Origin of the sequence: Paenibacillus wynnii (assembly GCF_000757885.1) — a bacterium.
GTDB lineage: Bacteria > Bacillota > Bacilli > Paenibacillales > Paenibacillaceae > Paenibacillus_AQ > Paenibacillus_AQ wynnii.
Map to the genome: position 1 here is coordinate 286,789 of NZ_JQCR01000002.1, position 57,671 is coordinate 344,459.

The 57,671-nt window shown below is 43.1% G+C and carries 44 protein-coding genes and 1 pseudogene (1 of these 45 running past the window's edge); 15 read left to right on the forward strand and 30 right to left on the reverse strand.

Annotated features, from left to right (window positions below; translation table 11 throughout):
* From PWYN_RS04200 to PWYN_RS04235, 8 genes are all read right to left on the reverse strand, one after another.
* A protein-coding gene (locus PWYN_RS04200) for a beta-galactosidase (protein WP_036648847.1) crosses the window boundary here: on the reverse strand, positions 1-1,648 show its 5' portion. 356 nt of this gene lie to the left of the window's left edge; the window shows 1,648 of its 2,004 coding nt (coding positions 1-1,648); it begins with the start codon at positions 1,646-1,648; its stop codon lies beyond the left edge, outside the window.
* Between the two features lie 18 nt (positions 1,649-1,666).
* Positions 1,667-2,494, reverse strand: a complete 828-nt coding sequence (locus PWYN_RS04205) for a carbohydrate ABC transporter permease (RefSeq protein WP_036648850.1) — start codon at positions 2,492-2,494, stop codon at positions 1,667-1,669.
* On the reverse strand, positions 2,491-3,375 hold the full coding sequence (locus PWYN_RS04210) for a carbohydrate ABC transporter permease (protein ID WP_036648853.1): 885 nt from the start codon (positions 3,373-3,375) through the stop codon (positions 2,491-2,493). The genes PWYN_RS04205 and PWYN_RS04210 overlap by 4 nt, the downstream gene beginning before the upstream one ends.
* Positions 3,376-3,479: 104 nt before the next feature.
* Positions 3,480-4,790: an ABC transporter substrate-binding protein gene (locus PWYN_RS04215; RefSeq protein WP_036648856.1), complete on the reverse strand. Its 1,311-nt coding sequence runs from the start codon at positions 4,788-4,790 to the stop codon at positions 3,480-3,482.
* 102 nt (positions 4,791-4,892) lie between these two features.
* Positions 4,893-5,954: a response regulator transcription factor gene (locus PWYN_RS04220; RefSeq protein WP_036648859.1), complete on the reverse strand. Its 1,062-nt coding sequence runs from the start codon at positions 5,952-5,954 to the stop codon at positions 4,893-4,895.
* Positions 5,947-7,728: a sensor histidine kinase gene (locus PWYN_RS04225; protein ID WP_036648862.1), complete on the reverse strand. Its 1,782-nt coding sequence runs from the start codon at positions 7,726-7,728 to the stop codon at positions 5,947-5,949. The genes PWYN_RS04220 and PWYN_RS04225 overlap by 8 nt, the downstream gene beginning before the upstream one ends.
* Positions 7,729-7,844: 116 nt before the next feature.
* A complete protein-coding gene (locus PWYN_RS04230) occupies positions 7,845-9,245 on the reverse strand; it encodes a glycoside hydrolase family 30 protein (protein WP_036648865.1) in 1,401 nt (466 codons plus the stop codon).
* A gap of 593 nt (positions 9,246-9,838) precedes the next feature.
* Positions 9,839-12,109 (reverse strand): glycoside hydrolase family 3 C-terminal domain-containing protein, encoded by a 2,271-nt coding sequence (locus PWYN_RS04235; RefSeq protein ID WP_036648868.1) that lies wholly within the window; start codon positions 12,107-12,109, stop codon positions 9,839-9,841.
* A gap of 114 nt (positions 12,110-12,223) precedes the next feature.
* Here PWYN_RS04235 and PWYN_RS04240 point away from each other — a divergent pair, with 114 nt between their 5' ends.
* Positions 12,224-13,492 (forward strand): AraC family transcriptional regulator, encoded by a 1,269-nt coding sequence (locus tag PWYN_RS04240; RefSeq protein WP_036648870.1) that lies wholly within the window; start codon positions 12,224-12,226, stop codon positions 13,490-13,492.
* An 82-nt stretch (positions 13,493-13,574) separates the two neighbouring features.
* On the forward strand, positions 13,575-13,925 hold the full coding sequence (locus tag PWYN_RS29055) for a hypothetical protein (RefSeq protein WP_036648873.1): 351 nt from the start codon (positions 13,575-13,577) through the stop codon (positions 13,923-13,925).
* 100 nt (positions 13,926-14,025) lie between these two features.
* On the opposite strand, the gene PWYN_RS04250 is transcribed toward PWYN_RS29055, so the two are convergent.
* The 3 genes from PWYN_RS04250 to PWYN_RS04260 all read right to left on the reverse strand — a co-directional run bounded on the left by PWYN_RS04250 (position 14,026) and on the right by PWYN_RS04260 (position 21,081).
* Entirely contained in the window at positions 14,026-16,860 is a 2,835-nt protein-coding gene (locus PWYN_RS04250; protein WP_036648876.1) for a glycoside hydrolase family 3 protein, read from the reverse strand.
* A gap of 858 nt (positions 16,861-17,718) precedes the next feature.
* Positions 17,719-18,351 (reverse strand): winged helix-turn-helix domain-containing protein, encoded by a 633-nt coding sequence (locus PWYN_RS04255; protein WP_240479678.1) that lies wholly within the window; start codon positions 18,349-18,351, stop codon positions 17,719-17,721.
* A 228-nt stretch (positions 18,352-18,579) separates the two neighbouring features.
* Positions 18,580-21,081 carry a bifunctional diguanylate cyclase/phosphodiesterase gene (locus PWYN_RS04260; RefSeq protein WP_052087737.1) on the reverse strand — a complete coding sequence of 834 codons (2,502 nt, stop codon included), beginning with the start codon at positions 21,079-21,081 and terminating at the stop codon, positions 18,580-18,582.
* Positions 21,082-21,587: 506 nt separating this feature from the next.
* Here PWYN_RS04260 and PWYN_RS04265 point away from each other — a divergent pair.
* Complete coding sequence (locus PWYN_RS04265; protein ID WP_157261081.1) at positions 21,588-22,412, forward strand: carbonic anhydrase; 825 nt, start codon at positions 21,588-21,590, stop codon at positions 22,410-22,412.
* Positions 22,413-22,841: 429 nt separating this feature from the next.
* Here the strand turns inward: PWYN_RS04265 and PWYN_RS04270 are convergent, their stop codons facing one another.
* From PWYN_RS04270 to PWYN_RS04285, 4 genes are all read right to left on the reverse strand, one after another.
* A complete protein-coding gene (locus tag PWYN_RS04270) occupies positions 22,842-23,201 on the reverse strand; it encodes a hypothetical protein (protein ID WP_157261082.1) in 360 nt (119 codons plus the stop codon).
* Positions 23,202-23,756: 555 nt separating this feature from the next.
* Positions 23,757-23,942, reverse strand: a complete 186-nt coding sequence (locus tag PWYN_RS04275; protein WP_157261083.1) for a hypothetical protein — start codon at positions 23,940-23,942, stop codon at positions 23,757-23,759.
* 99 nt (positions 23,943-24,041) lie between these two features.
* Complete coding sequence (locus PWYN_RS04280) at positions 24,042-25,157, reverse strand: mandelate racemase/muconate lactonizing enzyme family protein (protein ID WP_036648885.1); 1,116 nt, start codon at positions 25,155-25,157, stop codon at positions 24,042-24,044.
* Between the two features lie 145 nt (positions 25,158-25,302).
* Complete coding sequence (locus tag PWYN_RS04285) at positions 25,303-25,926, reverse strand: hypothetical protein (RefSeq protein ID WP_036648887.1); 624 nt, start codon at positions 25,924-25,926, stop codon at positions 25,303-25,305.
* Between the two features lie 451 nt (positions 25,927-26,377).
* Between PWYN_RS04285 and PWYN_RS29060 the strand changes: the two are divergent.
* A pseudogene (locus tag PWYN_RS29060) lies at positions 26,378-26,476 on the forward strand (formylglycine-generating enzyme family protein); the annotation flags it as partial.
* A 1-nt stretch (position 26,477) separates the two neighbouring features.
* Here PWYN_RS29060 and uxaC read toward each other — a convergent pair.
* From uxaC to uxuA, 3 genes are read right to left on the reverse strand one after another with little or no spacing between them, the layout of a single operon-like run.
* The gene (uxaC, locus tag PWYN_RS04290; protein ID WP_036648889.1) at positions 26,478-27,890 is read right to left on the reverse strand and encodes a glucuronate isomerase; all 1,413 of its coding nucleotides are present in this window, start codon (positions 27,888-27,890) and stop codon (positions 26,478-26,480) included.
* Between the two features lie 18 nt (positions 27,891-27,908).
* Complete coding sequence (locus PWYN_RS04295; protein WP_036648891.1) at positions 27,909-29,516, reverse strand: mannitol dehydrogenase family protein; 1,608 nt, start codon at positions 29,514-29,516, stop codon at positions 27,909-27,911.
* The gene (gene uxuA / locus PWYN_RS04300) at positions 29,516-30,592 is read right to left on the reverse strand and encodes a mannonate dehydratase (RefSeq protein ID WP_036648893.1); all 1,077 of its coding nucleotides are present in this window, start codon (positions 30,590-30,592) and stop codon (positions 29,516-29,518) included. The genes PWYN_RS04295 and uxuA overlap by 1 nt, the downstream gene beginning before the upstream one ends.
* Before the next feature lie 171 nt (positions 30,593-30,763).
* Here uxuA and PWYN_RS04305 point away from each other — a divergent pair, with 171 nt between their 5' ends.
* The 6 genes from PWYN_RS04305 (at position 30,764) to PWYN_RS30570 (ending at position 35,486) form a co-directional block, all read left to right on the forward strand.
* Entirely contained in the window at positions 30,764-31,417 is a 654-nt protein-coding gene (locus PWYN_RS04305) for a GntR family transcriptional regulator (RefSeq protein WP_036648895.1), read from the forward strand.
* Between the two features lie 181 nt (positions 31,418-31,598).
* Complete coding sequence (locus PWYN_RS04310) at positions 31,599-32,195, forward strand: TetR/AcrR family transcriptional regulator (protein WP_036648900.1); 597 nt, start codon at positions 31,599-31,601, stop codon at positions 32,193-32,195.
* Positions 32,196-32,290: 95 nt separating this feature from the next.
* Positions 32,291-33,487: an MFS transporter gene (locus PWYN_RS04315; RefSeq protein WP_036648902.1), complete on the forward strand. Its 1,197-nt coding sequence runs from the start codon at positions 32,291-32,293 to the stop codon at positions 33,485-33,487.
* 514 nt (positions 33,488-34,001) lie between these two features.
* Positions 34,002-34,238 (forward strand): response regulator, encoded by a 237-nt coding sequence (locus tag PWYN_RS04320; RefSeq protein WP_036648905.1) that lies wholly within the window; start codon positions 34,002-34,004, stop codon positions 34,236-34,238.
* Positions 34,239-34,241: 3 nt separating this feature from the next.
* Positions 34,242-34,487, forward strand: a complete 246-nt coding sequence (locus PWYN_RS04325; protein ID WP_036648907.1) for a hypothetical protein — start codon at positions 34,242-34,244, stop codon at positions 34,485-34,487.
* A 750-nt stretch (positions 34,488-35,237) separates the two neighbouring features.
* Positions 35,238-35,486 carry a helix-turn-helix domain-containing protein gene (locus PWYN_RS30570; protein WP_084146586.1) on the forward strand — a complete coding sequence of 83 codons (249 nt, stop codon included), beginning with the start codon at positions 35,238-35,240 and terminating at the stop codon, positions 35,484-35,486.
* A gap of 119 nt (positions 35,487-35,605) precedes the next feature.
* Here PWYN_RS30570 and PWYN_RS04330 read toward each other — a convergent pair whose 3' ends face one another.
* From PWYN_RS04330 to PWYN_RS04345, 4 genes are all read right to left on the reverse strand, one after another.
* A complete protein-coding gene (locus tag PWYN_RS04330) occupies positions 35,606-40,222 on the reverse strand; it encodes an endo-1,4-beta-xylanase (RefSeq protein ID WP_084146587.1) in 4,617 nt (1,538 codons plus the stop codon).
* 237 nt (positions 40,223-40,459) lie between these two features.
* Positions 40,460-41,323 (reverse strand): P-loop NTPase family protein, encoded by an 864-nt coding sequence (locus PWYN_RS04335; RefSeq protein ID WP_036648909.1) that lies wholly within the window; start codon positions 41,321-41,323, stop codon positions 40,460-40,462.
* A 295-nt stretch (positions 41,324-41,618) separates the two neighbouring features.
* Entirely contained in the window at positions 41,619-41,813 is a 195-nt protein-coding gene (locus PWYN_RS04340) for a CapA family protein (protein ID WP_036648911.1), read from the reverse strand.
* 191 nt (positions 41,814-42,004) lie between these two features.
* Complete coding sequence (locus tag PWYN_RS04345) at positions 42,005-42,889, reverse strand: alpha/beta fold hydrolase (RefSeq protein ID WP_036648914.1); 885 nt, start codon at positions 42,887-42,889, stop codon at positions 42,005-42,007.
* Between the two features lie 272 nt (positions 42,890-43,161).
* Between PWYN_RS04345 and PWYN_RS04355 the strand changes: the two genes are divergently transcribed.
* Together PWYN_RS04355 and PWYN_RS04360 are read left to right on the forward strand one after the other, a co-directional pair.
* Positions 43,162-43,833 (forward strand): SOS response-associated peptidase, encoded by a 672-nt coding sequence (locus PWYN_RS04355; RefSeq protein WP_036648919.1) that lies wholly within the window; start codon positions 43,162-43,164, stop codon positions 43,831-43,833.
* Between the two features lie 300 nt (positions 43,834-44,133).
* Complete coding sequence (locus tag PWYN_RS04360) at positions 44,134-45,024, forward strand: NAD-dependent epimerase/dehydratase family protein (RefSeq protein ID WP_240479746.1); 891 nt, start codon at positions 44,134-44,136, stop codon at positions 45,022-45,024.
* 130 nt (positions 45,025-45,154) lie between these two features.
* Here PWYN_RS04360 and gnpA read toward each other — a convergent pair whose 3' ends face one another.
* Both gnpA and PWYN_RS04370 read right to left on the reverse strand, forming a co-directional pair.
* The gene (gene gnpA, locus PWYN_RS04365) at positions 45,155-47,371 is read right to left on the reverse strand and encodes a 1,3-beta-galactosyl-N-acetylhexosamine phosphorylase (protein ID WP_052087739.1); all 2,217 of its coding nucleotides are present in this window, start codon (positions 47,369-47,371) and stop codon (positions 45,155-45,157) included.
* A gap of 12 nt (positions 47,372-47,383) precedes the next feature.
* On the reverse strand, positions 47,384-48,403 hold the full coding sequence (locus PWYN_RS04370; protein ID WP_036648924.1) for a glycoside hydrolase family 88/105 protein: 1,020 nt from the start codon (positions 48,401-48,403) through the stop codon (positions 47,384-47,386).
* Between the two features lie 203 nt (positions 48,404-48,606).
* Between PWYN_RS04370 and PWYN_RS04375 the strand changes: the two genes are divergently transcribed.
* Positions 48,607-49,548, forward strand: a complete 942-nt coding sequence (locus PWYN_RS04375) for an AraC family transcriptional regulator (protein ID WP_036648927.1) — start codon at positions 48,607-48,609, stop codon at positions 49,546-49,548.
* A gap of 175 nt (positions 49,549-49,723) precedes the next feature.
* Here PWYN_RS04375 and PWYN_RS04380 read toward each other — a convergent pair whose 3' ends face one another.
* Genes PWYN_RS04380 through PWYN_RS04390 form a run of 3 tightly spaced genes read right to left on the reverse strand, consistent with a single transcriptional unit; the run spans position 49,724 to position 53,410 of the window.
* Positions 49,724-50,920 carry a pyridoxal phosphate-dependent aminotransferase gene (locus PWYN_RS04380; RefSeq protein ID WP_052087740.1) on the reverse strand — a complete coding sequence of 399 codons (1,197 nt, stop codon included), beginning with the start codon at positions 50,918-50,920 and terminating at the stop codon, positions 49,724-49,726.
* Positions 50,901-52,163 (reverse strand): MFS transporter, encoded by a 1,263-nt coding sequence (locus PWYN_RS04385; protein WP_036648930.1) that lies wholly within the window; start codon positions 52,161-52,163, stop codon positions 50,901-50,903. Before PWYN_RS04385 ends, PWYN_RS04380 begins: the two co-directional genes overlap by 20 nt.
* Positions 52,160-53,410 carry an ATP-grasp domain-containing protein gene (locus PWYN_RS04390; RefSeq protein ID WP_036648933.1) on the reverse strand — a complete coding sequence of 417 codons (1,251 nt, stop codon included), beginning with the start codon at positions 53,408-53,410 and terminating at the stop codon, positions 52,160-52,162. Before PWYN_RS04390 ends, PWYN_RS04385 begins: the two co-directional genes overlap by 4 nt.
* Positions 53,411-53,616: 206 nt before the next feature.
* Between PWYN_RS04390 and PWYN_RS04395 the strand changes: the two genes are divergently transcribed.
* Together PWYN_RS04395 and PWYN_RS04400 are read left to right on the forward strand one after the other, a co-directional pair.
* The gene (locus PWYN_RS04395) at positions 53,617-54,180 is read left to right on the forward strand and encodes a type 2 periplasmic-binding domain-containing protein (protein ID WP_036648936.1); all 564 of its coding nucleotides are present in this window, start codon (positions 53,617-53,619) and stop codon (positions 54,178-54,180) included.
* Complete coding sequence (locus tag PWYN_RS04400) at positions 54,177-54,587, forward strand: DUF2000 family protein (RefSeq protein WP_036648938.1); 411 nt, start codon at positions 54,177-54,179, stop codon at positions 54,585-54,587. The genes PWYN_RS04395 and PWYN_RS04400 overlap by 4 nt, the downstream gene beginning before the upstream one ends.
* Positions 54,588-54,728: 141 nt before the next feature.
* Here the strand turns inward: PWYN_RS04400 and PWYN_RS04405 are convergent, their stop codons facing one another.
* Genes PWYN_RS04405 through PWYN_RS04415 form a run of 3 tightly spaced genes read right to left on the reverse strand, consistent with a single transcriptional unit; the run spans position 54,729 to position 57,565 of the window.
* Positions 54,729-57,005, reverse strand: coding sequence for an ATP-binding cassette domain-containing protein (locus tag PWYN_RS04405; RefSeq protein ID WP_036648941.1), 2,277 nt, complete (start codon positions 57,003-57,005; stop codon positions 54,729-54,731).
* A gap of 31 nt (positions 57,006-57,036) precedes the next feature.
* Complete coding sequence (locus PWYN_RS04410; RefSeq protein WP_036648943.1) at positions 57,037-57,246, reverse strand: helix-turn-helix transcriptional regulator; 210 nt, start codon at positions 57,244-57,246, stop codon at positions 57,037-57,039.
* A gap of 1 nt (position 57,247) precedes the next feature.
* Entirely contained in the window at positions 57,248-57,565 is a 318-nt protein-coding gene (locus PWYN_RS04415) for a DUF6442 family protein (RefSeq protein ID WP_036648945.1), read from the reverse strand.
* Positions 57,566-57,671: the final 106 nt, after the last annotated feature.

Genomic DNA, 57,671 nt, shown 5'->3' on the forward strand with positions numbered 1-57,671 from the left:
GATCATAGCTAAGCAGCACCTCCGCAGTGGTCGAAGTAATCAACTCCATCCAGGTTTCAACATGGTTATCTTCAGCTCCGATGTCCGCATGCGCACTCTTCAAAGGCACTTCGTGCGGGCTAACGAACAGGCTGTACCCTATGCCGCAAGCCTCACTAATGATGCCCGGCTGCTCTACGGTACGGACTTTGACGACCTCGTCGGTGAAGCCGCTTTTGAAGGAATACACCACATGCCCGCCCTGCTTCACATAAGCATTCAACCGCTCTAAATCAGCGTCGGGAGCAGCATACAATGCCGGTACAACGATCAGACTATACTGATTTAACTCTTTATATGAGGGTTGAATAAAATCGCATTCGATGTTCATCCGGTACAATTCATCATACATCCAGCGAACAACATTATTGTAGGTCTTTCCGTCCGGCAGCTTGAACCATTCCATTGCCGTTAACGCCTCATTGCTGACCATAACAGCAACCTTATTATCTTTTCGCAGACCCGCCAGTTGATTGCTTAATGCCTGAAAATCCCTGCCGATAGTCTTCGCCTCATTGTATACCGGGTTCGGCTTGAAGTCATGGCTGAGCAGTCCTTTCCAATACGTTTCAAATGAATTATGAATGGAATGCCAGTGCCAGTAAGCTACCATATCCGCACCAGAGGCGAGATGGCTGAAGGCCTGAAGTCTTAATTGACCCGGATACGGTGTCCACTGGGGAAAAGCTTGTGCTTGTGTCTCAAGGACAAGGTAATTGCTCCGCTTCAGCGAGCGTGCCATATCTCCCCCGAATGAAATCTCTGTCCCCGTCAGTTCGTGCTGAGAAGGATGATAAATATCAACTCCGGCAATATCAAAGGGCTCAGCTGCTGCAAAATGATCCACAGACGGCTGTACGCCAAACGAATATCCGCGCCATTCAAAGTCAAAGTTCTGCGTCACAAATTGTCCCGGTTGTTTATACTCATTCACCAATGCTACCTGCCAAGCTAAAAAGTTTGTAACCAGCCCGCGTTGGAATCTGGCAAACTCTGCTCCAAGACTTCCGTTAATAGTACCCACTATAGAAGGGAAGTCCTCCCAGCTGTTGATCCGGTTGCTCCAGTAATCCAACCCGAACCGGGAGTTGATGATATCCAGCGAATCGTACTTTTCACGCATATATTTAACGAACTGCAGTTGAACATTATCCCCAGCCGTATCATAATGCTTCGTTTCGTTATCGGTCTGATAGCCAATGACTGCAGGATGCTTGCAGACTCGGCTGATCAGTTTACGAATGATTCGCTCCGCATGGAACAGATAGACTGGATTCGTGATGTCCATGATTTGTCGGGCTCCATAACGTCCTGGACCCTTAGCTGTAACTGCTAGAACATCAGGATGTTCTTTCACCAGCCAAGTTGGAACTGCATACGTGGGAGTCCCTACGATAACCTCAATCCCAGCGGCATGCATGGCATCCAACACTCTATCTACCGAAGAGAAGTCGAACACACCATTTTGCGGTTCATGGGTACTCCATGTCGATTCGGCGATGCGGACCACATTAATGCCCGTCTCCTTCATCATTGCGATATCTTCATTCAGCCTCTCATAAGGCATATATTCATCGTAATAGGCAACGCCGTACCGTAGTTTGGACATCATTCATTTCCTTTCTGCTTAGCCTTTGATTGCTCCTTCGGCTATACCCTGCATGATAAATTTTTGGAAGAATGAATAGATCAGGATCACTGGAAGTGCAGTCAAGACCAATGCCGCCAGAATGAGCGACCACTCCTTGTTATACTCACCAAACAACGTATTCGTTGACAGAATCAACGTATATTTAGTCGAATCCGTAAGCATAAGAAGCGGCAGTAAAAAGTCATTCCAGATCCATAAAAAATCAAGAATAGCGATGGTTACGGTAATCGGAAGCAGTAGCGGAAAAATAATACGGAAGAAAGTCTGAAACTCCCCGCAGCCGTCAATTCGCGCCGCTTCCTCCAATTCGCGAGGGATTGATTTTACAAATCCATGATACAGGAAGATCGCCATATTTACGCCAAGACCGATATAGATAATGGCCAACCCATAAGTACTGCCGCTGACATGCAGGTTTTTTGCCATACGGGTTAACGGAATCATAATGGAATGAAAAGGCACAAGCATGGAAGCGATAAACAGGAAGAAAATCAGGCCGCTCAGCTTGCCGCCCGTCCGAGACAGCTTGTAGCCGGCCAAGGCGGCGCAAAAGACGATACCGCCAATACCGATCAACGATACAATGACAGAGTTCAGCGTGCTATTTAATAGATTGATTTTATCAAAAGCCTGGCTGTAATTCTCAAAATGCAGCTTTGTCGGAAATGCCATAAAAGAGGTGAACATTTCACCTTGAGTCTTCACAGAATTTATGATAGCCAAATAGATGGGGAAAAAGGAGATCACAGCGCCGACGCATAGAAACAAAGTAATAAATAGGGAGGATGATCTTCTCAATCTCATGCTTCCACCTCTTTTCTCTTCATCACACTGATTTGAATAAAGGTGAAGATTAAGATAATCACGAACAAAATGACCGATTTGGCACTGGCGTAACCGTACCGAAAGTTATTGGAGAACGCCTCTTCATAAATATTCATCGTGATAACCTGAGTGCTGCGTCCCGGTCCCCCGCCCGTAAGTCCGTAGACTACCTCAAATACTTTGAAAGCACCATTTAGTGTTAGGAAGAAGCAGATCGTTATGGCATGTGTAATCATCGGCATGGTCACACTGCGGAAGGATTGAAACGGAGTTGCACCGTCAATAACTGCTGCTTCCTTCAAGCTTTGCGGCACACCCTGCAGGGCTGCCAAATATATAATCATCATATAGCCGACACCATTCCACAGCGACACGATAATAATCGAATAAAAGGACACCTGGGGGTCGCCGATCCACAACTGGTCTAGAAAAGTGAATGCCGTCTTCTCTGCGATTTGGGGCAGTACCTGTGAGAATACGAACGTCCACATAAACGCACTGATAATGGTACTGATCATATTCGGCATAAAGAAGATGGTGCGGAAAAAACCTTTGGTTCTTACTTTGGATTCAATAAATACTGCTAGCACAAGGGCAAATACATTTTGCAAAACTACCATGAACAATACATATTTAAGCGTAAACAGTAATGAGTTCACGAAATCAGTATCTTCACGCAGGGCTTCTATGAAATTGCCAAGTGCGATAAAAGAGTAGTCTTTATTAAGTCCATTCCAGTCCGTAAAGCTATAAAACATACCACCAATGGTGGGGATTAGCAGAAATAAGGTATAAAAAATAAATGCGGGCGCAACGAAAGCAAGCAGTGAAATATACTTTTTGTAGCTAGTGACCGGCACAGTATCCGCCCCTCTCCTATATGTGTATAAAGCAACCGGGATGGAGGAAGAAGGTTATCCCTCTCATCTTCCATCCCGGATCTTTGTTTCAGCTTTCTGGTTGCTTATTTATTCACTTTGTTATAAGATTTCCAAACTTTATCCAGTGCCTTCAGCACGTCATCCTGTGACATTTGTCCGGCATAATAAGCCTGCAGTCCTTTGCCTACCTCATCCTTGACGGATGGCGGAATGGCAGGGTCTTGAACAGATTTACCTTCCTTCACATAAACCAAAGCGTCATCAACCCAAGGGTAGCTCTCGTAGGTATGAATCGTTGATACTGGATTGAATTTCAGGGCCTGGAAAAAGGCATTAGTGGCTTGATCATCCAATACATAGTTCACGAAGTCGAGTGCTACCTCCTTATTCTTGCTGGTTGATGATACCGCCAGGGAGGTAGAAGCACTCATATTGATTACGGTTGCCTTCGGATCATCGTTAACAGGTAGAGGTGCAACGCCAAAATCCATATCCGGATTAGATTTCAAAATCGTCTCGGCATACCATGGGCCTTGAAGCCACATCGCCCCTTTGCCTGCTGCAAAAGCTGCGGCGCCGTCATCACCGCCAACCTCAGTTGCTTTGGTTGTGCCGTTCGCATTAATGAGATCGAATATATCGAAGATTGCCGATTTCATTTCCATAAAAGAGCCTTCATCCTTGTTCATCTTGCTCACGAAGTCAGGATCCTTGGACTTCACCATTGCGCCAATTGTTAATGGAATAACAAGCTGAGGAATCCATGATTCTTTATAGGAAAGTACAAAAGGTGTAATATTGTTTGCTTTCATTTTTTCTACAACGGCTTTCATTTCTGTCAGGGTCGTTGGTGGTGTCAGGCCGAGATCAGTGAATATTTTCTTGTTGTAAAGATAGCCCCATGACAAGGTTTCCATTGGAAGTGCTACTATCTTACCGTCCGCCGTGGTAACGGAAGGCCTCACACTGTCCAACAGTTTGCCTACGAAAGGCTGATCCGATAAGTCCTCTAGATATCCGGCTTTATAGTAGGATGGAATTTCGTTAACGGCATGTATGGCAAAAATATCAGGTGCATCATTGGAGGCTAAACGTGTCTTTAGGATTTGCGAGGCGTTATCTGCTGTCGGCATTTCTAACTGGACAGACACATCAATATTTTTATCCGCTTTTTCCTTCGCCACAAAGTCCGCAATGTATTTGTCAAAATGTTCTTTGAAGCGAGGCATAGCAATGAACATTTTGAGGGTTACACTTTTAGCCTCTGGGCTAACTGTGTTGTTTCCTGTTGTAGAGTTCGCATTACCTGCATTGCCTCCGTTATTACCACCGCAACCTGCCAGAAGTGTAGCTGCGAGAAGGCTGCAAAGTACCCCTTTTGTCGTCCTTTTCATATCGTAAGACCTCCCAATGTCTGTGTTTTGTTTACGCTTTCATTGTATCTTTTTTATGAAAGCGTTTAATTGGACGGAACTCCCCTCCTGAATTGGACATTTTTAAACCTGCCCCTGTTTTCTCATTTCACCGGGTGCAATCCCATAATGCTTTTTAAAAACTCTATAGAAATAGCCTATATCCTCATATCCGATAATCTCTGCCACCGTCTTAATTGGAATACTCTCATCTGCCAGCCAGGCTTTCGCCTTTTCCATCCGCAGGTTCAAAATATAATCCGTAACGTTGAGGCCATACTCCAGCTTAAAAACCTTACTCAAATATTCTTTGCTCACAAAAAAAGCTCTAGCCATAGCATCCAAAGTTACGGCCTCCGCGAAATGATGATCTATATACTGCCTAACCTCTTCAAGATTCAGCTTGTTTTTGAACTTACGCTGCCCAATAAGATGCTCAAGGTTCTCAGCGTAATGTTGAAGCAGGAAAGACGTTGTATTCTCACAAGAAGACAAAACCTCAGGATGTATCTCGACCTGGAGGGTGTCGGCTTCTATTGCATTTGCCTTCATTAACTCTTTAAGGAGCAGCAGCATTTCTTGGGCTACCTGCCAAAGCAAGCCCGGCTTCCCTATACCGCTTTTTTCCAATCCAAATCCCATCCCCTGTAGAACAGTAGTTACACCCTCTACATTTAATTCATTGAAGTGAACCCGCAGCAGCTGCTTGTAGGAAGATAAGGAAATGGATACATCCAAATCAAGCGCCAATGTACCCTGTTCCCTAGAGGAAATCTCAAGTTCTTGTTTACATCTAAGCAGTACGGCGTTCAGTTCCTTCGGATCGATAGGCTTCAACAAATAATCTATTGCCCTAAATCTCATTGCATTCTGAGCATATTTAAAGTCGTCGTAACCGCTCACCACAACAATCTTAACTTTAGGAAAATAGTCATACAGACTATTCATCAGCCTCACCCCGTCCACACCAGGCATACGCATATCTGTAATGACTATTTGCGGGGATATTTGTTCCATAAGACGAAGGGCTTCTATTCCATCCTCCGCTTCTCCAGCAATCTCCATGCCTAGTTTATCCCAGGAACCGAACGTTCTCACAATGTCACGATTCCAGCTTTCATCATCCACTAATAGCACTTTAATCATCGGATTGACTCTCCCCTTTCAGCGGAATGGTTGCTATAACGGTTGTTCCCAGTCCTGGTTGGCTTTGTATACTAATTCCATAAGTATTGCCAAAATGCATGTGAATCCGTGAGGCCACATTATGCAGCCCGATCCGATCTCCAATTACAGTTAATCCCCCGGATTGGGAACCGAGCTGCCCGCGAATTTCTGCCAGCTTACTCTCTTCTATCCCGATTCCATTGTCACGAATGCAAATGATCACATCGTTATCCTCGCGCGTAACAGTAACCTCTAGCTCCCATGGCCCTGATTTCAGCTCCAGGCCGTGAAAAAAAGCATTTTCGACAATGGGCTGAAGAGTAAGCTTTGGAATCAAACTTTTCAGTGCTTCCTCGTCTATCTGAGTTGTATAGGTAAGGCGAGAGGCGAAGCGCTGATTTTGAATTTGCATGTAATTATTCAGATGGACCAACTCCGCCCGTAGCGGCGCCAAATCATCCGGCTCACGAATAATGTAGCGGAACATATCGCTAAGTGATCGTATAACCTCATAGCTTTCCGACGGATTGCTCTTAAACAGCATGCTTCCGATCATTTGCAGCGTGTTTTGGAGAAAATGGGGGTTAATCTGCGCTTGCAGCGCTTTAAGCTCGGCACTCTTTTTCTCTAAGCTAATTATATATTCAGTCTTGATATGTTCTCTGATACGATGGGACATCTGATATAGCTTTGTCTCCAGAAATCCGATTTCATCCACACGGGTACTGAGCTGGACTTCCCTATCCTTCATGAGTCCAAACCCTTGAATAGAACGGGCGAGGCTAACGATAGGTGTTGCCAGCCTCAAGGCCATAATAATAGCCATAAGAATGGCTACAAGGACGGAAACAGCACCTACAATCAAGCCGAATTTCATAGTAGATAGCGCACTCTGATTGATAAAACTATTCGGAATCACTGTAATCAGCTTCAAGCCTACCGGATCGATGGTGTTGTAAAACACATACTCGTGCTGGCCTCGGAAATATCCCTGTTCTTCGCTGGTGCCGGCAACCCGGGTAAGTGTCTCTTTCGAGGGGGGTTCTCCCCATGGCTGATAGAGTATTTCTCCATTTGGCCCAGCAATAAATACCGTATGTTCATTCCCTCGACCCAGCAGGTTTAGAGTCTGATCTAATACACCCCAGCGAATTTCCAAAGAAATGCCGCCAAGCTTCTCCTGATTCTCAAAACGGTTGATGCTGCGTATGAGTTGGAACTTGCTATCGTCGCTGCCGTCCGAACGAATTACGAAATCTTTATTTTGCTCGAATAGCATCTTATAGAGGGCCGGAAGTTCGGAAGGTGATTCAATATCACTTTGCGAAGCATTAATCGTAAACAGCTTGTTCGACTCCTTTAAATAGAGCTCAACACCAATCACATGATTACCCGCCGAATAAAAGAGGTTCATCAGGGTATCGATAATGTTTTTCTGCGCGGCGAACTGATTGGACAGGCTCGCTTCATCGGCATAGGCAAGATAGTCGCTTAAATGGGGACTTATCAGAACGGTGTATATCAGATTATTAAGTTGGGAGAACTGTTCACTCAGATAAATGCCTGTCCATTTCATATTAGAGAGATTGGTGCTTATGACCTCTGATTCCATAGATCTCCGATTATTCTCGGCGGCCAGGGCCGTAATGGTCACAATCGGAACGACAGCCAATAGGATCATAGATAAAATGAGTTTGTTTCGCATACTGCGCCGGAAGGGTTCTGTGAGCTTTACCATCCATCTTGATACCATAGCTGTTCCCCCTTGCTTCGACTTGCTGTAGTGTATCCAAAGTTTAACTGGATTAAGAGTAGCAAAAAACTAACGTCTCTGGAATCAGACGTTAGCTTTTAGATTATGCCATAGGTTTATGAATGCAAAACCATTGTATGAAAGGAGTTCGGTTCCAGCTCAAGGGAATACACGGATGAACCACTATTCAAATTCAGCACTCGCTGCTCATTAAAGGGATTGGCAATTACTAGTGTCACGGTGCCATCGGCTGCCTTAAAAGCAACGGCGTTGCCGCTCCATGGCCCTTTAAGTCCCACTCTGACCGAGCCTGGTGCTGTAAAGTGGGAGAAGTGCTTCATTACATAATACTCTGGATTATGAACGACTTTTTGTTGCTCAGGATATACCGTCAGCATGGAGTTTTGCTCCCACCCCCAGGTGCTGCGTCCCTTTGGCTCCAGAAGCATATTCCAGTAAATATAAGCATTTACACCATTCATGAAATAATGCTGGTACAGGTTAAATACATATTTGGCATAGAACCAAGTATTCTCACCATCTCCGCATTCATTCTCCGTCTGCATATAACGCAGCTCTGGATAACTCTGTACCGTACGCTGAATAGCATACTTACCCGCCCATTGGTAGCCTACACCTTTCACGTATTTATACGCCTCGGGATCACTCAGCACTACGGATGCGTAAGCATCGAAGTCTGTAGCTTTCTTCTTCAGCCATTCATCCCACGCCTCCGGCGCATTGATTGTTCCCAGCCAGATTTCCGTATCCAACCCGTGGCGATCGAACGCCGGACCCAAGTAGTCTCGTATAAAAATCCGCAGTTGTTCTCCGGTCCACACGCAGGAAGGAAACTTCTGATCGGCAACCACTTCGTTCTGCACATGAACCTGATGAATGGTAATTCCCTCTGCACGGTACGCTTCTACGAACTTAACAAAATACAAGGCGTAAGCTTCCAGAATCTCCGGTTCCCACCGAAGAGTTCCGTAATTATAGGACTTTGGAAACTTCATCCAGGTCGGAGGGCTCCAAGGTGAAGCGAATAGCTTCAGCTCCGGGTTCAACGCCAGTGCTTCTTTTATATATGGAATCAGCATTTGCCGATCTCGTTCAATCGAGAAATGCTCCATGGCGTAGTCGCCGTCATTCTCGTTCAGACTGTACCATTCCAAGGCATAATCACTAGCGCCAATCGGAAGCCGGCAAATGCTGAAGCGCTGCTCCCCTTCGGGATGAAAGAGCGAGTGCATCACTTCCGCACGTTCTTGATCCGGCAACTTGCAAAGTGCCACAAAACCCAGCTCATTGAAGCAGCCTCCGAAGCCTTCCAAAGTCTGAAAAGTCTCTGCGGTGATGGTTAAGTTAGGGGCTGGGGATGCTTCTGCTAGTGCTAGTGCTGGTGCTACTGCTTCTACTGGTGTTGCTCCCCTACTCGCCACCTTGTGTTTGTTCTCTTTCTCTGCCCATGGCAAAAGCTCTGTGCTGGTAAACCATTGTAAATCCTTCTTATACATAATTGTGACCTCCGTATAGTAGACAATTAGTAAATTAAATCTAATCGTATGGCTTTTCTGACAAACATATATAGATCAACTAGTGTATGAAATCTGCCACTTATATCAAAACAACACCCTCACACCAATCTTGTTTTCGCTTTCATTATATCTCAGTCACCGAACTGTTCCATTGGACAGAATTGTGATTCACGGTTGCACTTTTTTAAACTATACCGCTCAGACAGCAACAACTTAACTCATCGGACAGTAACTTAGCCCTCAAAACCAACTTAGCTCCTCAAACAGACTATCTCTGTAAGTTTAATTGCACTTTCTACAACTAAAATATTGAAATAATGGGAATCCGGGCAGATGCTGACTAAATAACTGCACAAACTACAACTAAATCATTTTTTAATCCTATTAGATGATTTTAAGTGCATAAAGTACAACTAAAACCTCCCACAGCCACTAAACTACAAATTCAAATCCAACCTCCAACCTCCACTAAATCTAATTATAAAAAGAAAGCAGCCCGAAGAGCGGACTGCTTTACATGAATTACATAACAACAGCTGTGAGCTATTAAAGAGCCGCTGCCCGGTTGTTATCTATTTTCCAGCAACCAATGCATTCAACTCTAGTAAATCCGCAGCCAAGTTCTCTTCGGTATATTTGCCCTGACCGAAACCGATCAATGCCCGTAGAGGCAGATACTTCATCATAGCAATGAACATTTCGGGATTATCCCCCGTGCCCTCTTCAAACCCAAATATATTGATGTATTTCTTAGCTTTCTCTTTAGTAAGCGGGTTCTCCAGTAGATCACCCACCGTTGTATTGCGATGGACAATGGTTTCAATGAGTGTCGTCGATTCTACATCAATAGAGGCAACTAAGCGGATATCCCGTGAGGAGGAGCCGATATCAATCATGAAGCTTCCACTCTCTACATGCCAATCCCCAATATTAACATTGTAATAGGCAAAGGAACGTTTATTCAGCTCGAAAGTAACTTCTTTCTGTTCACCGGGCTGAAGCTCCACTTTCTGGAACCCCTTCAACTCCTGTAGCGGACGGATCATACGGCTCTCTACATCACTGACATAGAGCTGAACAATTTCCTTGCCGGGGCAGTTTCCGATATTCTGAATAGTTACACTAACCTGCACGTTCTCTGTATCCTTGATGCTGCTTTTAGAAATCCTCAAGTCACTATACTGGAATTCAGTGTAGCTGAGACCAAAGCCGAACGGGAACAACGGCTCGATTTCTTTTTTATCATAATAGCGGTATCCAACAAACACTCCTTCTTTATATTCCACCTTATCACCTTCACCGGGAAAGTTCAGAAAGGATGGGTTGTCGCTAAGCTTCTTCGGGAACGTCTCTGCCAATTTTCCGCTCGGACTAACCTCTCCTAACAGCAAATCTGCAATTGCTCCGCCAAAGGCCTGACCACCCAGATAAGCTTCAAGTATCCCTTTTGTATGATGGAGCCAAGGCATTTCGACCGGAGAGCCGTTGCTAAGCACGACAACAATATTACTTTGAACTTCAGCTACCGCCTCGATTAGCGCGATATGACTCTCAGGCAGGGAGAGGTGAACGCGGTCATAACCCTCTGACTCATAGCTATCCGGCAGCCCGAGGAACAGTACGGCTGTGTCTGCTTTTGCCGCCGTCTCACGCGCCTCTTGCAGCAAATCCGCATTAATATTATTGCTGTCTAGCTCATATCCTTGAGCGTAAAGAAGTTCTACAGATTCACCGGCAATAGCCTTTATCTCTGTAAAAGCATCGTCCAACTTCGTCGGGTTTACATGTGAGCTGCCCCCGCCTTGATAACGCGGCTTCTTGGCGAATTCACCAATAATTGCTATTGTGCCTTCCTTGGACAACGGCAGAATGCCTTCTTCATTTCTCAACAGCACCATGCTCTCCCGAGCTACTTCACGCGCCAGTTGATGGTGATCATCAGCATTAAACACAGCATTTTCTTTTCGATTCTCCACAGTCTTCAGAATAAAAGTGAGCATCCGCTCCACCGCAAGATTAAGCGTCTCCTCAGACAAATCGCCGCTCTTCACCGCAGCAACAATCTTCGCATCTCCAAGCCCTTCATTTGAAGGCATTTCCAACTCTAGACCGGCCTGCAATGCTTTTACCCGCTCGTTAACCGCACCCCAATCGGAGACCACAAAACCTTCAAAACCCCACTCGTCTCTGAGAATCCGGGTCAGCAGATATTCACTTTCAGAAGCATATTCACCGTTAACCCGGTTATAGGAACACATTACACTCCAAGGCTGACTATTCTTAACCGCACCTTCAAAGCTCGCCAGATATATCTCGCGCAGTGTACGCTCATCAATAACAGCATCTGTAGACATTCTGCGATGCTCCTGATTATTGGCGGCAAAATGCTTCAGTGAGGTGCCCACGCCTTGACTTTGCACACCTTTGATATGATTCGCACCCATTTCTGAAGCAAGGTAGGGATCCTCAGAAAAGTATTCAAAATTCCGCCCATTCAGCGGAGAACGTTTAATATTAGTTCCAGGACCCAACAGGACAGCAACATTCTCTGCCTGACATTCTGCACCAAGCGCTTGGCCTACTCGTCCAATTAAATCCCGATCCCAAGAGGAAGCCATACCTGCGGCAGAAGGAAAACAGGTTGCCGGCACACTGTTGTGAAGTCCAAGGTGGTCGGCACTTTCTTTTTGCTTGCGCATGCCATGCGGGCCGTCCGTTAGCATTAGAGCGGGGATTCCCAGCCGTTCAATGCCTTTTGTATGCCAGAAGTCCAGCCCTGAGCAGAGCCCGGCTTTCTCTTCGAGGGTCATTTGAGAGATGAGATCTTGAACTTTATTTTTCATGATTAGCCTCCTATGAATGCGTTTTCTACTCCCATCTTAATATACTTCTTTCGTATTTTATGGCATTATGATTGTATTCTTGGTATTTTCATTGAATGAAAGGAGTAGTTAACGATGCTTGAACATTTGGAGATTAACGAACGTATTCAATATATTTGTAAACTAATGTTTGAAGCATATCAGATTCCGGTATTTATTCTGAGCGCGAGCCGGACCATAGAACATCAGCTACCGGAGTCCAATATATCCCGCCCTTTAAGTAAAGATGCAAGCAGCATGCTTGCTGAAATAATAAGCCATTCGGATGTAGAGGCTGACACCGATAACCCTTCCTCTCTACCTATCATTCGAACTACTCCATTCCTAGAGAATTATATTATTCTCCGTCTGCCTAATGAGCATCTAGAAGCTACAACCCTAGTCATTGGCCCTTCTCTGTATGCTCCCCTTACGTCCGACAACGCTGCAAGCCTGATGCGCGACAATGGTATTCCCCTCAAGTTGCAGGAGCAATGGCTTCAATATTACGGCAGTCTGACCGTTATCAATCGGATGAGATTGTACCATGCTGCCATGCTGCTATACTCGCTGGTCACCGGTAAAGCCTTATCCATTACCGACCTTTTACTCGACATTCGCACTTTAGAGCCAACACCACATACCAGTGACAGCCTTGATTTAAATGTCTCCTACCGGCGCGAGAATACATGGCTGCACCACGATCCAATGCTGGAGAAAGATATGTTCCGTCATATCAAAAATGGAAATAAAGCTGAGCTTCTGAAGGTACAGGCAACCTTTACCGAGGAAAAATTCGGTCTGCTCTCGAAGAACAGCCACTTACGCAGTAAAAAAAATCTGGCGATTGCCTCCATAACTCTCGCTACACGCGCAGCTATTGATGGGGGAGTGTTCTGGGAGATTGCCTTTACACTTAGCGATTTTCATATACAGCATATCGAAGAACTTAAGGATATCCCTGCGGTAGATCGTGCCCAGCTCGCTGCCCTCTGCGATTTCGCCGACCATGTCCGAGATAACCGAAATTCCAAGCTCTCACGTACAGCCGCCCTTTGCCAAAATTATATTTTTAACCATCTATACGAGGAGCTTTCTTTAGATAAGCTGGCAGGGGTGGCAGGACTCAATGGAAGTTATCTCTCGCAGCTGTTTAAGAAGGAGACGGGGATCGCAATTAGTGATTATATTCAGCGTGAACGGATTGAGGAAGCCAAACGGCTGATAGAGGCTCACGGAATTACCTTGTCCGACATCGCTACCCGGCTCCATTTTAACGACCAGAGCTATTTCACAAAAGTATTTAAAAAATACACCGGCACCACACCCAAAGAATACAGAAATAACCGGGGAATCACTCTTTAGTACGATCCAACTCATAGCTTTTTTAGGAAAATAATGTAATAATCTATGCGAAGTACTATTTAACACTAAAGGGGCGAAAGTGATGATCATTGGCATTATATTTGTCGTTGTATTTGGTTATTTAATACTAAGAACTCTACTTAATGACAACTCGCAGGGCGGCAGACTTAAGAAGTCAAGACATGAGGATATATCGGGCACTTCCTTCATAGCGGGCTCCCATCTGGACTTATACAGCGATAATACGAATAACGATAATTATCACGGTCATCATAGTAACAATACACATCATCATTCTGGACACGACAGCGGCGGTCACGGTTGGGGCGGAGATGGCGGCCATGGCGGTGGCGGCGGAGATGGCGGTCATGGCGGTGGCGGCGGAGATGGCGGCGGCGGTGGAGATGGTGGCGGTGGTGGTGGCGGGGATTGACGCGTCATATACAGAAAACGGCTCCGCATTCCCTGACCACTCAGGAGAAGCGAAGCCGTTTTTTATATAAAAAATACAGTTGAGAAATATCTTAAGTTTATTACTTATGAAGTTCAAACTTGCTTAAAAGAACCTCTCCTCTGAAGACCAGATACAGGCGGGATACCGCTCCGTCAAAAGCTACAGGTGCGATCACTTCGTTCCATTGCTGGGGTTCCGTAGTTCCAGACACCTCAACCGTTCCTGCTAATGTTCCATCCGGTTCATTCATTCTAACCTCGATACAACCGCCTTTCGTCGATGAGACCCATGCCTTAATTTGCTTAATTCCACCACTTAGCTGTACATCTTCAAAAGAGATCCAGGCACCTTCTTCTTTGGGTCTCACACTGGCACCGCCGGCTTTACATTCATCTAAATACACGCCTTCATAATCGTCGTAATTCTCCGCTTGGGTACTAACTTCAAGGTTGCGTGGAGGAATCGCCTCCCCTTGGATCGTGATCTGTTCAGACACAACGATATCTGACGAGGAGCGGCCAATCATAATGGAATATGGACCACTTTCGACACAGAAACGCTCACGCGTAACATCCCAAAAAGCCAGTTCCGATACAGGCAGCAAGAACTCCACGGTTTGGGATTGACCTGCTGCAGTATGGATTTTTTGGAAGCCTTTTAACTGTTTGAGCGGACGCTTCACACGTGAAGCCAAAGACTGCACATACAACTGTACGACCTCGTCTCCATCTACCGATCCAGTGTTATCCACCTGCACAGATACTTTAATCATACCGTCCTGATCCAATTCCTTGGCGTCCAGCTTAAGATTACTGTAAGACACTTGCGCGTAACTCAGACCATGACCAAACGGATACAAAGGCGCTCCGTCAAAATACATGTAGGTTCTTTTCCCCTTAATAATATCGTAATCCATCAGGTCAGGTAGTTGCTCCACGGAACGGAACCAAGTCATATTCAATTTACCGGAAGGGCTGTAATCCCCGAACAGAACATCAGAAACGGCATTCCCCAGCTCTTGTCCGCTGTGTGAGGTATATAGAACCGCCGGAATATGCTCATCAATCCAAGTAGACGAAATCGGATAGCTTCCGACAATCACTACAACAGTGTTCGGATTCGCTTCATATACCGCTTTGACTAGACGCTCCTGCTCCTCGGGCAGAACAATATCCGGTCGGTCGATCTCTTCTTTACCGTTAATAAGCGGATGATTTCCTACAAACACAACTGCAACTTCAGCAGCCTTGGCCGCATTCACTGCCGCATCTATACCGCTTTTAAGGATATGTTTAGTGAAAGGTTCGGAACCCGCTGTACTTGTATTCGGGTCTGATGCTAGTAACGTACCTGTATCGGGATTTACGGAAATGGATTTATCTCTCCAAGCCTTCAATGTAACCGTATCGTCTTCTCCCGGCACCAGACTGAACGCTTCCTTAACATACCAACCATAAACTTCATCAGCGGATACCGTAAGCGTATCATTGTCAGTGAGTGTAACGTACTTATTCAGACTCGTTGACTTCAATGTATGGTTATTCCAGCCCCATGCCGTATGCTCAAACAGTTCTCCATGCTCCATTTGATCGTACTGAACGGCCAATTTCCCCTCTTCACCGGTAATCCCTACCGCTTTTCCATGGCTAGCCGAGGTCAGAATCATTAGGTCGGAGCCGCTTTCAAAAGCAACCTGTTTACCCGCAAGCTTCTTGGTAATCCCCTGCAGCGGAGTGACGCCATACGGAAGTGTACCGGAATACCAGTCTCTAAACGCTTCATCCCCAAGTGGACCGATAACGGCAACCTTGGACAATTTGCTCTTGCTCAAAGGCAAGGTGGCTCTTTCATTTTTCAGCAATACGATAGACTGTTTCGCAGCCTCTAATGATAATGCAGCATGTTCCTTGCTCAGAATGACGGAATCGTCTATGCCAGCGTATGGATTCAACTCGGCAGGATCAAATTCGCCCAAACGGAAACGAACTCTGAATGTGTTGGATAAAGCGCGATCCAAATCCTCTTCGGTAAGAAGACCTTGAGCCAATGCTTCATGAATGACTTTGATGGTTTCCTCAGTCTCCTCAGTCACACTATCGATCCCGTTCTTAATGGACTCGGCCATCGACTGGGCAAAAGACTCATAATAATGGTGATCCTTCACGATTCCGAACAAATCTCCAGCATCACTAACGATAAAACCGTCCATTTCCCATTCGCCTTTTACAACATCCATAACACTTGGATGAAGAATAACCGGCACACCGTTCACCGAATTGTAGGCAGTCATCATCGACTGCGCTCCGCCTTCTAGAAAGGCAGATTTAAAGGCATCCAAATAGTACTCTCTCATATTTCTAGGATCAATGCTGGCTGAGCAGTTCCCGCGTTCGATCTCATTGTTATTGCCCAGGAAATGCTTCAGTGTAGCTACTGCTTTTAGATAAAAAGGGTGGTCGCCCTGAATCCCTTGTACTATCGCTGTGCTGAGTTGACCGGTCAATTCCGGATCTTCACCATAGGCTTCTTCCGTTCTGCCCCAGCGTGGATCACGTTCCATATCAACCGTTGGCGCCCAAAGGGTCAAACCATTGATCGTCGGATTTTTCTTGTAAAAGGCTCTAGCCTCGTCCCCGATGGCCGATCCAATTTTCTTCATCAGTTCCGGGTTCCAGGTACAGGCAAGTCCACTTGCCTGCGGGTATGAAGTTGCTTTTCCCAACCAGGATATACCATGGGCCGCTTCCGTTCCGTGCTTATACGCCTGTACTCCTAAACGCTCTATAGCCGCTTGATACTGAGGGATCAAGGTCACCTTCTCATCCAGCGTAAATCGGGAGAGCAGATCTTTTACACGAACATCTAAAGGCAGTTCCGTTTTTTTATAAGGAAATAATTCAGTTTCTGTTGGCATTGCGTTCGCTCCTTTAATCTAAGTGTTAGCGGTTTCATTTTACTTTGAGGACTACAATCAGCAACCTCGGAAAGGTAACATCTGTTAGCTGCATGTGAGTCCTAGCCTCTTTATCATAAAAGATACGCGCAACCGGCAACACCTGAACAATTATTATAAAAATCAGGTGATAATTAGACTTTTACATCTGGTCTGGACTCTCACGCTACCGGGGGTGATTGTATTGTACTTTTACATCTTATTCGCTCATTTGCTGCTCCCGGGGGTGATTCTATTGTACTTTTACATCTTATTCGCTCATTGGGTGCTCCCGGGGGTGATTCTATTGTACTTTTACATCTCATTCGCTCATTTGGCGCTCCCGAGGGTGATTGTATTGTACTTTTACATCTCATTCGCTCATTGGGTGCTCCCGGGGGTGATTGTATTGTACTTTTACATCTCATTCGCTCATTGGGTGCTCCCGTGGGTGATTCTATTGTACTTTTACATCTCATTCGCTCGGTGCTCCCGGGGGTGATTGTATTGTACTTTTACATCTCATTCGCTCATTGGGTGCTCCCGGGGGTGATTGTATTGTACTTTTACATCTCATTCGCTCATTGGGTGCTCCCGGGGGGCATTCTATTGTACTTTTACATCTCATTCGCTCATTGGGTGCTCCCGGGGGTGATTGTATTGTACTTTTACATCTCATTCGCTCATTTCGTGCTCCCGGGGGTGATTGTATTGTACTTTTACATCTCATTCGCTCATTTCGTGCTCCCGGGGGTGATTGTATTGTACTTTTACATCTTATTCGCTCATTTCGTGCTCCCGGGGGTGATTCGAGCTCCCAAGCTACCCGTTACTGATTTTTTACCACAGCTGACTATCCTTAAAGGAATGGATATACTCATATCTGCAAACTTTACTACTTTCGCCGGCAATGATAGGTTTAAGTTTTCCTTTCTCACAGAGGGATTTCACATGTCGTATAACCGTACGATAATTTACACCAAGCTCTTGCACCAAATCAGTCGGACGAATGAACCCATCGGAGCGGATGGCGATTAGTATAATTTCACGCTCAAGCCGAGCAAAGGACTCCCCCTCGGAATTCATCACAAGACTCGGAGTTAGTAGGGATTTCAGCAGTGAGATCGTAAGCTCTGGATTCACCTCTAGATCATCATAAGGAACTGCCACCACTCGAAAGCCTCCGATTTGAAGAAAAGTCTCCCGATTCAGCTCTTGTCGATAACGAGTCCGATCCATATTTTGCACATGCGGGCCGTATCCCTTCACTTCAATCGCAAACTTAACCTGTCCCGGTTTCCAGACAAAGTCAATAAAGTAGGGTCTGCCGCGCCAATCCGCTACTTCATATTCGGGGTGCAAATCATCCAAGTGACCGAACATCTTCCACCATACCTGCTCCAAAAACATTCGCTCACCATGGCCATGTCCACGCTCTAGCCGATTCTTCCGTTCTCCTGTTCTGCGATTCATATGATACTTTAACCACCTGCTATGCTCTTCTGAAAACCCCATATCAATAACCTCCATCCCATTAGTCACAAAAAAATCCCGCACCCTAAGAGAGAAAGGGTACGGGACGTGCTTCGTCCTATTGTCCAAAGCATAATTCCCCTATACTAATACTGTCAATCCAAAAAACGTATTTAGAAAGAACCGTATATTTATGCGATATTCGGATGCTGCAGCTATTTTTTTTAATTAGCCGTTATTCATTATCGATGTTCTGTAAAATTCATTAAAATCCTCAGCATTCAAGGGGTGAGAGAAGAAAAAACCCTGACCTTCCGTGCAGCCTAACTGGATCAGAGCCGTCTCTTGCTGTTCAGACTCTATTCCTTCCGCGATAATATTCATTTCCATGCTTTGGGCGAGGTGAATAATAGTAGATAATATTTTATAATCCTTGTGATTCTCATCGGTTTCACTGATAAAGGAACGGTCAATCTTCATCGTATCAATAGGAAGCTTCTTAAGATAGCTTAAGGAGGAGTACCCTGTTCCAAAATCATCTATGGAGATAATGAAACCTAATTCTTTGAGCTGGAATAAAATCAATAGGCTTTCATCCGCCCTCTCCATGATGCTCTCCGTGATCTCCAGTTCCAAATAATGAGGCTTAACACCTGTCTCCTCTAAAATCCGCATGATCGTTAAGATTAAGTTCTTATCATAGAACTGCCTGATGGATAGATTAATGGATAGCGGCAGCAGGAAGTGAAATTGAGATTCCCATTTCTTCAATTGCTTGCAGGCTTCACGAATGACCCATTCTCCGATGGAGACGATAAGGCCTGTCTCTTCGGCAATAGGTATAAATTCCGCCGGGGGGATCGTCCCTCTTTCCGGGTGGTTCCAGCGGCTTAAAGCTTCTACTCCTGTTATTTTACTAGTATTTAAGTCATATTTAGGTTGATAATAGAGCTCCAACTCATTCCGTTCGATGGCATGGCGCAAGGCGTTTTCGATGATTCGTTTATGGTTAAGGATTTCGTTCATATCCGGTGTAAAGAATTGAAAGGTATTTAACCTTTTTTCCTTGGCGAAATACATGGCCGTGTCTGCATTCTTAATTAACGTTTCCAAATCCGCACCGTCAGATGGATATATACTGATGCCGATACTCAGAGTGATTATGACTTCATACGCATTATTCAGCAGTGAATATGAGAATACATCCACAATTTTCTGCGCATTGACTGCAACCTCATCCTTCGTTACTTTCTCAAGTATAATTGTGAATTCATCGCCGCCAATTCGTGAGACCGTTCCAGATGACCCTACAATACTGGAGAGAAGATCGGCTGTATTCTTGAGCAGTAAATCTCCGACATCATGCCCCAAAGTGTCATTCACAAACTTAAACCGATCCAAATCTAGAAACATAACGGCCAGGTTCTCATGGTTGCGGTTTGCATTAATCAGGGCTTTGGTAAGGCGATCTCTGAAAAGTCTACGGTTCGGCAGCCCTGTCAGCATGTCATGCAAGGCATTATATTTCAGTTTTTCTTCATACCGCTTACGCTCGATCATATCCCGGAATACCAGCACGACACCGATAACTTGTCCATTCTGATCAATAATAGGCGCAGCACTATCATCAATGGGTATCTCTATGCCTTTTTTATTAATTAGAAGGGTATTCATATCTATTCCAACAATTTTCCCTTGTCGAAGGGCATTGTACACCGGGTTTTCGATTTCGACTCCAGTATCTTCATTAATTAATACGAACAACTCAGAAATGTCTAGACCTTCAGCATCCTCGAATGTCCAACCCGTAATAGATTCAGCAATAGGATTCAGGAAGGTTACTTTACCATATTGATCCGTTGTGATAATTCCATCACCGATACTATTTAAGGTAGTTGACAGTAACTGCTCCCGATCCCGATATAATTCTTCTTTATGTTTTTGATCGGTAATATCTGTTCGTATAGCAATATATTGAATGGGAACTCCATCTTTCACAAAGGGAACAATAGTCGTAGTTACCCAGTAGTAATGACCATCCTTCGTTTTATTCTTAACGTCTCCCCGCCAAATATTCCCCGAGGTAATCGTCTGCCACATCTCATGGAAAAATGGCTTCGGGTGATGCCCGGAGTTAATAACTCGATGGGTTTTCCCAATTAATTCTTCTCTGGAATATTTAGAAATCTCACAGAATCGATCATTCACATAAGTGATGACTCCCCGTGCATCTGTTTTAGCTACAATGGTAGACTCATCCAAGGCATATTGAACATCTGAGAGCTCTTTTAAGGTATGTTTTAATTCTTCCTCCACTAGCTTTCGTTCTGTAATATCCGAGCGTATAGCGATATATTGAAAGGGCTGTCCATTTCTCAGTGAGGGCACAATTGTAGTTTCTACCCAGTAATATTGACCGTCTTTAGTCTTATTCTTCACTTCTCCACGCCATATACGTCCTTGAGTAAGGGTGCTCCACATATCGCGGAAAAATTCCTTGGGATGATAACCGGAGTTGATAATTCGATGGGTTTTACCTATCAATTCTTCTTTGGAGTATTTCGAAATCGCACAAAATTTGTCGTTCACATAGGTAATTACACCTTTAGCGTCCGTCTTAGCAACAATCGAGGATTCGTCTAAGGCATACATAATATCATCTAATTCAAAAAGAGAGCGTTCCAACTCACCTGCTAGATTCTGATTGTCTTGATCAGAAAACATGTTCATATCATTAGCTCCTCTTATGATTACATGGTTTCTAAATGGACTTTGGGTTTGGACCGTAACTGCGGTGAATGTTGGACTTCCAGCCGCTGTTGTCGTAAGACTTTCTTGATTTGTATCGCTGTTCGCGGAGGAAATCAGGAGACAGCTTATGCTTTCGAAGCGAGCTTTCCTACGGAAAGCTTTCGGGCGGACGCTACCGCTCTTCCAGTTCCAAAATTCCCCTCCTTTACTTTTACCCTTTTATAGTTAAAATTTTAACATATTCAATAGGTATAAAACAGTAATATGCTTCCTTAATAAACAGAAGGCTTGCATCTGAAACTCTGAAACTTAAACTCTAACCTTCAAACACTCAAACACTCAAACACTCAAACACTCCAGTATAGTCTCACTAGGCAGTTTGAATCACCAGAAACTTTGAGCCTATTTTCACTTGATGATTTATTTCCTGTAATTTACAATATTATAGTGTTTCCTAAACAAAAATATAGAAAGTTGGGGTATGAGTGAGCATTACCAAGGGATTAACTCGAGTACTGTTCCCAATCATGATTTTGTCCATGGTGGCGGGATGCGGAAGTGAAAAAGCGGTAGACAAGGCCGTTGAGAAACAAGAAACCTCGCCGGCAAAAAGCGTTCATAAAGCGCACTGGTCCTACGAAGGGGATACATCACCCGAACACTGGGCTGAACTGGATCAACTGTTTACAACCTGCAAAGTCGGTAAGGCACAGTCACCAATTAACATTCTCGAAGATAAGGTAAAGGATGTTGAGAGCCTATCCCCCATCAAGGTGGAGTACTCCCCGTCTAAGGTATCTATTGTCAATAACGGCCACACGATCCAGGCTAACCTTAACAATTCGAACAATAAGATCACCCTCGAAGGAAAGACGTATACGCTGCAGCAGTTCCATTTTCACCTCCCCAGTGAGCATGAAGTGAACGGTAGTCATGCGGATATGGAGCTTCACTTTGTACATAAAGATGAAGAAGGCAAGCTTGCCGTTCTTAGTGTATTAATCACTAAAGGCGCCGAAAATGCCGAGTTGAATAAAATTTGGTCGATGATCCCGGCTGAGGAGAACGAAGAAGGAGTTGAGATCGAAGGTGACTTCGACATGAACAAACTGCTTCCGGCAGACCTTCATTCCTTCCGCTACCAAGGCTCGCTAACCACGCCTCCATGTACCGAAGGCGTCCAATGGATCGTCCTGGAAAGCCCTGTTCCATGGTCCGCGGAGCAAATCAACAAGTTTAAAGCCATTTTCCCTCATGATAATCGTCCCGTTCAACCGCTTGGTGCGCGGGAAGTGGATACTGATAATTAAAATAACAAAAAGCCTAGCAGACCATTTGCGAGGCTTTTTGTCTTTTTTCTCTTTGTCCCGAAAGCTTGTAAATTAAAACGCAATTTCACTAAGATCTGAACATTCGGCTGCAATATAATTCGTGATACTTTGAGTCTCATTGAAGGCTTCAAGAGAGAACGAGCATTCATTTACCTGATTCCGGCGTAAGGGAGTACTCCTTAGTTTGTCGTTTTTCCTTATGTATTTTTTCCTCATTCTCTGAATTCGGCTTATTCTCCACCTTCCACTGGGTAAACAGATTGATTTGAAGGGGCTCACTTCGGTAATCCGGCAAATGTTCCTGCCAATCGGATTTCTTCACATAAGGAATTTTATATACTACTGAGGAGAAATCTGCGTCTTCGTAGTCAACGTCGTAGTCAAAAGGGCTCGTTGTTAAAACAGAATTCAGAAGGGGCCAAAGGATCGGTTAAGCACATAGTTGTCATGGTAAATCCGTACCTTCTCATGGTAGACATCAATGTTGAATACAGTGTCGGGACTATCATTCGGGTAGGCTTTCATAGTGGAAACTCCAAACGTCTGCTTGAATAAAACCGTATTAGTTTTAACCGTAAATGATTTCCCGTACTTTTTCGTTAAATATTCTTCTGCCAACCGGCTTTCTTTTTGTTCACTGTAGAACAGATTTTCGAACATCTGACTCCCCCCAAGCAACAATAAGGGCAGTACGAATATCAGCACGATCACGATGCATGCTACAGCAATCACAACGGATAAGGATCTCACTTTCAAATCAATGCCCACAAATTAAAAACTCACATTAAACTTAGCAGAAAGGTCATACAATGTCGCTATACCAATGAATCACAAATAAAATAGTTGCACTCTCTACACCTATTTCCGATGAATTCCTCAACAGATTCCCTTTAGTTGTATTTTCTGCAACTATATTTCGAAAGAACACAGCTATTCACCTTTTTCACAGAATATAGTTGCAGAAAATACACTTAAAGCGGCGGTAACATCGAAAACAGTGTTTTTAGATGTAGAAACTACAACTATTCCGAACGTTCAACCCAAAAAAGAACCCTAAGAAGGATGTAGCCCCATAATTCCGAACTACGTTAGCTGAAGGATTTATTATACTACTTATGATCGTTATCCAGAATGCGCTGGACCCTATAGGAGATCATTAAATGCAGTGTGTGTTCCTGGAGCGGAAAGTGAGCGGATATGAAAGTACGTAAGGGTCTTGCCCGCATTGTGGTGGAGAGAATCCTCTATGCTGGTGCCAAACCTTCTAAAGTACTCATATAAAAAGCGCGCAACAGGTTAGCCTGCGCACGCTTTACACTTTCACTATTTTTCCTCTAACTCATCCGGTACATCGTATTTATTGATATGTGAGGTTAAAGCTTCCATTGCTTCATCAACATTCGTCGTTGCAGGCACATCTCCGATGGCGTCATCTGTAACGTCGTGAAAATTTAAAATGTCCGCCTCAATGGCTTTCTGTTTATTTACTTTCATTTTCATATCTTTCATGTTCAACATCCTTCCCTTCTTATTCCATTTCATGATCAGAGTTCGTCTTTACTATGCACGAGGGAAATCACTGTTATTCATAGTCCACGCTATAAGTTCTTAATATACCGATCCATCCCATCGGTACCGCTTCAGAATCTCCTCATCCAATTCCATGCCGATTCCCACACCAATAGGGAGCTTCACCTTTCCACCTACTGCTTCAATAGGGGTAATGGAAGTCAACGGGTTATCCATCACGTCCCATTCAACAGGTTCGATTTCTTTGTTCTCCATTTTGCTCCAGGGAGGCAGGCAAGCTTGTGCAAATAAAGCATATAGTCGAGATAATCCGCCATCAAAGGTATGCGGTGATGTCCGAAGACCGAACAAGCGGGAAATGAACAGCGTATGTCTGTAATCGTCAATGCCGGCTTCATGAGCCGGGTCCGGTTGAGTAATATCAATGGCTCCTTCTCGCAAAAGGGGGAGGAATTCTTCAGAGTTTCTTAAGTTTTCTCCCCCGGCGATAGGGACAGAAAGGATTGTCCGCAGCATTTTATAATCTCCTACCCGGTTCATGGGTAGCGGCTCTTCGAACCAAAGAATGTTATCCCATTTCGAAAAGTCCTTTTCCCACTCGCGGGCCGATGAGAAATCGTAGCTTTGGTTCGCATCCAAAATCATTTCGCATGAACCGGATAATAGTCCTTGGAGTTTCTGAATATGGGACTGATCTTCCTTGAAGGGTTTGCCGCCTACTTTAACTTTGATTTGAGTGAAACCGGAAATCACTGATTTCTTCACGAGATCCAGAGAATGCTTCACCCAATCGGTCTGATAAGAGTAGGACTGAAACGAAGCATATACAGGTACCGAATCCCTCCAGCTTCCTCCCCATAACTCACAGACAGAAAGCCCAGAATATTTCGCTGCAATTTCTGTTAGTGCCATACTCACTCCGGAGGCCGCACGCTGATGCCACTGCTTAATATGGTTCACCAATTGAACTCGGTTCAAAGCCTGTTTGCCTATCAGATAAGGGATAATCTTGCCTTCAAACCCGGCCTTTAGAGCGGGAAGCCAATCTACACACTCCCCCCAGCCTATAATTCCCGATTGGGTTGTGATGCGAAATAAGAAGTTGCTTCGGTAGTTCTTGTAGCCGTTAGCATCGCCATAAGGCTGCTTGAGGGGATAATATAAAGGGAAAGTATCGACTCTTGCAATATTCAATAGATCACTCCTTAGTACATGCAGCAGGTAGGTTGACCATAGTATGGCAAATGAGATAATTCCTTATACTTGTAAAAACAAAAGAACGGCATCTCTGCCGTTCTTTTAGAAGAATTATTATGACGCGAATCTTGAAGTATTACCTTTACTCCATTCCATGTTCTTTACGGATGTTGTACAAGCCTTGAAGCAGCAACTCAGCTGGATCTCGGTTCAATTGCAGATGTGTAAGCAATAAGTGTATAGGCATAGCACATACGTTATTACCTTCAGTAATCGCCGGAAATCCTACTTCGAAGGCCGGACCAATATCTTCATTCCAAGTTAGTCCCGCATGTACCTGCTCAGGAGCAAATTCCTCACGGACAGCTTCTATACACTGGGGAACTAGTACCTTGTCTATCACCGCTTTGGCTTCGTCTTCATTTGAAGGCGGTTGCGGAAGTCCCTTACCACCCTTGGTCTTCATCAGATCAACGTAGAAAGAAGTCATCCAAACTGCCGGATCATTCCCCGATTGGAACCTAGCTATCAACTCGCGTAGAAAAAAACCGCAGGAATAAACATTGTTCGAATCATCTTTTACATGATAGACAAAAACAGGGCCGTAAGCCTCGAAAGTCAATACTTGCCCCTCAACACCGTGTAAGTGCTTATTCAAAGCTACAAGGCCGTTATGGTAAACCGCTTTTATTAGCTCCGCCCAATTTTCTTCGGACATGGCACCTTCATTACTATTAACATCCTCGTTTGTTGTCTCATTATTCATGTTATATTCACCCCGCCTCTTATCATACCATCCAACACTTGGAACTGGCATTATGTAAAATAAACAATATTCTAACAATAATTGATATAGTTCCCTAACTCTATTAATGGGATTGCCTTGTGCCTTGACAAAGGTTATCTTATTCTCTAACGTGTTACATTCAGGTATCAATCAACGTGTCTGGCCCTGAGGGCATTCTACAAGAGGTAGTCTCTGCGGGTTATAAGGAAGATATTCAAGGCATAGTGAAAATCTTTGAACACGGGAACAGGTTAGGGTACATGAAAAGTGGCTGATTCGCATAGGGCGGGGCTGTCTATGGCCTACTGGAGATGGTGGTACGATTAACTCTTTTAAGGAGGTGGCAGCATGTCGATTGAAATGAAGGAAATTCCAGGGGGGGAGATAGAATTAAGAGATGATAGAACGGGTTGTAAATGTTTCTTGGAATTGCGGGGCAACATGCCGTCGTCGCAGTCACCCCTCATTTTCCATTGACGACCTTGGATTCCGCCTCGCTCGAACTTATTTTCAAAGCAAGAAGAATTGATTTACACCTGAGATATGAATCGGAAATAGCTCTTGGCATTATTGAAGCAGATATCCTGCACGATACGACCTAGAAAAGCGATATCTCCCGGAACTTCCCCATTCTTGACCCAACCACCGATGAGGTTACATAAAATTCGGCGGAAATACTCATGACGTGTATAGGAAAGAAAGGACCTTGAATCTGTAAGCATCCCTACGAAACAGCTCAACAACCCAAGATTAGAAAGCGAAGTCAATTGTTTGATCATCCCGTCTTTCTGGTCGTTATACCACCAGCCCGAGCCAAACTGTATCTTCCCCTTAATCCCGCCGCCCTGAAAAGATCCTATCATCGCAGCCAGTACATCATTCTGTGCCGGATTCAGATTATATAGAATCGTCTTGGGAAGTTCACCGGTTCGTTCAAGCTCATCGAGCAGCTTGTATAAGCTGTCGGCATAGTTCCTGTCTCCGATGATGTCGTATCCCGTATCCGGACCCCGTTCATGGAACATCCTCGTATTCGGATTGCGGATCGCTCCGATATGCAGCTGCATCGCCCAGCCGTAAGCGGCATATTTCCGGCCCATGGCCAGGAATAACGCGGTAGCGTATTGATCGCATTCCAGTCTGCTTAAAGTTTCACCCCTCAGACGACTGCTGAAGATGCTCTCCAATATGGATGACGGTGCTTCAGCATAAGGCAGGTGCGAGAACCCGTGGTCGGAGATCATACATCCATTCATGTGAAAATAATCAATTCTCTCCAGCAGGGCGCGTTCCATTAATGCATAGGTATTTATAGCATACCCTACCTTTTGTTCCAAGCTGGATACATACTCCGTAAAGGAAGCCAATTCAATCAGCAGCGCTTTATCCGGCCGGAACGTCGGTGAAACTCCAGTATTGAAGTCCTTTTGCTCTCCGATTTGTTTATGATAACGCAGATCATCCACCGGATCATCCGTGGTACAGATCCATTTCACCTTAGAACGAGTGATCAGCGCCTGCGGCGTGAAGCTGTCCTGTGCGATCAATTGATTGCAGTGATCATAAATATCCTGCCAGTTACCTGGATTTAGCTGTTCCTCCACGCCAAAATATCTTTTCAGCTCCAGCGCCGACCAATGAAACAGCGGATTGCCGATGGTATACGGCAAGACCTCGCTCCATTTTGCAAACTTTTCTTTATCCGAGGCAGTACCGGTAATATAGTTCTCATCAATCCCGAATGTTCTTAACGCTCGCCATTTATAATGGTCTCCACCCAGCCAGACATCGGTAATGCTGTTGAACCGTTTATTTTCTGCAATGGCCTTTGGATCCAGATGACAGTGATAATCGATAATGGGCAGAGCTTCAGCATACTCATGGTAAAGTATTCGCGCTTCCTCAGACTGCAGCAGAAAATCCTCATGAATAAAAGTCTTCATCCTTGTGCTCCTTTATCCTTATTGCAGATATTTCTCCAATGTTCCTCGCACAGCTCCCGGACCCGCCAGCATTTCATGGAACATACCCTCAATCTTGTCTCCGAGGCCGATTGTATACAAAGGAACGCCAAAGAGCTTCTCATCTTGGAGTATCGCGCGCACGTTTGATGTAGTTCCTCCCAGAGAAACCCCGTACAAATGTCCCTGAAGTGTGTCCAGCAGCGGGTCTGAACTCAGAGCGAAGGGCTTGCCTTCGTCATCCACTCCGAGAAGATATCGGCACCAGACGGCAATAGCCAGCGGGATCGCGGTCAGATCGGCCGGATCGAGGTCATCCCTGCGAATATATGATTTAATCGTTTCACCAAAACGGATACCCACCTTTTGTGAAGTGTCGGTAGCAATTCGCTGTGGAGTGTCTGGAATAAATGGATTGGCGAACCTCTCCTGAATCACCTCGTCCAGGAACTGCTTCGGACTGAGGATACCCGGGTCCACAACGACCGGTAAACCTTCGGTGTAACCTATAATCTCTACGAATCTCCGCAAGATATCATCCTTCATCTCATCCGCAATCAGCGTGTAACCTAGTAGACAGCCGGACACAGCAAGTGCGGTGTGCAGTGGATTCAGACAAGTGGTTACCTTCATCGTTTCCACCTTGTTGACCGTATCCCTGTCTGTAAATATAATTCCTGCTTTCTCAAGCGGTGGCCGTCCGTTTGTAAATTTATCCTCAATGATCAGGTATTCACTGATCTCCGCGTTTACGAATGGAGCGGTATAGGTGTTTTTGGACGTGATAACTATATCCATATCGCCAATCCCCTGCTCCAGAAGCGCTGCCTGCACCGTTTCCGAAGGTCGCGGAGTAATCTTATCAATCATGGACAGCGGGAAGGCAATTTTGCTCTCATCCTCAAGGTAGGCCACGAATCCTTCTTCAACTAAACCTTTCTTGGTCCACTCTTTGGCGACAGTTACGACGCCGTTCTTCAGCTTATCCCCGTTATGGGAACAGTTATCCATACTAACAAAGGTCATAGGATATTGGCCTTTTAAGTAACGACGATAGACCAGCGAAGCCACGATGCTCATCACATGAATCGGCTCCTCGGGACCCTTCTCGATGTCCTTCTCCACGATGCCTAGGTACTGGCCGTTCGGACTGGTCAAAGAGTACCCTTTTTCCGTAATGGTGAAGCTTGCCATCTGCAGACTGGGATTCTCGAAAACTTCGGTCAGACGGCTGTAATCCGCCTCCCGATTCTTATCCGCAGCGATTCCTTCCACGATACTGCTGACCACTTTCTTCTGAAAATCACCGCGTGCATTCATTAACACCAGAAGGGTTAGGTTGTCGTAAGGCTTATAGACCTTGTCAATCATTTCAAAGTCGAACGTTTCAGCTGCGATAATACCTGTAACCGCTTTACCACTATCCAGCAGCTTCTGATGGGCGTTCGCAACGAGCCCTCGAAAAATATTACCTGCACCGAAATGAACCCATTCCGGTTTCACGACAGTGTTCTTCGCCACCTGCTCATAGTCGAACCTTGGAAGTTCAACGCCCGCAGCCTTCCAGGCTGATTCATCGGAGATACTGCTTCGGGATAGGCGCAGCATTACTTCGCCTCCTTAGCATTATCAAGGCTGTCCCACACGCCTAGCAAATACATAATTCCCATGGCTCTGTCATACAAGCCGTAGCCTGGACGACAGTTCTTTTCCTCACCCCATAAATGCCGGCCGTGGTCCGGACGCACATAACCGGTAAATCCATTCTCATGATAGGCTTTAACAACTTCCGCCACATCCACGCTACCATCTCGTCCGCGGTGGGACACCTCAATGAAGTCACCGTTCTCATACACCTTCACATTACGGATATGGGCAAAATAAATACGGTCATGGAACTCGCGGATCATCGCAGGTAGATCATTCTCCGGATTCGTTCCAAGCGATCCCGTACAGAAGGTCAGACCGTTATACGGGCTATCGACCATATCTAGGAAGCGTCGGATCGTATCACGGCTGCGAATAATGCGCGGCAAACCAAAGATCGGCCAGGCCGGATCGTCAGGGTGAATAGCCATTTTAATGTCCACTTCTTCACACACCGGAATAATCCGCTCCAAAAAGTATTTCAGGTTCTCAAATAGCTTCTCTTCCGTAACATCCGCGTAGGCCGCGAATAGTTCATCCAGCTTTGCCAACCGTTCCGGCTCCCAACCCGGCATCGTGAACTGTCCGGCACCTTTCAGAATCCGATCCACCATTTCTCGTGGATTGTCAGTAATGGCAGCCTTTTCAAAAAAGAGGGCATTCGAGCCATCGGGAAGTTCCTTATAGAGCTCCGTACGTGTCCAGTCGAATACCGGCATGAAATTATAGCAAATGACTTTAACGCCTACTTTGGACAGTTTGCGGATCGTATCAATATAAATATCGATATATTTATCGCGGCTCGGCAAGCCGATTTTGATATCATCATGAACGTTTACGCTCTCTACTACCGCTGTGCTGAAGCCTTTGCTGGTGATTTGATCCGCCACTTCCTGAATACGTTCCATCTCCCATACCTCGCCGGCCATTTTATCATGCAAAGACCAGACGATACCCATAACACCCGGAATTTGCCGAATATGATCCAGAGTGATGTTGTCATTTCCTTCCCCATACCATCTCCACGTCATGTTCATTATTAGATCCTCCTCAAGTCTCTCGCATATCTTGTATACAAGATTTATTTGATCATAGAATATATAATATCGAGTTGTCAATGCATCTTTTTCACACACTTAAGATAACCTGTATTTCACATTGAATTTGATGTATACTAGTTAAAAAAACGTTAATGGAGCAGGAGCAAAATGTCTACCAAAGAAGAAATCATGAATTCACTAAAGAATGAAATTCTTACCCTGGCGCTAAAGCCCGGCACAATACTGAGTGAGACCGTCTTGTCCGAACGCTTTCAAATCTCAAGAACCCCATTGCGTGATGTGCTGAAACAACTCAGTCTTGAATCCTATACCGATATCTATCCTAAAAAAGGAAATCTGGTTTCATTTATTGATCTAGAGTCTGTTGAACAGATTATTTATTTGAGAAGTGTTTTGGAAAAAGAGATTATAAAGTATCTTTCCACCCATCTCTTACTCAAAGGTATGCATGAACTTAAGGAGATATTGGATAAGCAGCAAGCCGTCATCCATCAAGAAGATGCTGCGGAACAATTCCTTAACCTGGATGATGAATTTCACAAGACCCTGTTCAAACTTGCCGGGCGGGAATTCCTGTGGAATTTAATTCAGCAATCCAATGTGCATTATGTAAGATATCGCAGGCTGCATATGCTTAGGAAGGAAAAACTCGAGGCCATTTACAAAGAACATCAAAGTATTCTCGAATATATGATGAACAAGGAAACTGATAAAATCGATGAGCTGATCCATCACCATCTGCGGGAAGATATTAATACGTTGTATTTGCAAGAGAATTTCTCTGAATATATCAAAGCTTAGATCTCGTATGATTCTCGAGTCATCCGAATCTTGGCGAATAAATGTCGTCTTTTTATGGTACATCGTTGCCTGGGCATCATTTCCCTTCAGCGGGGCATGAAGACCAACTTGCCCATCAATAAAGACCATGTTATAATACTGAACGAACGTTCGGTATACTTTATCAACTGGAGTGATAGACATGAACCAGAAACAGCTACAAAGTGAACAGACTAAGAAAAAAGTTGCGGGAGCATCCCGAGCACTGTTTGTTCAAAAGGGCTATAAAGCTACCTCAATCGAAGATATTGTAGGTGCGACTGGAAGCAGTAAGGGCAATATCTACTACCACTTCAAAAGCAAGGAAGGTCTGTTTCTTTATTTAATCGAAGAGTGGGACCGCGAATGGAGCCTTAACTGGGAGCAAAGCGAGCACCTCTATAAGACATCTGTAGAGAAGCTCTACGGTATGGCCGAACACCTGGCCAACGACGATTTGAACCATCCGCTAACTAAGGCTGCCGATGAGTTTTTCCATCATGAAGAGAAAACCTCTGAGGTAGAATCCAGAATGAACGAAATGATGACTGGACATCTGGAATTCAATCGGAAACTGCTGCAAGAAGGAATGGATCACGGCGAATTTGTCCCGAATGATGCTGAACGTCTTGCTTATATACTGGAAGCTCTCTTTTTCGGGGCGAATCAATTATCACGGCGAACCCATACTCCCGAAAAGACACGGGCACTTTATAAAGATGCAATTACAGTCTTTTTAAATGGTGTTGCCTTTAAATAAAGAGCACTTTGAAGTGAAGTCCTAAGCTGCTCTACGTTCAATAGAGTTGAATACAAAACGAACGTTCAGTATTATATAATGTGGAGGCTCAAAAAATGTCGTTACTTCTTAGAAATCGTGGGGCCTTGGCTATTCTCATGCTTAATATCTTCATTATTTTCACTGGGATTGGGCTGATCATTCCGATTATGCCCAGTTATATGAATCTGCTTCATATTAATGGAAGCCTGCTTGGTCTCTTGGTAGCGGCTTTCTCGATTACACAACTCTTGTTCTCGGCGATTGCTGGGCGACTTTCCGACTCTATCGGCCGCAAAAAGATTATTTTAGCCGGTATGCTGCTATTTGCCCTCTCGGAATGGATGTTCGGCGCCGTTAGTTCGATACCTCTCCTCTTTCTAGCCAGAATGTTGGGCGGTGTCAGCGCCGCACTTGTCATGCCCGCCGTCATGGCCTATACGGCCGATATCACAAGTGACGAAGAACGCGGCAAAGGGATGGGCTTTATTAATGCGGCCATTACCACCGGCTTCATTATCGGCCCAGGAATTGGCGGATATCTGGCGGAATTCGGTGTTCGGGTTCCCTTCTACGTAGCCGCGGTAGGTGGATTACTTGCCATGACGGTTACCGCTTTATTTCTCCCCCAAGTTTCGAAGACCGGGCATACCAAGGATATGAATGCTACGGACAACCAAGCACAATCCGGTCTGCTACGGCAGCTTGCCAGTTCCTTTCATGCTCCTTATTTTATCAGCCTGATCGTCGTCTTTATCGCTTCCTTCGGTCTAGCGAACTTTGAAACCGTCTTTGGTCTCTTCGTCGATCATAAATTTGGCTTTACGCCAAAGGATATCGCCTTCATCATTACATTCGGTTCGATCTCCGGGGCCATCGTTCAGGTTACCATTTTTGGTTGGATTATTAATCGCTTCGGAGAGAAAAAAGTCATCACGGTTAGCCTCTTTATTTCCGCTCTCTTCATCTTCCTAGCGGTGTTCGCCAACACCTTTTGGTTAATCGTTGCCGTCACATTCGTTTTATTTCTCTCGATTGATATTCTGCGCCCCGCTATCGGCACACAGATGTCCAAATTCGCCGATAATCAACAGGGCTATGTAGCAGGGCTAAATTCAGCTTTTACCAGCTTGGGTAACATTGTGGGTCCCTTGATAGCGGGAGTACTATTTGACTTCAATATCTCCTATCCATATCTAGTGGCTGCAATCATTCTAATATTTGGATTCCTGATTTCCTTTAAATCGAAAGAGGTTCCTTACAATCAATATTAAATAGCTTCTAATCCACGTGATACTGCTGGCTTTATCTCAAAATTGGGGGTTGACCAAGAGGCTTGCCTAACCTAAAAGAGAGAACCCGTTCGTATACGGACAGAGCCAAATCCCCCATCCGCGGGCGATTCAATTGCACTTTTACATCTCATTTGGCGGAATCCATCATCCGAGGGCCATTCGACGGATTTCTTTGCTATAACGTTAGGTTGCATTTACCGTGTCTACTTATTAGTCTAGTTCATACAGTCCGCAGCACAGAGGTGTGAAGTGTAGAAGCTGGCGATCTTTATCCTCTACCCATGGTGTAGGGTATTTCAGCAATCACTAGATAAACAAAATGGATGTGATATCCCCGTATAACGGGCAGATACCACATCCATTTTAATAGTATCATATGAATTTGAATTAACCTTTAACCGAGCCGACGGGAAGTCTTTGCTGAAGGTTCTACAACGGAATTATCCCGGACAAAAAGATTATTGTTATCAGCGGGCATTCCGATTTTCAATATATGCAAGAAGCTATAACCGCCAAGGTCGTTGATTATTTATTGAAGCCTTTCAGCAGAGAAGAAATCCAGCTTGCCGTGAAGAAAGCTGTCAGTGCTATAGATAATGAACAATCGCTTCAGAAGGAAAATATACTTAAAGATCTAGAGAAAGAATCGAACAGTTCCCATGCAGATCTGCAGACACTTCTCAATCTTATATTAGGTGTTCACCAGCAGCCAATCAGGAAACCATCATAGCAATTGAACCGCCGGCGGACGATAACCGATTATGGTCTCTATTACCATTTCAGTTTGGACAATCAGGCATCCGATGTTCTATTATGGGATCGAGTGCCTGATCTGCTCTTTTTTCTGGAATCTGGAAATACACCCAAGGTAGTTGAGCTTATCCATGACTTCTTTGCCTTCTATATTCGCCAGCCTACAGTGACCATATCCCAGCTGAAGGACCAGTCTCGGTCCATCATTGTTGAGGTAAAAAACTAATTTCAGTCTATTTTCCCGTTCAGGACAATGAAACTTCCTCTATATATATTGTACTTGAGATTTACTCTTAGGGAGTGTGGTAGCAACTACGGTAAATGTGTACTTCGAACTCCCAACCACAAGCAGCCATACGGAGGTGTTCATGTAGGACAACGCGGGAAGAACGACTCAACAGATTGGAATGATGTTCTCGAGTAACGGATTATTACAAGTTTGTTTTAGATCCAGTTTGCTACCAGGAGTCTGAATCCGTGGCAAATAAAATTTAGAGGGAAAATCCCCCTGTAAATCACATATAAAACCTTGTAATCAGCATTTTGAGGGAATTATTACCTCTAAATGCAAGAGAATTACCCACATGGAGGCTTTTTGAGGCTAAAACCTAAATGTAGAGGAAATTATTACCACTAAATAACTCGATAGGGGATTCAAACCCTAAATTAGTAGGAAAAATTCCTACTAAATAAGCTGAACAAATTTGGAACTGTAGGCGCGATACCAACTGCCCGAAAGCTTTCCGTAGGAAAGATCGCTCTGAAAGCATGAGCTGTATCCGGATTTCAAACGCTATAAACCGGGTTAAATCTAAGAAAATCTTACGACAACAGCGGCCGGAAATCCAAATCTTTACTGTAGTGACGCCTGAGCCTTATGTTAATATCTTAAGTTCATCCTATATTGTTTAGAATCGGTTCTAAATGTATCCTTTGATTTGGAAGAACTTCAGAACTATTTTCAGTTTTATTTTTTATTAATCCGAGCTACCTGAGTTTTTTATTCAAAGAAAAGACCGGAGAGAATTTAACGGACTACATTAATAAGGAACGGATTGAACAGGCTAAGCTGCTATTAAAAAACAGCAATGACAAGGTGTATAAAGTGGCCAAGGCTCTTGGTTATGATAATCCCAAATACTTCTTTAAACTGTTCAAAAAAGTGACTGGCTTTACACCCGAGAAATATCGCACTACGCACATAAGCAAATCAAACCATAAATGATGGAGAGTTGTTGTATAGCGCGACTCTGGAACTTTAAGAGGCGAGAAATAAAGAAAAGCTGCCACTCCTAATCATTAGGAGATGGCAGCTTTATTCATGTTCGCTTAGCTCGGCTGTGCCTACAGATTCCAGATGCGGTACAAGATGACTGCCGCCTCTGCACGGGTGAGAGTATCGTTCGGTGCAATCTTGTTATTCTTACCAACCACGACTCCAGATTTGACAAGGAACATAGCGCTGTCTCTGGCATAGTCGGAAATGCTCGCTGCGTCAGGATAAGCATCTAACGATCCGCTGGCATTAACAGACTTGCCAACTGCTGCTAACGCACGTACTGTCAGCACCATCATATCTTGACGGGAGATATTGTTGTTGGGTCTGTACGTATTATCTTCAAAGCCCGTAGCAATCCCCATTTCCTTCGCGATGACCAATTCATCATAATAATAATCGGATGTTTGGACATCGCTGAACATGGTTTCATTTTTTCCTGTTTCTTTCAATTCAAGAGCTCTTACGAGAAGTGCGATGAAGTCTGCTCTCTTGATAGAATCTGCAGGAGAGAAGCTGTTGTCGGCGGTTCCTTTGATAACCTCGCGGGCTGCCATAACGTCTATAGCTTGTTTTGCCCAAGATACGTTTTGTAGATCTCCGAAGGTTTTCACATTTGAGGCTATCGCATAGCTGCTGAAGTGTGTCGTTTGGAACACAACCCTTTTAGTTGCCGCTTCATATCGACTGTTCGGAATCGGTGTTGCGTTGCCTTTGCCATCCATGTACCAAACGACGATAAGATCTGGATTGCTAAGCTCCTCTGCTGTCGGTGTGTAAGGAATGGCTACTGTTACAGGCGCAGTAGGGTTGTTCCATTCAATAACCTTGTCGCCTGCTATTACGTTCAGATCAATAACCGGATGGTTTCCAATCCGTTCGCGGGTAGCTGCATCCAAGTTGTCCGTGGAGGCTTTGTCTACTCGAATGGATACCTGCCCAGCATTTTCTGTCGCATTGGACAACATGTTGCTTGGAATTTGAATGGTCGCATATTCGGTCTTTATCCATAGCTCGAAGTTTTCTTTACCTTTCAAGCTTTGAGTCGGCAATTGAACCTCATACCCTTTGGCGTCTGCTTGCTTCGGCACTTCAATTACGATTTGTTTCTTGCCGTTTGCTGCTGGGGTAGCTTGCTCAAGCGCTTTTTCCATGTTGTCATTGGATATCGTGCCTTTCACGCGCCCATTGTCGGACTTCACTTCCAGCTTGATCGTAACAACACCATCCTTGTTAATGCTAAAAGGTGCCGTTGTTGGGACCGGTGTTGCCGTTGTCGTTATCGGTGTTGGTGTTGGTTCCGAACCCGCAGGTTTACCTGTGAGAGTAAGTACGCCGTAAACGGATGTGTCCATATATCCAGTGCCGGTCGTATCGTTCCATGTAGCAACACTTTGACGAGAGCCGTCTTTAGCGTCATTGATCTGTACATCGAAACCGAGCTTTGTATCGTTTGCCGGAGTTACCCATTGAAGTGGAATCTTCACCTCAACCGTATAGTTTGTTCCGGAAATCTGGGTAGCCGATTCGAAGCCTGTTGCATTACTTGACGGTTCAATTGTAGTCTCGTTGTCAAAGTTGACTCTATATTGTCCGTCATCCCCTTGATAGAACGTTGTTCTCGCATGGTTTTGGTCCACGAAGATTTCGACGGAATCCTGTTCATATGCGTTTACGCTACTTTTATTAAGCTGAGCATCGTTAACCTGAATCATAAGATAAAGATAATGATCATCCCAGAGAGCTTTCGCTTCACCGTTAGCGCCTTGCCAAGCCATCTGATAGCGATTAATCGACATTGCAGAAGCTTGGTTCCAAACCGTATCAACAATCCCGTCTACTACAGGCGTTGCATAATTAGCGGTCGACTGATTTGCATTTACAGTATCAGGCGTATGTTCTGCAATAAATTTATTGGGGTCGATTACACCGTAGTAAGCTGTTTTGGCCTGCAGGTTACTATCAAATACCAGTGGATTTTGAGAGGCTCTCCAGCTCGTAGCGTCATTCAGTCCCCAGAATGTCACGCGTGAAATATTAGCTGCGTGAGCCTTGAAGATATTCATCAATTGCGCATATAAATAGCCCTGGGCGTTTGCTTGTTGCTCGGAAATCTGAGAGTTGCTTCCGGCCGTAAGGTCAAGCTCAGATATGCTTACTTCTACGCCCAAGGAAATAAACTTCTCCAAGGATAGTTTTACATTCTCCGGGTTCGTGTTTAGATTGTAGTGCGCTTGCATGCCTACTCCGTCAATAAGGAGTTTGCCAGGGTGTGTCAGCGCATACTTATCATTGATTTCTTTGACCATGCTGTAAATAGCCTGAGCTTTGTTTTGGTTATCCTCGTTATAATCGTTGTAATATAGCTTGATATTCCAATCGGAATGCGCGTCCAGTACTTCTCTTGCAGCCAGGAATGCCTGCTCTACGTAGTCTGTCCCGATGGCACTTTTCCAAGGGGATTGACGCAGCGCTGCTTTCCAATCCGTTGGGTTAGACGGGTTATCGTTCATCACTTCATTAACTACATCCCAGGAGATCACACTGTTGCCGTAATGCTCCATGACCGTTTTGATATGGGTCCGCATATTGTTGAGAGCTTCATCCCGACCCAATGGGATCGTATTGTTGTCAACATCTGTTGTAGTATTGAGCCATACAGGTGTCTGCTGATGCCATACCAGCACATGCCCATGCAACTGAAGTCCTTCAGCCAGAATTTTATCAACAAGCACATCCTCCGAGCTAAAGTCAAAGATGCCTTCCGAAGAATACGCCTGATCCGGTTTCATTGCGTTTTCCGCTGTAACGACATTGTGATGCATCTTAAGAAGATCAAGTCTAAGACCCTCCAGATCTGCCGCCGATACCGCATTTCCGATCAAGAAGTCGTTTTGATAAGCATCTTTAATCGGAGTTAAATCTTTCTGTACGGAGATCGTGCCCGAGCCTGTTTTTTCAAAGCTAATATCATCGATATAGAAAGATGCGGTTGCATTAGAGCTTTCCACATAGATGGTCAAAAATTCGTCGCTTACAGTGGTATAACGGTAGGTTCCTTGTAACTGAACCCAATCATCGCTTGTGCTGATTGTCTTTGATGTAAGGGTATTATAACTTGCACTGGTATTACCAACCTGCGTGGAAAGACTAAGTTGTGAGCTTGCGGGCGAGATCATCTTGACCCAGAACGAAACCTTATATTCGTAGCCCTTATCAACATATTTCTCCACTCGCAATGCCGGCCCATGCCACGTATTGGTTCTGCCCTCTACTTTCAGAGCGTATGCACCGTCGATGGTATGATTCGCTTCATTGGAGGCGGTCAGCGTTTCAGTACCTGCCCTGCCTGCAAAACCGCCTGCCGTTTGATCCTCAAAAGTTACAGTGGTAAAAGGTAAAGCCGGGTCTCTAGATGGCTCTGGTGTTGGTGTTGGGGTTACCGTAGACGCCTTCTCTGTGATCAATACATCACCGAGGTAGAACGGAACTGTCTTCCCGGCATCATTCGATTGAACGCGCAGAGTCGTATCTTTGCTCGTGTCCACGGTAAATTCTTTAATTAAGGTAATTGCTTTGCCTGCTTCATAATTTACGTTTGCCAAAAGGCTATAGCTGCTTATGGTCTGAAGATAAGCTTCTGCGCCGCTAGGCACAGTCACATCAGAATCAACATAAACGGATGCGGTCACCGTATAAGTTTTGCCGTTTACCAGGCCTATGTCGCTGAATTTGAAATCAGCCGCGTCCCAGTTATTTGCTCTGTTGCTTACATATAAAGCTGCGCCGTCAGCATTGCCGGCAAAAACTTTATCGGTGACAGGTGCTAAGCTAGCACTGCCTGCTTGGGTTGCAACGCCTTTGCCACTCGCAAAGCTTTCGTGATAAACCGTTACCGTATCGGATGGTACTGTCGTATCCGGTGCCGGTGCCGGTCCTCCAATCCAATTGGCAATTTCGGATAAGGTTGTGCCCATTTGTACGTAATAACGGCCCATAGCATGGTCACCTTGATCCGGATAACCCACTTTGAAGGAGTACTTGATGCCGTTAGATGCGGCTGCTGCTTGAACATCCGCATTGAAGTGGCCATAAGGGTAAGCCAAAAGAACAGGATCTTTGTTCGTAATTCCTTTAAGATAAGTATTAGCTTGGGCTAATTCGGCCGAAGCTGTTGCCTGTGTCATGATGTTCCATGTATTGTTGGCATGGTTAACCGTATGATTCTGGATACTAATATTCGGGTGGTTTGCCGCCAGATCTTGTAATTGTGCAAGCGACATGCTGTAGGTACCCCCGATCCAGCCGGTAACAATAAATGCAACGGCATTCATTCCGTATTGATCCAGTATCGGAAGAGCGTTGGTAACAAAGTCGGGGGTCCCGTCATCGAATGTGAGCAAGATGGGTTTGGCAGGCGGTGTTGTGACACCGGCTTTAATATTCACATATTGATCCGCAGTCAACGTCGTGTAGCCGTTATCATGAAGATATTTCATGGTGCTTCTGAATTTGTCCACGCTTGTATGTGTCCATTGATCCGTCGCAGTATCGACAATCCTGTGATACAAAATTACGGGAATATCCTGTGCCGCAGCTTCCACAGCCAAACCAAACCAGCCTGACGGAATTAGCAAACCGGCTGCTAGTAAGATCGAGATGACTTGTTTAAGCACTCTACTCATTTGTTACATTCCTCCTCCAATAATTTTCGAAACTTTTCTTACAGTTACACACCTCCATTGCAACCGCTTACATCTATGCTTACACCATTTTACATCTCCGTTCCTATCCACTGACATACTCATATTAAAGGTGTTACCCCCCCCAATTATAGGAATAATACGGATGCAAAAAAAACAGCCTGCCGTTTGGCAAGCTGCTTCGATAATACCTACCACTTAATGGAGTAGGCCCAAATCTCACTTCTTGGTGTTTGTCAAGCTGAAATATTCTGATAAAATCCCCACTAAAACTTGCTTATATTCGTTTTTATCATATGAAGAGTTATCCACTTTTTTCTTGGCTATCTTTATACCGTTAAATATTTCTTCTTCCAATTCCCTTCTTGCCTTTAGAACCTGCAGAGTTCCTTCTAACCCATGGTAACCCTGCTTTTTTCCAAATCCTTGGTTTGTATAATATTCAATAAATCCCTCTGACCATTCTTTAGATCTTTCCTTAACCGTCTTTCTAAAAGAACCATCAAGATCGATCTGTTCTACATAAATCAACAGTGGATTCAGTTTGTCCACAATAGATGCCAGTTCTGCAACATAACTTATGACGTTTTCTTTCTTTGCATCATATTTAATCATCCCCATAGTTACAGGGTTTTGTATAAAACAACAATCAAAAATATAAGTATCTGAGCCATTCAAAACGTTCTCCGTAAACTTCTTCCATCTTTCTGTTATCAGTTTTCTATTTTGATCTAGCGACAATTCATAGACATCATTTTTAACAACTGCATGGAGCAAATCATCTGAAAAGCCTGACCCGTATTCATTTTTTATTTTTCGATATTCTAGGAAGTAATGGTTACCTTCCTTAATGCTCCGATCACTTAACAAATCTCTAAACATTTCATGGGTACTTAATAATTTATCGAATTCATCTTTCTGAAAACAGGCGACTCCATCATAATCAGCAGGGTGTTCCAGATTTCCCTCTAAAAATAGCTGCGATTTAATGTTCATCTCCGTAAGAATTTCATGAACGAGTTGAGCCGTTGTTGTTTTCCCGAATCCTGGTAACCCCTCAATGAAGACTAATTTTGATCTCATAATAAAGTCACTCCATTCACTATTAGGAGGATAAGCAAGAAAGAATCATAGAGTTGCGGTTTTCCAAGAAAATAAAAGCGAATACCATCAGGTATCCGCAGATTGGGTTTATGATACACCTTTCCCTGCTTACCCTGTAAGATTAAAAAAAGCATGCCAAAAAAAATAGTGTATTCACTATTACAGGCACCCTTTCGAATTGTTAATCTTTACAGAGTAGTCCACATGATAAGGTTTATGCTCCTTTGTATGCATCTCTAATATTTAGATTAACATTGAGAATAGATAAAAACAATCAGGGACTTTCCGTACGAATACCGGTATAAAGCCTTTCGCTCCTATTTTCCGGCATTTCCGCCTGTTTCAGATAAGGTGCTACTCTCGCGAACAGGGTGGCAAATGAATAGGTTCCGTCAGATTGTTTAGCATCCGAAATAATGTAACGTTTGACCATAAGGTCTCCCACAGCAGTTATTTGTATTTCCGTCACCGTTATCCACCCTTTTGTCATTTTCATTAGAATATGGCGGAAAGGTGTTATAGATTATTCTTTCCTGAAGTTAAATACATTTTTTGTATAATTTTCTGCATCCTTAATAAAGGTGAGTTGGCAGCCACCACGAAAAACCTGCCCGTCACTTTAATAAACGGTTTGGAGATCAATTATACTTTTTAGTTTTTTCACTTACTGCCGCTGATCAAATAATTAATGATCTCTTGGTTAACGCTATCATATTGCTCATGATTAATTCCATGGCCCGCGTTAGGAATGATTTTATACGTAATCTGATTCAATTCCAGCTCCTTGATTGAGGATGGATAATTGCTTAACTGGTCATATTCGCCAATTAAAAACAGTGACTTTTCCCTTATGATCGCCAGCTCATCCTTTGTAAATTTCCTATACTTGTGAGACATCATGGATCTATTATTAAAATACTTTAGCAAGTAAGTCCAATGAGCCATAATCTCATTGTTTTCCTCAAAAACTTTCGATGAGTTTGGAGCACAGAGTTTTCTTAAGAGTTTTTTCGTTGTTTTTTCGGAGGCTGGCAATAAAGCTTCGGGTAGAAAAAGCATTGCCATTCGAAGCATATTTACTTTAACTCCCCCCGCCATCCCTACTACCTTGTTCACCTTACTTGGATTGGTTATTGCAAAATAATTGGCAAGATAGGCGCCGTTGGAAACACCCGCAACGTTTACCTTATCTAAATGAAACCACTCTAGAACTTCGTTTATCCATACGGATTGGTCGAAGTTCTTATAATTATCATTAGGAACACTTTTTCCGGGCCCCCCCATAGTATCAATCGCTATCACATAAAAATGCTTCGAAAGCTCTTGAATGTTAAAGATCCACATCAAAGCGGAATTATCACCGACTCCATGGAATAACAGCAGTGGAGGATTCTCTGGAAAACCTGCAACTATTACATGTGTTGAACCGAAAGTAGATGATATATCCACTTCCTGAATAGTAATTCCCCATTGATCCAGTAACTTTTGGTAGGAAGCATAAACAAGACTTTTACCTTGTACCTTTTTAAATGGGTTAATACTCATGTAACACCACTCCTTCTTTTAGGCTTTTATAAAAGTATATAGGAAAAGCCAACTCTCCTATATTTTGGAAAATGGCAGCTTTGTGAATGTTTGCTAGTAATCAAACGTCGTTTTTCTATGCTCTGGCTACAGCTAACGTTTGTCTTGAATATATTATCTTGGAAACCAACAGCGATTCCCAGATCTTTCGCGATGACCAACTCATCATAAGGATACATGAATAATTTTCCTCCACTTACAAACACTACGGTAAAAAGGGAGGTCAATGCTTTATGTGTCAACGCTTTTCCATGGCGGCCGAGTTGCCGAAGGTTCAGGAGCATTTTCAGATCGATCGGGTGATGTACTTCTATAAAAACCGCTATAACATTAGCCCAACGCAGCATATGCCAGTCGTGCTACAGCAGAACGGGGAGCGAATTTTGGATGAATTCCGCTGGGGATTGATGCCCTTTTGGGGAAAAGATGCGATTAACGCAGATCTCAGGAATGTGCATCAGAATTCGGGCTACCGCAGAATAGTAGACAAGCAGCGGTGTATTATCCCGTGCAACGGATTGTACTATTGGAAAATAGAAGGGAAGAAGTCCTATCCGGTGCGGGTGGTCATGAAAAACCGCGGCATGTTCGGGGTGGCCGGTCTATACGAAATTTGGCGGGATACACGTGGGGAACCGCTCCGTACCTGCACCTTGGTCATGACGCAGGCCAATCCGCTAATTGGGCAATTTCAGAGCCGGATGCCAGCGATTCTATCCCCGGAGGAAATGACCCAGTGGCTCGATGAGAAGACGAACAATCTTAATGCGCTTGATTCTATTCTACGTCCCCATTCGGCAGAAGAGATGCATGCGTATGCAGTAACGCCACGGATCGATGACGGCAACGACACCGCTGAATGCATTCGGGAGATGGATCTGAAGCATGCGTGGGTAAAGTCCTAATGATCCCCGACTTTTTGATAAAAGGCCAACCCGGCAAAAGGTTTGGTCTTTTTTTGTTTTTATAGGTTCATATTTAAATCTGATGTCAGATTGAATAATAATCCATAGTCCATTCCAGTAGTACCTTCCTCTTACTAGTGCTGTCCCATAAGCCATGAAGTGGCTGCTTGGGACACCCTCTTTTTTGAGTAGGATTATGTTGGGATTAATAAAACCTTTAACAAAGGGCAATCTAAAAAAGAATTAACTTGTTGGGAAAAATACGAACATAAGAAAAAGGAGTGGACAATATTGAAAGTAGTGGTAACCGGTGCGGCAGGTAAAATCGGCCGATGGGCCGTAAGAACAATCTTAGATGCCGGTCATGAAGTTATAGCTTCAGATAAAAAATTAAGAGAAGAATCTGCTTCGTTAAATTTCGTTCAAGCTGAATTACGTGACTATGGTCAGGTCTGTCAGCTATTAATGGGATGTGATGCCGTTGTCCATCTAGCGAATATCCCTGCCGATGTTAGGAATACATCCCAGGCTATATTTGAGAATAATATGTTGGTAAATTTCAATATCCTTGAAGCTTGCAAGGACTTTAAAATTCCTAAGCTTGTATGGGCATCAAGTGAAACGGTATTGGGATATCCTTTTGTACCGGAGGAGCTTAGTTATCTTCCTGTGGACGAAGAGCATCCAACTTTAGTTAAGTCATCCTATGCAATGGCAAAGCTATTGACTGAACAACTGACAGGAATGTATCACAATCTTACTAAGCAACAAATCGTTACTCTTCGTTTTGCAAATATGTATGAGCCTGATGAATATGAAAAGATCCCCCCTCAGCATTGGAATGATGAGGAAAGGGATATTCAAAAGAAAAATGCATGGGCTTATTGCGATGTTAGAGATGCTGCTAAGGCGTGTCTTCTTGCAATAGAGAAGAATGATCTAGGAAATCAAGTATTCCATATAACCGCTCCAGATACAATTATGCCCGATCTTAGTCAGGACTTAGTAAAGAGATTTTTTCCAAATGTAACTTTAAAGAGACCTGTACAAGAGCATGAGACCTTAATGGCAATAGATAAGGCCAAGAAAATCCTTGGTTATGAACCACATCATACATGGCGTTCTGTTCTGAATCATGACGGCACAATGAAGGCACTTCCTGAAGACCAGCTTGCTTTTTCAAGCGTATAAATAATCATCCAAAAAAATCAGCCCCGCTTCAGGGGCTGATTATAATCTAACGTTCCATCGCTAAGAGATACGCGGATCACAATATCCTGGTCATGATTGCCGAATCCAGCCCCGTAGAGTGTCAATCCACCTATGTTAACGGCCTGCTCGTCAACCGCGAAACGAAGCGTCCAGAACGGTTCCGGCAGCTTTTAATAGTTGTGATAATAGTGTCGAACGGATCTAATTCCAGGGTTTGTTGTCCATATTCCGTATCAATAGTAGTTTTTTGCAGTTGATCGCTATTGTTGATAACTACGAGCATTTTACTTTCCGGATAATAAGCACACTCTGTATATAAGTTATCCGTAATGTACTTCGTTTCATGTAACTCATCGCCCGCAAATCGAATGATATTCAGCAGCAATCGTGTGTTTTCAAAGCTGAATTCGAAAGAAGGAAGGTAGATCCCCTTACCTTTACCAAAAGCATGAGTAGATAGTGTTAGGATACCACCTGTTTCATTCACTACCGCAGCTGACCCATCTGTAAGATAAATACTATTCTTAGGCTTGATGCTGGCCCCTTCTGGCACCAAACCATGCTCGTCATGAACCTCATATGTCCATCTTCCATGAGCTACTCTGGAGCCTGAATCTTCATCTAGACCGAGGACATGTGCCATACGGAAAAAGCTGTCATACCCCTCAACCGCCGAAGGCTGGTTAATACCGATAAAGGTACCGCCCTCATACACCCATTTGGTCAAGATATCCACGACCTTGTGGTCATCCCAATGCTTGCCACCGCTCCAAGCAGAACCTGCTGAACCGGCATTGATCACTACATCACAATCTTGCAGGTTGCCCTGACGGATATCTTCGAAATCAATGAACTGCACCTCAACCGGCAATCCGGATAAAGCCTCATTAATATGAATCAAATCATGCATATACGTTTCATGGAAATGGCCGGATAATGTCCACGATCTCAATTTTCCCCAAGTGTGTAGAATGGCTACCTTCGTCTTAATCTGATAAGGTTTGCCTTGTTGATGCAGTTCTTTAATTTCTCTGAATTCATTAGCAATCTTCTCGATATAATCACAGAAGTCCGGATAAGACTCTACTAGATGCAAATATCCGCCCAGTCCAATCCGGTCAATAGGCTCCCGCAAGAGGGCGCGCCGAATATTAATCCAGTACTTTTTGGCATCCAGCGTGGGGTTGCCCCCCTCCATAAAGGTAGGAAGCCCGCCTAACCCAACCGGAAATAAGTAGGGATGCAGCCGAATCTCATGCGTATCCACTTTCACCCCTGAACACAGCCTTGCCTCAAAACCGGAGAATACACATTTAATCATCCCGTCAAAGCCAAACTCTCCAAAGCGGTCATTGTAAGGCTCTGCTCCAACCCAACTGTCATCATAGAAGACGTACGCCAGCTTGTCATGCTTATGCACAATATCAATACATTTCTTGCCAAATTCGATGACGAAATCATTGATAAATGCCATATAGTCGAGCTTGCGCTGCTCAGCCGGGATATGGCTAACACGGTATTGTCCACCATTCACAAAATCCTCAGCCGTCAGTGAATACCCATATTTCTTGGCGAACAGATCAAGCGCTCTTGAACTTACCGTAAAGTCGTATGAACCCCAGTCAGAGAACAGATGGCGATTGCGGTCACTACTGCCCCAGATCCAGGCGAAATTATAAAATAAAGAGGTGAACCGAACAACCGTGGTTTCCTTATGCTGAACACACCAATTCTCCATCCATTCCAACAGATACTTTTGAGTATCTTCATAGATCGGATCAATTTGCATCAGATGCTCTTTGTCCCAATGGTTAGTCGTATGGTTATACATCGAAATCTCTTCCCAGATCCGGTAGGCCATGAAGCTGACCGTGTATTTATGCCAGGGAACAATGCCACTAATGACCACATTTCCCGATTCCCGTTCATAATTCCACTGCTCTCTTGAAACTTCTTCCCCGGTCGTTCTATCAACAACCTGCCAATACTTAAAGGCCTCTTTGGAATCATTCACTCTGAATTGTTCAGCAAAAAAATCCTCCATCAGATAGATGGATACATAATCTTGTACAGCTACCTTCGGATGGGTAATTAAAAAACACTGCTGCAGCTTATCCAGATTCTGAGACGCCCACTCGTTATGATCTCGGATGATGCAAATTGTAGAATAAATACCGTACCCAGCGTTGATAATCTCATCTGACAACTGCGTGCCGTCACTGTCACGGATGACATCAGCACCCCAACGTTCAGCTAATTGCAGGGTCAGCGCTTCATAACCGGATTCTCCCGGTAGTGTAAAGGCCCCCGTTGTTTGTCTGGTCAAATGGATTCCCTCCTATTCAAGCATATCAGATAGAAAAGCCAATGCTAAGCCTTGACCCCAGCCCTGAATCCAATCTTTTGGAATATTACAGTATCCTTCCCGATCCTTCATAACCGCCGTTCCGCCCGACACACCCAATACTCGTCCATCTTCGCTGATATTGTCCAAGATGCCTTTTAGTGCCTTTTGCACATATTTGATATGCAGCGGATTGCCGTTATTGATCATAGCAGCTGCGATCCCGCAAGATGCGGATACTTCTTCATAGGAATCCTCATCATCCAGTACCGTCCGCCACAAGCCGTTCTCCGTTTGAACAAGCTTGAGTGCTGCCAACTGATCCCGAAGCGAACACTCCACGTCCATACACTGCGGATACAAGTACCATTCTTTCAAAAGCGGTTTGACTTGGGACATGGTATACGCACCCCAAGCATTTGCTCTGCCCCAGAATAATCCTGACATGTGATCCTGCTTGATGTTATTGTAGCCGTGGTACCAAAGACCGCTACTAGGGTCTTGCAGGTATTTGATATGCCAGTAATATTGATTCAAGGCATCCTGGATCATGTCCTGATCGTTCAATTTACTTCCTACGCGGAGCAGAAAAAATGCCGCCATAAATAAAGTATCCGCCCAGGCCTGCTCCGGAAAATCATTAGAAACGGATACAGTATGCTGTAGCACCTTGTCTTCGAACCGGAGTGCATGGTTCTGGAGGTAGTCCACCTTGCTCATCACAATATCCCAATATTTCTGGTTTCCTGTTTCTTCATACAATGTAATCAGCATATGGCCCATGGCACATGTATTTACCGTCCAGCTTGGCAAGCCCAATTCGATATATTCATCTGCCCATTGGATAAGCATATTCAGATACTCTTTATTCCCTGTGGTTTGATAGGCTCTGGATACACCATAATACGCCACACCGCAAGGCCATTCCCATGTTAAATCCATCGCCATTGTTTTTCTAACGACTTTATCGATAACGCTTAATATCTCTTCCTTGTCATAAGTTAATTGAAGCATCTTTGTTCTCCTCTCTAATCGCATACGCCCCTCTAAGAGGCTCATATCCGTCCGTCTTATTGCAAACGCTTTACAGACTCTATTGTAAGCAGTAAAATGATCAATATCTAAGCACTTTCGCAGAAAAACTGCGCAATTTCAACCATTTATTCTTTATATTCAATTCAACTCAAATCCACGAAATGGGAGCAGGAGCATCGAATATGCCCAGAAAAAAGAAGCCCGTCATTGAATACCGCCACTACAGCTTGCCTATCCATTTCCCTGTCTTGCTGTTGAGCGGGGAACGATGGAAGATTTCCGATATCAAAAGCGAACATCTCCATTTTCATAACCATTTGGAGATTGGTATTTGCTATTCGGACAGCGGTATCATGGAGATCAAAGGAGAATCCGTACCTTTTACAGCCGGCGATGTGACCTTCCTTCCCAGGTATCTTCCCCATACGACGTACAGTTCGCCAAATACAGCCAGTCTGTGGTCCTATCTCTTTTTTTCGCCAGAGGACCTCTTCCAACATTCATTCAAAAGTCCTTACAACAACTTTGAGCCGAATTTGTGGGCGGTAAAGGGAATGAACTGTATATTGAACAAGGAGAAATATCCTAAGGTTTATACACTTGCTACATCGATCGTAGAGGAATTACAACAACAGAAACCTTACTATCAAGAAAATGCTTACGGCTTATTGCTATCCCTTTATATAGAACTCCTCAGAATTCATTCCACGAATGAAGGATTGGCCGATCAGGAAGCAGAGCATGGCCTGAAAAGCGATTTTGTGATTTCTCCGGCTCTGGAGTTTATCACTAAGAACTATATGACACCCATGACCATCGATTTCCTGGCTGATCTGTGCCACTTAAGCACCACTCATTTTCGCAGAAAATTCCATGAAATCATGGGGGCTGCACCTCTCGATTTCCTGAGTAGCACCCGAATCGAAGAGGCCTGTAAGCAGTTAAAAAGTTCGGATCAATCCATTCTTTCGATCTCCGAACAAGTTGGTTATCCTTCCATTTCCAGCTTCAATCGATGCTTCTCCAAGCTAATGGGAGCTTCGCCAAAAAAATGGCGGAAAGGGGCACAATCCGAAGCACAATCAGCGAAAGCTTCTATTCTGGAGTTTACGGGGTGGGTTTAATGTAAAGAAATAAAAACACCTCGAAAAGAATTCGAAGTGTGTGAGGCAATTCTTAAATTTTCTAAGTCTTAGCTAGAGAAGACGAATTATTCCAAATTCATACTTGCAGCAGACTTATGAATTTTCATGAGAGCTTGTTAGGCACATTATCATAAAAATATGAATTACTCTCATATTATGCCCGTGCTAAAAGAGTTTGTCTCGCATTTCTAAATGCATGCTCAGAATCAGCTATTTTATTTAATGGATTACTGAACGAAATTCTAAAATAGCCTGATCCTTTGAATGAGCTACCAGGTACAGTAAATACTCTATAATTCTTTGCTAAGAAATCACAAAAAAACTGATCATCTTGGATGGGTGACTCTGGAAAAATAAATATTCCTCCTTCAGGTACAGTGACATTGTATCCGGCTTTTTGAAGAACTTTTACCATAAGATCTCTTCTTTCTTTATAGGGAGCCGGATCAACTTTCAAGCTACTCATTTCTGATATCACACGTTGTACAAACACAGGAGCATTAACAAATCCTAATATACGGGTACTATATATTATTGCTTCTAAGATAATCTCCTTAGCCTCTAATTTCTCAGGTAAAACAATATAACCCAGTCTTTCGCCAGCAATACCAAAATCTTTACTAAACGAACCAATGTATATAAGTCTATTAAAAATTAAGAATGGATTACATTGAGAATCACCATAAAACAATTGATCATATGGGGAATCAAAGATTATATATATTGTAGTTTCAAAATATGCTTCAGATTCTTCAACCAACCTATTTAGTTTCTTTAATTCCTCTGTATGAAAAGCTTTCCCTGTAGGATTATGAGGTGTATTAATAATGATGGCACGAGTATTGTGAGTTATACTTTTAGCTAATGCCGAAAAATCAATACTAAAATCCGAGTCTAATTTTACATATATCGGTTTTCCACCATAATTAGTAATATAACCGCTGTACTCTGAAAAATATGGGGTAAATACAATTACTTCATCCTCAAAATTCAATAGACTATTATGAATAACATTTAGTGCACCTGCTGCGCCAGCAGTCATAATAATATCAGTTAATGTATGATTGGTATTATATTTATGATTAATATGATCAGCCACAACTTCTCTTGTTTTAGCTAAGCCTTGATGTTCAATGTAGGAATGTTTACCTGAAGTTTTATGATTTAAGATTTCAATCCCTTTTTGTGTGAATTCAACTGGAGGCTCTACAATAGGGTTGCCTAAAGAAAAATCAAATACGGCTTCTTTGCCATATTCCTTTTCTACTCTTTTGCTCTCCATAAACATTGCACGAATAGCCGATGGTGTAGATATTTTTTCAGACACTTTATCAGAAATCCAATTCTTCATTTAATTTTCCCCTAATTGATCTTTTTTCTAAATATAAAAGAAACAACATACATAAAGAATAAATTAGACTGAAGGCTGAAATGATAAGCCAAACATTCTCAATGTCTATATTATTTATAAAAATCCCGGTCAAATATGGACTTATGGTGTATCCAAGGCATCCTACAAAGAGCAGTAAGCCATTAAATCTTCCTTGATGAGTATCAGGTACACGCGAAGCTATATACAGATTAATATTGGTTTGAATTAATATTTCTCCAACTGTCCAAAGAATTGTTGAAAGAGCGACAATTATAAAATTAGTAGAATAATCAAGCAATCCTAATATACCAAACCCTAATCCGTAGAATATGGCACCTATGGCTATAGAGTTTATTGCAGTTATTTTTTTTGTTATAGATAAGATGAGAGTAGTTAATATAATGACACACATAGCATTAATAGTCATAACAGACCCATAATAGGCTGCTCCATTCTCACCAAAAGAACTATTCATTTGAATAGGGATACTGAATGATGCTTGCATATAAATAAAGTAGTTGAGAAAGGATATGATGATGAAGTATGCAACCAAAGGCCTTTTCATTATTATTTTTAATATTGGAGATGAGTTATGCTGGGAGTTGTGATTGTTCAAACTCTCTTTTTCAAATTTCGTAAATACTTTGTCATCCACTACTTTAACTAAGCTTATGATTATAATCGTTGAGAGTAGGAAGACGATACTAATACCTAGAAATACAAAGTTTATGTAATCTCGCATAAAATATCCCGCTACAAGAGGTCCAATAGCTATACCTAAATTTGCTCCTAAATACATCAAAGAGAAAGCAGATTTCCTTTCTTTTTCTCCCGTAGATAGTTTAATCAATAAAGAATTATATGCAGGACGAGTAACACTGATGGAAAACATTACTATTATTAAAATATAGGCCACTGCAATTGTACCTGACCAAAAAATGCAACTCATTATTAAGATAGAGGATAGGAACTGTCCACCAACTATGATTGTTTTTTTGCCCATGATGTCACTAAGATATCCACCTAATAACACACCTGGACCGCTTATCAAGGCTGCTAGTGAAACAAAGATTCCCGCAGATACTACGTTCATACCTAATTGTAAAGTTAGATATAACGTAATTAGAGAAAATACAAAGTCTCCAATGCTATTAATAGTACGCGCTAAGCAGAGGAAATAAATTTCTTTTGTGAGGCCCGCATATGTTTTAACTAAATTCAACGAATCCCCTCCTCTGCATTATTTTCAACTTGAATATAAAATCGATCATACATATCTAATAGAGTATTACTTAGATCTTCGAAAGAATCTCCTTCAACAATTGCAAAGCCTGATCTAGTCATTGTATCTTTAACATCTTTTACTTTCTGTCCAACTTTATAGGAAACATTAAAATCTATTAGGCCTTTTATATCTTTAAAATCTTGTATTCCAGATATCTTTTCAATGATGCCCGCGCGGGTAGGAAAACATATCATACCCGTGTACTTATTATCTGTCTGACATCTGTTATATTCAAACACGCCTAATTCTAAATCACTAACGGCTTCAAAAAAATCAATTCCATGAGTATTTTTTATACATGGAGGCATTACCTGTGCCCCACCAATTCGTGCCCCAATTTCGCCAAATACAACTTCTCCTTCGGGAGTTAGAAATAATTCAGCGTGTGTTACAGAATTATTGATACCTAATGCAGAAATAACTTCGTCATTCACTTCTTTTATAAGATCAATATATTCAATCTTAGAACCTTCAGGAATTGTTATGCTTGCAGGTGGCTTATTACTCGTGGCAATTTCTAGGCAATTGTATAAATACTGAGACACTGATGAAAAAACCACTTTCCCTCTTGAAACAATAGAATCACAATGAAACTCTTTTCCATTTATAAACTCCTCAAGCAAATCCTTCTGATGTTCTTTTCTTGTATTCTCTAAATAATATTCCAACTCGTTCATACTAGAAATTTTATAAGTATTAATAGTCCCAAAGCCACTTAATGGTTTTACAATGATCGGAAACCCATTTTCTCCAACGAATTCTATATAATCACTAACCGACAATGCGATTGCAGTAACAGATGTTCTAATACCTCGTTGATGCAACATTTGTTTCATAATCCATTTATTTCGTACAGCTTCTGCTTGATTTCTTTGTAAACCTGGAATACCAAAAGTTGAGCGAATTTCTCCTCCTATTTCAATAGCATTTTCACCTGGAGTTAATAGAGCTACAATTTTATGATCCATTCTAATTTGTGCAATATGTTCTTTAATTCTGTCTAGAGATTCTAAATAATCTATATATCTTATTTCATCAAAAAACTCACTGAGCACATGTTCATTTTGAAGGTTGTTTTTTTCAATAATAAGTATTTTTGTGTAGCCTACAAATTTCTTTAACGGCTTAATAAAGTTCAAAACAAATGGCAATCTGAAATCTGATATGTATACTATTGTTTTCATAAATCCTCCCTCATTTCAAACAAAAATTTGGATAATTATTCATTGCATAACATTATATCTCATATTGTTTTATTTTCAATGATTTGTTTTACATATTAAATTTTAATTAAAATATATATAAATTATAATATTAGTAATTATTTGACAATTACTATATTTGATAATATCATCAATATCAAACTAGACAATAGGGAGGATATGGAAATTTGGAAACTATTAAAAGTAGATATGCTATTTTAGGTACACTAGGAGACAACGAAGGTTATTTAACATGCAGTATGCATGTAGCTAAAAGTATGAATAACGCTGATACAATCGTACCCTACCCTCTTTTTGAAGAGGCTGCCAAAGATTTAAAATCTGAAAGAATTTCTTGTTTATTAGTTCCCGGTGCATATCCTAAAATTAACAGCTTTATAATGGATTCCGAATTAGAGGTATCTGAGAGTTTTGTTAAGAAAATCCCTGCTTTAGTTCTGTGCGGTTCTAAAGAAGATTGTCCAACAACTATCCATATTATTTTTCATCATCCAGCGACTACGTATTTATTATCAGAAATTAGTACTAGCTATAAAGAAAATATTAATGTCTCATCCAATCCTGAAGCTTGTAGAATGGTAATTGATAACACAGATTGTTCAATTGCTATTTCAAACCAACTTTGTGCAGATCATTATGGACTTTCAACTTACAAAGTTTTGCGTAAGGGAATAAACATGCCATGGGTATGTTTTATTAAAAAAAATCAAGGAGTGAAAGTGGTCATATGAAGAGAATAGCCATTATTTTAGACAAAAATCTTGAAATAGGTGCTGCATCAAATGTGGCTGCTTTATTGATGGGTCAGGCATCCCTTAAGGATCCAAATTTATATTCTGAAGTACCTGTATTGGATAAAAATAACGTGCAACATGCCGGCATCAAATTTAGCACAGTCATTCTAAAAGCTGGGGAGAATCAACTTCTCAATTTAATTAAATCAATATCAGAGGATACACCTAACTTGAATAGCGTTGTGTTTTCACAAACTGGTCAATTCTTAAATAATGCTTTTGATGAATATTCTTTGGAAATATCTTCAAAAGAAACTGAAGAAACAAAAATTGTTGGAGTTATTGTTTGGGGAGAAGACGAGTTAGTTCGAATGGCTACTAAAAAGTATAGTGTTCTAAAATAAAGCTTTGAAAAACAAAAAAATCAAAAGCAGCCTGTAGCCGAACTTTTGATTCTTTTTGGTGAAACAGTAATATTAATTCTGGATTAAGCTAGCATCGAACGGGGAGTTTATGCGGACACAGTGGACCTCTGTCCGCATGCTTCAATGGATTTGATGAGTCCGATCGTACCGATCGAGATCTATAAATCTTGCAGTAACAGACCGCGTACATTTCAATAGCTCCGCCGGCGTCCCTTCAAACAATATTTCTCCGCCTCGTGTTCCTCCGTCTGGACCTAAATCGACGATCCAATCGGCATTTTTGATTACATCTAGGTTATGTTCAATAACGATTACCGTATTCCCCTTGTTTACCAGCTTGTCCATAATCGCAAGTATACTTTTTATATCTGACATATGGAGCCCCGTCGTCGGTTCGTCCAGAATATAGATGTTGCCTTTTTTATTAAATTCCTTCGCAAGTTTTAAACGCTGGCATTCTCCGCCGGATAGTGTATTTAGCGGCTGTCCCAACGTCATGTAGTGCAGTCCGACATCATTGATGCTTCGCAGCTTGCTTTGTATTTCTTTGGAATCAAAAAAATGGACGGCTTCCGCAATGGTCATTTCCATAATATCGACTATGTTTTTACCCTTGTATGCATACTGCAGAACTTCCTGTTTGTACCGTTTCCCCCCGCATTCCTCACACGGAACATCAATTGTATCCATAAAGGACAGATTAATCTCAATGCTTCCGGTTCCTTTACATGCCTCGCAGCCCCCTTCGGAATTGTAACTGAACAACCCGGCACTGACATTATTTTCAGCAGCAAAGCATTGGCGGATGTAATCCATCACTCCTGTAAATGTAGCAGGATTCGAGCGGCTATTTGCGCTTACGGCGCTCTGGTCTATTCTAATGGCTTCGCTGAATTCTTTAGCAAAAACCTCATTGACCAATGTACTTTTCCCCGAACCCGCAACGCCAGTTACGACGGTGAGCAATGCTTTAGGTATGCGTAAACTAACATCCTTAAGGTTATGAAGATTACTTCTTGAGCTTTCCAAAAATTCCTTAGGTTCTCGAACACTATTTTTAATAGGAACACTGTTACCGAAGCATTCTCCAGTTAATGTGCCTGAACTCAGCAGCCCTTTATAATCTCCCGAATACACGATTTGTCCTCCATCTGCCCCTGCATGGGGACCGATGTCAACGATATAATCTGCTATCTTAATAACATCCGGATCATGCTCGACGACAATTACCGTATTCCCTTTGTCACGCAGCTTAATCAACAATTCATTGAGTCTGTGAACATCTCTTGGATGCAGGCCAATGCTCGGTTCGTCAAAAATATACATCACATCCGTAAGACTGCTTGTAAGGTTTTTGACCATTTTCACCCGTTGCGATTCTCCACCGGAAAGTGTAGCGGTTTCGCGCGTGAGACTCACATAATCAAGTCCGATATCTACAAGGTTTTGCAGCCGTTCTACCACACTTTTTACGATAGGAGCTGCGGCTTTCTCCTCGAATCCTTGAAGTACCTCAACCAGCTCGTCAACTTGCATTTCGGTAAGATCGTAAATGGAATAACCCAAAATTCTGGACGATAGCGCTTCCTCGTTATATCGTTTTCCTCCGCAGTCGGGGCATGTGCAGGTTGTCGTAAATTTTTCACTTTTTTTCTGATTGGCTTCCGATTTTTCTCTCTCCGTCTTAATATTCTGTCTTATAAACCGCTCAACCAGACCTTCATAGGTGGAATTCATTTCTCCATCGAGAAAATTTAGCGTAACCTTCTCAGGTTTGGCATAAACAAGTTTGTAATACTCTTCTTCTGAATACTCTTTAATCTTCTTGTCATTATCAAAATAACCTTGGTTGGCATACATTTTCCACATCCATGTACCGACTTTGAAGCCTGGAAGAAGAATGGCACCTTCATTCAAGGATTTCTCTTTGTCGATCGCTGCGTCAATGTTCAGTGTAACGATTTTGCCGATACCTTCACATTCCATACACATGCCACTCGGGTCGTTAAAGGAAAAATGGTTCGCATGACCGATATAGGGCTTCCCAAAGCGAGAAAAAAGCAAACGAAGCAACGAGTTGATGTCCGTTATCGTTCCAAGTGTTGAGCGGGAATTGCCGCCAAGTCTTTTTTGATCAACAACGATAGCCGTCGACAAATTGTGGATCGAATCCACATCGGGCTGACTGTATTTGGGCAAGAACTGCCGGACAAAGTTGCTGAACGTCTCGTTTAGCTGCCTCCCCGCCTCCTGTGCCATCGTCTCAAAAACAAGGGAGGACTTACCCGATCCCGATACCCCTGTAAATATAGTTATCTTTCTTTTGGGAATCTTCAAACTAACATTTTTGAGGTTATTTTCCCTCGCACCGACTATTTCTATATAATCCTGCTCCATGGTTTACCGCTCCTTAATTCCGATTATTTTGTTAATCAAAATAAAACAATTCTTCAAACTTCTTATCCAATGCAATACATAAAATCAAAGCCAATTTTGCTGTCGGATTAAACTGTCCCGTTTCAATAGAACTTATTGTATTTCTTGAGACACCCACCATTTCAGCCAATTGTGCTTGAGATAATTTTTGATCTGTTCTTGCTTCGCGCAGTTTATTTTTTAGAACCAATTGTTCACTCATCCTAATTACTCACCTTTGTAAGATATATCACTAAAAAAGAAATACTTATCACACATCCTGCGATGATTTTAATTAAATCCAATTTCCTTTTAGTTACTTTATATAACCCAAGACCTTCAAACCCCAGATATCCAAACATCATAGCTATTAATGCAGAATTGGTCTCTTGGCGATTATTATACAAATTGAAAACGGCCAAAATGCAAAATATAATCACCATGCCGATGACTCCGCTTTTTCTGCCCTTATCAAGTACAAACTCCTTTCCTTCATCTCTTTTTTCTTGTCTGCTTTTTTCTAATATCTCTTCCCTTTTCATAAAAAAGTCTCCTCTCAGATAAATAAGAAGATGCCAATAAAACTTGTCACCAATATTATATCGCGCCAAGTTTTCTTGTCAACACATACAAGAGAAAATAACATGT

Bases quoted from the DNA above. Each gene is read 5' to 3' on its own strand.
- PWYN_RS04335 (WP_036648909.1), bottom strand. From the start codon at position 41,323: ATGAGATCAAAATTAGTCTTCATTGAGGGGTTACCAGGATTCGGGAAA.
- PWYN_RS04415 (WP_036648945.1), bottom strand. From the start codon at position 57,565: ATGAAAAGGGAAGAGATATTAGAAAAAAGCAGACAAGAAAAAAGAGAT.
- PWYN_RS04255 (WP_240479678.1), bottom strand. From the start codon at position 18,351: ATGAATCGCAGAACAGGAGAACGGAAGAATCGGCTAGAGCGTGGACAT.
- PWYN_RS04305 (WP_036648895.1), top strand. From the start codon at position 30,764: ATGTCTACCAAAGAAGAAATCATGAATTCACTAAAGAATGAAATTCTT.
- PWYN_RS04235 (WP_036648868.1), bottom strand. From the start codon at position 12,109: ATGAAAAATAAAGTTCAAGATCTCATCTCTCAAATGACCCTCGAAGAG.
- PWYN_RS04410 (WP_036648943.1), bottom strand. From the start codon at position 57,246: ATGAGTGAACAATTGGTTCTAAAAAATAAACTGCGCGAAGCAAGAACA.
- PWYN_RS04315 (WP_036648902.1), top strand. From the start codon at position 32,291: ATGTCGTTACTTCTTAGAAATCGTGGGGCCTTGGCTATTCTCATGCTT.
- PWYN_RS04285 (WP_036648887.1), bottom strand. From the start codon at position 25,926: ATGAATAATGAGACAACAAACGAGGATGTTAATAGTAATGAAGGTGCC.
- PWYN_RS04310 (WP_036648900.1), top strand. From the start codon at position 31,599: ATGAACCAGAAACAGCTACAAAGTGAACAGACTAAGAAAAAAGTTGCG.
- PWYN_RS04205 (WP_036648850.1), bottom strand. From the start codon at position 2,494: ATGAGATTGAGAAGATCATCCTCCCTATTTATTACTTTGTTTCTATGC.
- PWYN_RS04380 (WP_052087740.1), bottom strand. From the start codon at position 50,920: ATGAAGAATTGGATTTCTGATAAAGTGTCTGAAAAAATATCTACACCA.
- PWYN_RS04240 (WP_036648870.1), top strand. From the start codon at position 12,224: ATGCTTGAACATTTGGAGATTAACGAACGTATTCAATATATTTGTAAA.
- PWYN_RS04400 (WP_036648938.1), top strand. From the start codon at position 54,177: ATGAAGAGAATAGCCATTATTTTAGACAAAAATCTTGAAATAGGTGCT.
- PWYN_RS04225 (WP_036648862.1), bottom strand. From the start codon at position 7,728: ATGGTATCAAGATGGATGGTAAAGCTCACAGAACCCTTCCGGCGCAGT.
- PWYN_RS04405 (WP_036648941.1), bottom strand. From the start codon at position 57,005: ATGGAGCAGGATTATATAGAAATAGTCGGTGCGAGGGAAAATAACCTC.
- PWYN_RS04230 (WP_036648865.1), bottom strand. From the start codon at position 9,245: ATGTATAAGAAGGATTTACAATGGTTTACCAGCACAGAGCTTTTGCCA.
- uxaC (WP_036648889.1), bottom strand. From the start codon at position 27,890: ATGAAGACTTTTATTCATGAGGATTTTCTGCTGCAGTCTGAGGAAGCG.
- PWYN_RS04330 (WP_084146587.1), bottom strand. From the start codon at position 40,222: ATGAGTAGAGTGCTTAAACAAGTCATCTCGATCTTACTAGCAGCCGGT.
- PWYN_RS04390 (WP_036648933.1), bottom strand. From the start codon at position 53,410: ATGAAAACAATAGTATACATATCAGATTTCAGATTGCCATTTGTTTTG.
- PWYN_RS04250 (WP_036648876.1), bottom strand. From the start codon at position 16,860: ATGCCAACAGAAACTGAATTATTTCCTTATAAAAAAACGGAACTGCCT.
- PWYN_RS04345 (WP_036648914.1), bottom strand. From the start codon at position 42,889: ATGAGTATTAACCCATTTAAAAAGGTACAAGGTAAAAGTCTTGTTTAT.
- uxuA (WP_036648893.1), bottom strand. From the start codon at position 30,592: ATGAACATGACGTGGAGATGGTATGGGGAAGGAAATGACAACATCACT.
- PWYN_RS04275 (WP_157261083.1), bottom strand. From the start codon at position 23,942: ATGAAAGATATGAAAATGAAAGTAAATAAACAGAAAGCCATTGAGGCG.
- PWYN_RS04220 (WP_036648859.1), bottom strand. From the start codon at position 5,954: ATGATTAAAGTGCTATTAGTGGATGATGAAAGCTGGAATCGTGACATT.
- PWYN_RS04370 (WP_036648924.1), bottom strand. From the start codon at position 48,403: ATGCTTCAATTAACTTATGACAAGGAAGAGATATTAAGCGTTATCGAT.
- PWYN_RS04295 (WP_036648891.1), bottom strand. From the start codon at position 29,516: ATGCTGCGCCTATCCCGAAGCAGTATCTCCGATGAATCAGCCTGGAAG.
- PWYN_RS04320 (WP_036648905.1), top strand. From the start codon at position 34,002: ATGCAAGAAGCTATAACCGCCAAGGTCGTTGATTATTTATTGAAGCCT.
- PWYN_RS04355 (WP_036648919.1), top strand. From the start codon at position 43,162: ATGTGTCAACGCTTTTCCATGGCGGCCGAGTTGCCGAAGGTTCAGGAG.
- PWYN_RS04260 (WP_052087737.1), bottom strand. From the start codon at position 21,081: ATGAACATGTTTTCTGATCAAGACAATCAGAATCTAGCAGGTGAGTTG.
- PWYN_RS04215 (WP_036648856.1), bottom strand. From the start codon at position 4,790: ATGAAAAGGACGACAAAAGGGGTACTTTGCAGCCTTCTCGCAGCTACA.
- PWYN_RS04375 (WP_036648927.1), top strand. From the start codon at position 48,607: ATGCCCAGAAAAAAGAAGCCCGTCATTGAATACCGCCACTACAGCTTG.
- PWYN_RS29055 (WP_036648873.1), top strand. From the start codon at position 13,575: ATGATCATTGGCATTATATTTGTCGTTGTATTTGGTTATTTAATACTA.